We start from the raw sequence: 54,375 nt of genomic DNA, 5'->3' as shown, positions 1-54,375 counted from the left end.
CCCGGCCCGCCGTGTCCGCCAGGGCCACGACGCAGGCGGTGCGCGCCGCCGCATCGCCGACACCGCGCGCCGAGACCCGGCTCGAGCGCGGCGACACTCATGTCCAGCTCGGCTCTTTCCTGTCGGAGGCGGCCGCGCGAGCCGCCTGGAGCACCATGCAGCAGCGCCACCCGATGCTGAAGGACGCAGACCTGCTCATCACCCGCGCGCAGGTGAACGGCCGCACCTATCACCGCGTGGCGGCCGCAAGCCTGTCGGCCATGTCGGCACAGTCGCTGTGCGCTGCCGTGCGGGCGCGCGGCACCGGATGCTTCGCCTACGCCGCCAACAGGGTTCTGCCGGGTACGGTCGGAACCGTCACGCGGATTGCCGCCCGCTGAGGACGATGCCCGCGGGCGCGCTAACCAAGTGTTTACCTTTTAAGCGCACAAGGGACGCACACGGACAAACCCCTTGCTCAGTGTCCCCCGCTCCCCACGGAGCGGGGGTTTCCGCGTGTGCGGCTGCCGGCGGCGCTGACCTCCACGCCGCCCTTGTACACCGCAAGGGCGCGGCCCTGCACGGGTTGCCGGTCGAAGGGCGTGTTGCCGGCGATCCCCCCCATCTTCTCGCCCGACACAATCCAGGGCAGATCGGGATCGACCAGAATCAGGTCGGCCTCAAACCCGGGCTCCAGCGCACCGGCGTTGACGCCGAGGATGCGGGCGGGCGCGCGGGCCAGGAGCTCGAACGCCCGAGAAAGACCGATCACCCCGTCGCGCACCAGCGTCATGGTCAGCGGAAGCAGCGTCTGTGCACCCGCCATTCCGGGCGCCGCATCGGCAAACGGCAGGCGCTTGTCCTCAACCCCGCGCGGATCGTGGCCGCTGGAGATCACGTCGATCGTGCCGTCGGCGATCGCCTCGCGCACGGCCTGCCGGTCGTCTTCGCACCGGAGCGGCGGTGACAGACGGGCGAAGCTGCGAAAGCCGCCGATGTCGAGATCGGACAGCATGAAGTGGGCCGGCGTGACGCCGGCGGTGACGTCCTGTCCCTGCGCCTTCGCCGCCCGGACCAGGTCGAGCGCGGCGCGGGTCGTCACCTGACGGAGATGCAGGCGCGCACCGGCCAGCCGGGCAAGCGCAAGGTCCCGCGCGACCGCCAGTGCCTCGGCTGCGGCCGGGGCCGCGGGCAAGCCCAGCCGCGTCGCCATCTCGCCGGCGGTGGCAACGCTCCCGTGAGTGAGAAAGCCGTCCTCCGCGTGGGTGATGACCGGCTGCCCGAGCATGGCGGCATACTGCATCACCCGCAGCATGACGGCGCTGTCGGCGATCCAGCGCCGCCCCGTGGCGACCGCGCGTGCACCCGCCTCGCGCATCAGCGCCAGTTCGGCGATCGCGGTTCCGTCGAGGTTGCGGGTTGCCGCGGCCAAGGGGTGGATCCACAGGTCCGGCTTGCCGCTCTTGGCGATGAAGTTCACGCGCGCGGGGTGGTCGAGCGGCGGATCCTGATCCGGCATCAGCGCGGCCCGGGCGATGCCGCCGAAATGGAACGCCGCCCGGTCCACGGCGAACACGCCGAGGTCGACGATGGCCGGCGCGACCAGCAGGCCCGCGGCATCGATCCGGGTGCACGGGCCGTCCCGCTCCGCACTGCCGGGCGCGGCGATCACCCCGTCCTCGATCCGCAGCATGCCCGTCTCGACCCGATCGGGCAGCACGAGCGTCCCGCCCGCGAACAGCGCGCTTGAGGGTGCGTTCACGACGACGCCTCCGCGACCGTGCCCGACCCGTCACCCCAGCCCCCAACGCCCCGCGCCGTCCGCGTCAGGATCTCGAGACACGCCATGCGCACCGCCACGCCTGTCTCCACCTGCCGGGTCACAAGCGAGCGTTCCGCCAAGTCGGCAATGTCGCTGTCGATCTCCACCCCGCGGTTCATCGGCCCCGGATGCATGACCAGCGCGCCGGGCGCGGCAAGGTCCAGCCGCCGCCGGTTCAGCCCGTAGAGATGGTGAAACTCCCGCGCTGAGGGGAGCAGGGCGCCGTTCATCCGCTCCGACTGAAGACGCAGCATCATCACCACGTCGACGCCCCGCAGCGCCGCGTCGAAGTCGTGGAAAGGTTCCGCGCCCATAGCGGCGATCTGGGCCGGCATGAGCGTCGGCGGCGCGCACACCCGCACCGTCGCGCCCAGCGCCTGCAGGCACAGGAGATTGGAACGGGCCACCCGGCTGTGGGTGATGTCGCCGCAGATGCACACCGTCATGCCGGTAAAGTCGTCCCCGGACTCGCCCCGCCGGCGCAGTGCATGGCGCAGGGTCAGGGCATCGAGCAGCGCCTGGGTGGGGTGCTCGTGCGTGCCGTCGCCCGCATTGAGCACCGGACAGCCGACCTTGTCCGCGATCAGCGCCACCGCGCCCGAACTGCCGTGGCGGATGACGATGGCGTCGGCGCGCATGGCGTTGAGGGTCATGGCCGTGTCGATGAGCGTCTCGCCCTTGCGGACGCTCGACTGCGCGGCGTGCATGTTGATCATGTCCGCGCCCAGCCGCTTGCCGGCGATCTCGAACGAGAGGAGGGTGCGGGTGGACGCCTCGAAGAACGCGTTGATGACCGTCAGCCCCGCGAGGACGTCGTTGTGCTTTGCGGCCCGGCGGTTGAAGCTCAGCCACCGCTCGGCCTCGTGGAGCACGTAGAGGATCTCATGCCGCTCGAGCTGGGCGATGGCGAGCAGATCGCGATGGGGGAAGGCACGCCGTCCCGTCGGGAACCCGGTGTTCGCAGGCGCAGGGTCGCTGGTGCTCATCGCCAGCCGCGTCTAGGCCGGGCGGCCGCGCTGCTCAAGCACGATGGCGCGGACACTGCCGGGGCGGGCGCACGGCTGCACAATGTGCTGGACCGGCGCATCGGGGCACGATACGCCCGCACCAGCAATGAGCGCCGCCCCCGTTCCCCGCCGAAGCTTTCCCGCCCGCGTCTGGGCCCTGCTCGTCGCGGTCAAGGACGGCCTTGCCCTGCTGTTCCTCCTGCTGTTCTTCACCCTGCTGTTCGCCGTGCTGACCGCTCGCCCCTCGGCAGCGCAGGTGCGCCCCGGTGCGCTGCTGCTGCAGCTTGACGGCTTCATCGTCGAGGAGCGCAGCCCGGTGGACTTCCTGTCGGCGTTCCTGTCGCGATCGGCGCCGACGGGCGAATTTCCCAGCCGCGATCTCGTCCGGGCGCTGGATGCGGCGGCGGGCGATCCGCGGATCAAGGCGGTGGTGCTCGATCTCGACCGCTTCCTCGGCGGCGGTCAGGTGCATCTGCGCGAGGTCGGGGCGGCGCTGGACCGGGTGCGGCGGAGCAACAAGCCGGTGCTCGCCTACGCGACCCTGTACGCCGACGACGCCTACCTGCTCGCGTCCCACGCCACCGAGATCTGGGTCAACCCCATGGGCGGCGCCATGCTGACCGGCATGGGCGGGAACTCGCTCTATTTCGGCGACCTGCTCGAGCGTCTGAACATCAATGCCCGTGTCTACCGAGTCGGCACCTACAAGTCGGCGGTGGAACCCTACACCCTCAATGGCCCCTCGCCCGAGGCCGAGGAAAACGCCCGCGCCCTCTATGGCGCCTTGTGGGAAGAGTGGCTGGCGAATGTCCGCACCGCTCGGCCGCGGGCCAATCTTGCGCTGGTGGCGAACGATCCGGTCGCCTGGCTCGAGGGGCAGAACGGCGACGTGGCGCGCGCTTCCCTTGCCGCGGGTATGGTGGACCGCGTGGGCGACCGTTTCACCTTCGAGGAGCGCGTCGCCGAGCTGGTCGGCGCCGACGCGGCGAGCGACACCGGCTATGCCCACAGCCAGCTGCAGCCGTGGCTGCGCGCCGTGCCCACGCCGCGCAGCGGCGGCGCCATCGGCGTGGTGACGATTTCGGGCGCGATCCTCGACGGCGCGCAGGGACCGGGCACCGCCGGGGCGGAGCGCATTGCCGACCTGCTCGACGACGCGCTCGACGACGATCTGAAAGGGCTGGTGGTGCGGATCGATTCGCCCGGCGGGTCGGTGCTGGGCAGCGAGGTGATTCGGCAGGCGATCCTCAGGCACAAGGTCCGCAACCGCACGCCCATCGCCGTGTCGATGGCCAACGTGGCGGCGAGCGGCGGCTACTGGGTGGCAACGCCTGCGGACCGCATCTTTGCCGAACCCGCGACGATCACCGGCTCCATCGGCGTCTTCGCGGTCCTGCCGACCTTCGAAAGGCTGGCGGCGGAATGGGGCGTGTCGAGCGCCGGCGTCGGCACGACGCCGCTGTCGGGACAGCCGGATTTCATCGGCGGCTTCAACGAGCCGGTGGACCGGGTGCTGCAACTGGGTGTGGAGCACACCTATCGCGACTTCATCGCCAAGGTCGCGGCCGCCCGGCGCCTCCCGCCCGAACGGGTGGACGCGCTGGGTCAGGGGCGGGTGTGGGACGGCGGAACCGCCCGCCAGGTGGGACTCATCGACCAGTTCGGCGGGACGCGCGACGCGTTGGCGTGGGTGGCGGCGCAGGCACAGCTGGCCGACGGCGCCTGGCATGCGGTCGAACTTGGCGGCAGTCCGTCGACCTATGACACATTGCTGCGCCAGCTGTTCACCGACGAAACCCGGCAGCAGGAGGGCGGCACCGATGTGGCCGGCTTCATCGCCAGACAACAGCAGGTGGCGGTACAGCGCCTGGCCGTGGAACTGGAAAGGCTCGCGGGACGGCGCGGCTTGCAGGCCTACTGCACCAGCTGTGCCGCAGCCGTGCCCGGCACGCTCGCGCCATCGGAACCGCTGCAATGGTGGACGAGCGCGGCTGAAGTGTTGCGGGGTCTTTTCCGATAGAGCCGCAGCGCCGGCTTGCGCCGGCACGCACAGGGCTTTAAGGGAACGCCACGCCGCCGGCGTCTGGCCGGCGCAGCGGGCGCGTAGCTCAGTGGTAGAGCACACCCTTCACACGGGTGGGGTCGCAGGTTCAATCCCTGCCGCGCCCACCACGGCGTGAGCGCCTCCTGTCAGAAGCGCCGAGTGCCGCTCCGGCCCTTGCCGGCGTACTTCTTCGCCGCGTAACCGCCGGCCGCCAGCGCGATCATTCCGGGCAGGCTCATGCGCCGCAGCAGGGTGGGAGCCAGAAAGCCGAGCGCCGCTCCGGCAGGCCCGCCGAGGTTGCGCGACTGCTTCGCCAGCTGACCGCCCACAAACGCACCAACAATCTTGCCAATCATCGCGATCTCCTTTGCCGGTCAAACGTCGGCCGCCGGGCGGGGTTCCGCGACCGCGCCGCGCCTGCGCGCCGCCCGCGCCGACATGCTGAGGGGCGGAGCGTCGGCCGTACCGGCGGTGGCGTGGATCACAATGTCGCCTGCGTCGATGTCCCCGATAGCGTGGCGATCCCAGGACGGATGAATGAAGTCGGGGCGCCCGAAGACCCGCACGGCGTTCCAGTAGCGGTCGTCGCGGAAACCGACGAAGTGGACGAGCGGCAGAGGGCGATCTGGTGGCCCGTTCACCCCGGCACCGCTCGCCGCGCGGGAGTCGCGAGCGGACGCCGGCGCGGCTGTTGTGGCTGGCGTTCGGGCATGTGAGCGGGCATAGGCGCGAACTATGCACGACATAACCGCGATCCGCCAACACGCCGACGCGTTCGATGCCGGATTGCAGCGGCGCGGCGTTCCTCCGCAGGCAGCCGCGCTCCTCGCCCTCGATCAGCAGCGCCGCGAGCTGGTGACCCGCGCGCAGGACTTGCAGGCCCGCCGCAACGCCGCCTCGCGGCAGATCGGCACCCTGATGCGCAGCGACCCCGTCGCGGCCGAAGCTCTCAAGGCGGACGTCGCGCAAATGAAGGACACGCTTGCCCGGATCGAGCAGGAGGAACGCGAGGCCGGCAACCGCCTCGACACGCTTCTGGCCGCCCTGCCCAACGTGCCGGCCCCCGACGTGCCCGAAGGCGACGACGCCTTGGCCAATGTCGAACTCGCCCGCTGGGGAGAGCCGCGCTCCGTCGCCTTCTCCCCGCGCGAGCACGCCGACCTCGGGCCGCCGCTGGGGCTGGAATTCGACACCGCCGCCGCGATGTCGGGTGCCCGCTTTGCCTTCCTGCGCGGGCCGATGGCGCGGCTGCACCGCGCGCTCGGGCAGTTCATGCTCGACCGGCAGGTCGAACGGCACGGCTACACCGAATGCGCCCCGCCGCTGCTGGTGCGGGACGCGGCGCTGTTCGGCACCGGCCAGCTGCCCAAGTTCGCCGAGGACAACTTCAGGACGACGGACGAGCGCTGGCTCATCCCCACGGCCGAGGTGTCCCTCACCAATTCGGTGCGCGAACAGATCCTCGAGGCCGCCGCGCTGCCCCTGCGCCTGACGGCCCTGACCCCGTGCTTCCGCTCCGAAGCGGGGGCGGCCGGCAAGGACACGCGCGGGTTCATCCGCCAGCACCAGTTCGAGAAGGTGGAACTCGTCAGCATCGTCCGCCCCGAGGATGCCGCCGCCGAGCACGAGCGGATGACGGCGGCGGCCGAGGACATCCTGCAGGCGCTGGGCCTGCCCTACCGCCGCATGCTGCTGTGCGCCGGGGACATGGGCTTCACCGCCCGCAAGACCTATGACCTCGAAGTGTGGCTGCCGGGCCAGGGGGCATGGCGGGAGATCAGTTCGTGCTCGGACTGCGGCGACTTCCAGGCGCGGCGGATGAACGCGCGCTACCGGCCGGAAGGGGAGAAGCGCACCGCATTCGTGCACACGCTGAACGGATCGGGACTGGCGGTCGGGCGCACCCTGGTGGCGGTGCTGGAGAACTTCCAGAACGCCGACGGCAGCGTGGACATCCCCGCCGCACTGCACCCCTACACCGGCGGCCTCGTCCGTCTGGAGCCGGCCCGCTGATGCGCATCCTCGTCACCAACGACGACGGCATCCATGCGCCCGGCCTCGCGGTTCTGGAAGAGCTGGCGGCAAGGTTCAGCGACGACGTGTGGATCTGCGCCCCGGCCGAAGAACAATCGGGGATGGGCCATGCCCTGACCCTGTCGGCTCCGGTGCGGCTGAGGAAGCACGGCGAGCGGCGGTTCTCCGTCACCGGCACGCCGACCGACGCCGTCAACTTAGGCCTGCGCAAGGTCATACCCGGCCGACCCGACGTCGTGCTGTCCGGGGTCAACCGCGGCGCCAATCTGGGTGACGACGTGACCTATTCCGGCACCGTGTCGGCGGCCATCGAGGGCGCGCTGGCGGGAGTGAGAGCCATCGCGCTCAGCCAGGTGCTCGCGCCGGACAGCGCCAACGGCAACGGCGACCCCTTCGCCGCCAGCCGCGCATGGGGCGAGCGCGTGCTGGCGCCGCTGCTTGATGCGCCGCTGCCGTCCCGCACCCTCGTCAACGTCAACTTTCCGCCGCTCGCGCCCGAGCGGGTGCGCGGCGTGCGCCCTACGCGGCAGGGCTTCCACGACTATGCCCGCGGGTCCGTCGTCGAAGGGCGCGACCCGCGCGGGCGCCCCTATTACTGGTTCGGTCTCGAGCCGATCGAACACACGCCCGATCACGGCTCCGACCTCGAAGCGGTCGCCGACGGGTGGGTGTCGGTCACCCCGCTCCATCTGGACCTCACCCATTACGCGTCGATGCAGGCGCTGGCGGACCGCTACGGCGGATGAGCCGGCAGCGCGTGATCCGCGCGGGCATGCCGCCGCTCCGGCGGATGGTTCGGGTGCCGGTCTGGGGCGACCTGTTCATCCGCATCGGCCTCGCCATCGGTCTGATCATGGTGGTGGTCATCATCCACTGGCTCGACCGGGGCGGGCTGGTCGATCACCACGACGGCGAGGTGAGCTTCCTCGACGTCGTGTACTTCACCATGATCTCCGTCACCACGACGGGCTTTGGCGACATCGCGCCGGTGAGCGACCGCGCCCGCCTGATCGAGGCGGTGATCGTCACGCCCATCCGCTTCATCGTGTTCTTCATCTTCGTCGGAACCGCCTACAACTTCATCATCAAGCGCAGTTGGGAGAAATGGCGCATGGCACGCATCCAGGAGCAGCTGAGCGACCACATCGTCGTTCTGGGCTACGGCGTGTCAGGGTCGCAGGCGGTCGAGGAGCTGATCGCGCGCGGAACGGAGCCACGCTGCATCGTCGTCATCGAGCCCAACGAGGACCGGCTGATCGAAGCCGAAAAGATGGGCTGCAACGTGCTCAACGCCGACGCCACCCGAGACGAGACGCTCCAGGCGGTGCAGATCGACCGCGCCCGCAACGTTCTGGTGTCGGCGGGGCGCGACGACACCTCCATCCTGATCGTGCTGACGGTCCGCCATCTTGCACCCAGGGTGCCGATCACCGTGGTCGTCCGCGCCAGCGACAACGAGATCCTGGCGCGGCAGGCCGGGGCCACCAACGTCATCAACCCGGTGCGGTTCACCGGGCTGCTCCTCGCCGGCAGCGCGCGCGGCGAGCACATCGCCGACTATCTTGCGGACCTCGCCTCCGTCAGCGGCCGGGTGGAACTGGTCGAGCGTCCCGTCCGCCCCTCCGAAATCGGCCGCTCCCTCGCCGAGCTGGAAACCGGCGGAAAGGGGGTCCGGGTCTACCGCGACGGGCAGCCGCTGGGCTTCTGGGAAAGCGACTGCGCGGTGCTGAGGGAGGGCGACACCATCGTCGAAATCATGCCCACGGCCGCAAGCGAGCGCGAAGTGCCTTCGTGAGTGCTCGTCGCGACGGGTGCAATGTTCCCGGTGCGCCGTCGTCCTACCGCACGCGGCTGCGGGTGCACAGCACGTCCGCGAGGTAGTTCCGCCCGCCGACCGTTTCCTGCCGCTCGTACGCGGCCGCCGTCCATCCGCGTGTGCGGCAGAACCTGTCGGCCGACTGGGCCGCGCAGGCGGCGCTGGCGCTGCCCCGCTCGCATGACAGCATCCGCCCGGCGGAGTCGGACGGCTGCGGGAAGAACTCCGCCGTCATGCCGCGCAAGGAGGCCGGATTGGCAGGCGCGAGCCCACCGCTTTGACGCGACGGGCGGGCCGATTGCACGGTCCAGGCGATGTTGCCCTGGCTGTCGATCACGGTGTTGCAGGCCCCGCGATAGCGGGTCTGCGGGCAGATTTCCCACGTGTCGCCCGCCGCCACCTGGGCGCTGCGGACGCGGAACGGCACCCGCACGTTCTCGCGCGGGCCGGTGATGACGAACGTCTGACCGCGAAAGCCGATATCGCTGTAGAGAACCAGTTCGCCCGACCGCTGCGCCTGTGCCGGAACGCCCGCCATCAGCAGGATGGCCGCACTCGCCAAGACCCGTCGTCCGCGCATGGATCCGTCTCCCCCTGTCGTGCCGCGCGGGTCCGCGCACCGGACCGGCGCGTCGGCATTATGCGCCTGCGCACGCCGGGCCGCAATGCCTGTCCCCTTCCGCCTTTCCGTCACGCCATCAGCGCGAACACCCCGCCCATGGCGAGATAGGCGGCAAGCCAATAGCCCCAGTCGACGAGCGCCTGCCGCAGCGGCTGCGCGCGGCGCACCGCCGTGATGAACAGGGCCGGCCCGATGAAGGTCAGCGCCAGCCCGCCTGACATCATGGCATAGAGCCACGGCTTTGCCGCAAGGGTTTCGGAGCCGGTCCGGGCGAACATGTGCCCCACCATGGCCGCTGACGCGAGCAGGAGCAGCGCCGCCACCCCGTGCGGCCACCACGGCGGGCGCGGCCATGCGGCGCGACCGTAGAACAGCACGCCCAGCGCGGCCGCCACACACCACGCCGCCCCCACGGCTGCCCAGTCGACCGGTCCCATGACGGCATCATCTGGTGCGCGCGCCCGCTTTCTGCTAGGGGCGCCGCGATCCATGAACACGCCCGCCATTCAGATCCCCGACCAGAAGAAGGTCGGCATGGTCAGCCTCGGCTGTCCCAAGAACCTCGTCGATTCCGAGCGCATCCTGACGCGCCTGCGGGCCGATGGCTACGCCATGAGCGCGGACTATGCGGGCGCGGATGTGGTGCTGGTCAACACCTGCGGCTTCCTCGACAGCGCCAAGGAGGAAAGCCTGCAGGCGATCGGCGAAGCGATCGCGGAGAACGGCCGCGTCATCGTCACCGGCTGCATGGGCGAGGAGGCCGAGGCCATCCGCGCTGCCCACCCGGCCGTGCTGGCGATCACCGGCGCGCATCAGTACGAGCAGGTGGTGGAGGCCGTGCGCGCCGCGGCGCCGCCGACGCAGGGGCCGTTCGTGGACCTTGTGCCGCAAACCGATCTCAAGCTGACGCCGCGTCACTACAGCTATCTCAAGATTTCCGAAGGCTGCAACCACTCCTGCGCCTTCTGCATCATTCCGCAGCTGCGCGGCCGGCTCGCCAGCCGACGCGTCGATGCCGTGCTGCGCGAGGCGGAGAAGCTGGTCGCCGCGGGCACGCGCGAGCTGCTGGTCATCAGCCAGGACACATCCGCCTACGGCGTCGATGTGCGTCACGAGCCGCGCCAGTGGCACGGGCGCGAGGTCCGCGCGCACATGACCGACCTTGCCCGCGAGCTGGGGCGGCTGCGGACGCCGGATGACCGCGCGCCGTGGGTGCGGCTTCACTATGTCTATCCCTACCCGCATGTCGATCAGGTGATCCCCCTGATGGCGGAAGGGGTGCTCACCCCCTACCTCGACATCCCGTTTCAGCACGCCAGCCGGGCCGTGCTGCGCGCGATGAAGCGCCCCGCCAACGAAGCCAGGGTGCTTGAACGGCTGAAAGCGTGGCGCGCCATCTGTCCAGAGATTGCCATCCGGTCGAGCTTCGTGGTCGGCTTTCCCGGCGAGACGGAGGATGACTTCCGCTACCTTCTCGACTGGCTCGAGGAGGCTCAGCTTGACCGCGTCGGCGCGTTCCGGTTCGAACCCGTCGCGGGGGCGCAGGCGAACGCCCTGCCGGGACACGTTCCTGAAGCCGTCAAGGAAGAACGCTACGCCCGGATCATGGAGACGACGGCACGGATCAGTGCCGCCAAGCTCGCCGCCCGGATCGGCCGCGTGCTGCCGGTGATCATCGACGAAGTGGGCGCGCCCGACGGCGACGGGAATGTCGGCGCGAACGGCCGCAGCCAGGCCGATGCGCCCGAGATCGACGGCCAGGTGTTCCTTCGCGACGTGCCGGCCGACCTTGTTCCCGGCACCGTGCTCGACGTCCTGGTCGAGGATGCCGACGCGCACGACCTCTACGGGGTGCCGGCGGGACGGACACACGCGCGCTGAGCCGGGACGGCGGCTCAGCGGGAGCGGGCGGCGCCTTGAAACCGCAACAGCGCCGCGCCAAGGAGCCGGCCATGACCGTCTCGATCCAGTCGTCCTTCGCCTTCCGCCTGCAGGAGCCCACCGACGTCCTGCTCCAGTTCGAAGCTGCGGCCATCCCGGAGCAGGAGATCGTGCGCTGCGAGACGACGCTGTCGCCTGCCGAACACTTGGCCCGCGTCGGCGCGCAGGACAACATCGGACAGCGAATCTGGATCCGCGCGACGGGCGAGTTCGAGGTGGGCTACCGCGCCACCGTCAAGCCGCGCCGGCTGCTCGCCCGGCTCGACGAGCTGGAACGGCTGCCGCCGCACCGGCTGCCCGGTCATACCGTTCCCTATCTCTTCGACAGCCGGTATTGCGCGGCGGACAAGTTCCAGTCGTTCGTGCAGGCCGAATGGGGGCATCTGGACGGCGGCGCGCGGATCGTCGCCATGCGCGACTGGATCGCCGAAAACTTCACCTACCAGGCCGGCACCTCCGATGCGACGACCGGCGCCTCGGACAGCTTCATCCAGCGATGCGGGATCTGCCGCGACTTTGCCCATGTGATGATCGCGCTGACCCGCGCATCGGCCATCCCCGCCCGCTATGTCGCCTGCTACGATCCGGGAGTGAACCCGCCCGACTTTCACGCCGTGGCCGAGGTGTTCCTTGCTGATCCCACGATACCCGGCGGCGGCGCCTGGCACCTCGTCGACGCCACGCGCATGGCCGACCCGGCGCAGACGGTGAAGATCGGGGTCGGTCGGGATGCCGCGGATGTGAGCTTCATGACCAGCTTCGGCAACGCCGAGTTCCTCCGCAGCCGGGTCGAAGTCCGTCAAGGCGGCGATGAATAGGAATGCAGAGGCGCGGACACGCGGTTTGCGCTTGCCGGCGCCGGGTGTGGGTGGGATGACCGCGCGCAGGATCGTCAGCAGAGAGGTTCTTCGTCCTTGCCCCAGATGCCCTTCACCGCCGAGCGCCTGCTGCTGTTCGGCGCGACGGGCGACCTGGCGCAGCGGATGCTGCTGCCATCGCTGTGTGCTCTTGACGCCGACGGCTTGCTCGCGCCCGAGCTGCGGATCGTCGGCACCGCGCGATCCGTCATGGACGACGAGGAATTCCGCGCCTTCGCGCGCGCGGCGCTGGACCGGCATCTGCCCGAGGACCGCCGCGGCGCTCTCGACCGGTTCCTGCCGCGCCTCTCCTACCAGCCGCTCGATGCGACGACGCTGGAGGGTTACGCCGATCTGGCCACCAAGCTGGGAACGCCGCAGGCCGGCCTCGCGATCTTCCTGTCCACCGCTCCCAGCCTGTTCGAGCCGACCATTGCCGGGCTGCAACAGGCGGGTCTGACCGGCGACAGGGTGCGGATCGGTCTCGAGAAGCCGCTGGGCAGCGATCTTGCCTCCTCCTGCGCCATCAACGACGCCGTGGGTGCGGCATTCTCCGAGGACCGGATCTTCCGCATCGATCACTATCTGGGCAAGGAGACGGTGCAGAACCTGCTCGCCCTGCGGTTCGCCAACATCCTGTTCGAACCGATCTGGAACGCGCGCCACATCGATCACGTGCAGATCACCGTGGCTGAAACGGTCGGGCTGGAAGGCCGCGTCGCCTTTTATGACGAGGCCGGAGCGCTGCGCGACATGGTGCAGAACCACATGCTCCAGCTGCTCGCCCTGGTGGCGATGGAGCCCCCGACCTCGTTCGATGCGACGGCGGTGCGCGACGAGAAGGTCAAGGTGCTGCGCGCCCTGCGCCCCGTGCGCGCCGAAGACGTCGTCACGGGACAATACCGCGCCGGCGCCATCGGCGGTCAGGCTGTGCCGGGATACGACGAGGAGCTTGCCCGGCCGAGCAGCACGGAAACCTTCGTTGCGCTCCGGGCGGGCGTGGCCAACTGGCGCTGGAACGGCGTTCCCTTCTACCTGCGGACAGGCAAGCGCCTGCCCGAGCGTGTCACCGAGATCGTGGTCCAGTTCCGCGCCATCCCCTACTCCATCTTCGGCGACCGGGGGGCGCAGGCACAACCCAACCGGCTGGTGATCGGCATCCAGCCCGAGGAGAACATTCGCCTCTCGCTGATGGCCAAGCAGCCGGGACTGGACCGTGACGGCATCCGGCTGCGGACAGTGCCGCTGGACATCGCCATTCCCGACGCCTTCACGGGCACGCACCGGCGCATCGCCTACGAGCGGCTGCTGCTCGACCTTGTCGAGGGCGACCAGACGCTGTTCGTGCGCCGGGACGAGGTGGAGGCGCAATGGGCATGGATCGACGCGATCCGCGCCATGTGGACCGACGCGCAGCTCGCCCCGCGCCCCTACACGGCCGGCAGCTGGGGGCCGAGCGCGGCCATCGCCCTTGCCGAACGCCATGGAGTGAGCTGGCATGACGAGTAGGCTCGACGACACCGTGCACAAGGTGACCCGGCGCATTGCCGAACGTTCGGCGGAGCGGCGCCGCGCCTATCTGGAGCTGATGCGGCGCGAGGGGGACCGGCACGCCGACCGCAACGCGGCGCTTCCCTGCTCCAACCTTGCGCACGGCTTTGCCGCCACCGGCGAGGACAAGGAGTCGATCGCCACCCGCCGCGGCCCCAACATCGGCATCGTCACCGCCTACAACGACACCATCTCCGCGCATCAGCCGTTTGGCACCTATCCGGCCCAGATGAAGGTGTGGGCGCGCGAGGTCGGGGCGACCGCGCAGGTGGCCGGGGCGACGCCGGCCATGTGCGACGGCGTGACGCAGGGCACCGACGGAATGGAGCTGTCGCTGTTCAGCCGCGACGTGATCGCGCTGTCCACCGCGGTGTCGCTGAGCCACGCCATGTATGACAGCGTCGCGATGCTCGGCATGTGCGACAAGATCGTGCCGGGCCTGCTGATCGGCGGTCTGCGGTTCGGCTACCTTCCCGCCATCTTCATCTCCGCCGGAGCCATGCCCACCGGCATCGCCAACAAGGAAAAGCAGCGGGTGCGCCAGCTCTACGCCGAGGGCAAGGTCGACCGGGCCGCGCTGCTGGCCAGCGAGGCGGCGTCCTACCATGCGCCGGGCGTGTGCACCTTCTACGGCACGGCCAACTCCAACCAGATGATGCTGGACCTGATGGGCCTGTCACTGCCCGGTGCGGCGTTCATCAATCCCGGCACACCGCTCCGTCAAGCGCTGACCCGCGCCTCGGTGCATCGGCTGGCGGCGATCAGCCGGGGGCGCGGTGACGAACGGCCGCTGGCGCTCTGCGTGGACGAGAAGGCGATCGTGAACGCCATCGTCGGCCTGCTGGCGACGGGTGGCTCCACCAACCATGCCATTCACATCCCGGCGTTCGCCCGCGCGGCGGGGATCATCGTCGACTGGAGCGACATGGCCGAACTCAGCACCGCGGTGCCGCTGATCGCCCGCGTCTATCCCAACGGCGCCGACGACGTGAACCAGTTCCAGGCCGCCGGCGGGCTCGGTTTCGTGGTCGGCACCCTGCTCGAGGCGGGTCTGGTCCACCGGGACGTCACCACCGTGCACGGCGAGGATCTGGCGGCCTATGCGCTGGAGCCGTGGCTCGACGGCGAGACGCTGGCGTGGCGCGACCCCGGGCCGAGCGGCGACGACACGGTGCTGCGGCCGGCCAGCGCCCCATTCCAGAGTGACGGCGGCATGCGGCTCGTGCAGGGCAATCTCGGCCGCGCCTGCTTCAAGACCAGCGCCGTCGCCCGCGACCGGTGGACCATCGAAGCCCCCGCCAGGGTGTTCGAGACGCAGAGCGCGGTGATCGACGCCTTTGCCGCAGGAGAACTCGACCGCGATGTCGTGGTGGTCGTCCGCCATCAGGGGCCGCGGGCGAACGGCATGCCCGAACTGCACAAGCTCACCCCGCCGCTGGGCGTCGTCCAGGACCGCGGACACCGCGTGGCGCTGGTGACCGACGGGCGCATGTCAGGCGCGAGCGGCAAGGTTCCGGCTGCGATCCACTGCACCCCCGAAGCGCTGGGCGGCGGACCGCTGTCGAAGCTGAGGGACGGGGACATCGTGCGCCTGTGCGGCGAAACCGGGGTGCTGGAGACGACCGCCGATCTGGACAGCCGCGATGCTGCACCGGCGCCGCCGGAAGAGCGCGGCACGGGGCGCGAGCTGTTTGCCCTTTTCCGGCGCATGGCCGACGGGGCCGAGCAGGGCGGCTCGGCCATGCTGAGGGACGCCGGCCTGTGACAGAGGTCGTGGCGATCGACGTGGGCGGCACTCACGCCCGTTTTGCCCGTGCGCGGAGGCAGGACGACGGAACGATCGCGCTTGACGATCCCGTCACGCTGCACACCGCCGACCACGCGAGCTTCGAAACAGCCTGGGAGGATTTTCGCGCCCGCTGCGGCGGATCGGTTCCGCGCGCCGTCGCGGTGGCCGTGGCCGGCCCGGTGACGGGCGAGGTGATCCGCTTCACCAACAATCCGTGGATCCTCCGGCCGGCACAACTGCCCGCGGCACTGAACGTCGACCGTCTCGTCATCGTGAATGACTTTGAGGCGGTGGCCCATGCAGTCGCGATCGCCCCGGCCGGCCAGTTCGCGCATTTGGCCGGACCGGAACAACCGCTCGGCCGTCCGGGCACGATCAGCGTGCTCGGCCCGGGCACCGGTCTTGGCGTCGCGCATCTGTGGCGCGGGCAGGACGGGAGCTACCGGGTGCAGGCGACGGAGGGCGGCCACATCGACTTCGCGCCGCTCGACCCGATCGAGGATGCTCTGCTCGCTCGTCTGCGCCGGCGGCACACCCGCGTCTCGGTGGAGAGGGTGGTGTCCGGTCCGGCGATCGTCGACATCCACCAAGCACTCGCCGCGATGGAAGGCCGGCCGTTCAGCGACGAGGACGACGTGGCGATCTGGTCACGCGGGCTGGCGCAGACCGACATTCTGGCGGCGGCGGCGGTCGACCGGTTCTGCCTGTCGCTCGGCAGTGTCGCGGGGGACATCGCGCTGGCCCAGGGCGGCTTCGCCGGGGTGGTGATCGCCGGCGGCCTCGGGCTGAGGCTGAGGGACGTGCTGCCCCGCTCGGGCTTTGCCAGCCGCTTCGCCGCCAAGGGCCGGTTCGAGCATCTGATGCGGTCCATTCCGGTCAAGCTCATCACCCATCCGCAGCCGGGGCTTCTGGGTGCGGCGGCCGCCTTCTTCAGCCAGCAGGACAGCGAATGATGCAGATCGCCGACATCATGCGGCTCGCCCCGGTGATCCCGGTGATCGTGATCGAGGACGCGCGCCATGCGCGGCCTTTGGCGGAGGCGCTGGTCGCCGGCGGGTTGCGGGCGCTCGAGGTGACGCTCAGGACGCCCGCCGCGCTCGATGCGATCGCCACCATGAGCGAGGTGGAAGGCGCGGTGGTCGGCGCCGGCACCGTGGTCAATCGCGATCAGCTTCATGACGCTCTGGACGCCGGCGCACGGTTCGTCGTGTCGCCTGGCCTGACCAAGAAGGTCGCCAAGGCCTGTGTCGAGGCGGACGTGCCCTTCCTCCCCGGGGTGGCAACCGCCGGCGAAATCATGCGCGGTCTCGACCTTGGCCTGACGCACTTCAAGTTCTTTCCGGCGGAAGCTGCGGGCGGGCTTCAGGCGCTCAAGGCCCTTGCCGCACCTTTCCCGGCGGTGCGCTTCTGCCCCACCGGCGGCATCGGTCCCGACACCGCCGCCGCGTGGCTTGCCGACCCGGCCGTGCTCTGCGTTGGCGGAAGCTGGGTGGCGCCGGCGGGCGAGCCTGATCCGGCCACGGTCACGCGGCTCGCCCGCGAGGCGACCGCTCTGCGGCCAGCCGCCCGCTAGCCGGAGCGCGGACGCTCCGGCCGGGCGATCCACTCGCCCGCATGCGCCGCGACTTCGACTCCGCCGAGATTGCCTTTCCCGCCGCGCTCGAGCCGTGCCAGAAGTGCAGCCGCCGCCGATCCGCGCGCCGGAGTGCCAAGCGCCGCGATGATCCGCTGCAGGATGCGCAGCCGGATCAGGCGAGGACCGGAAGGGCGGTAGTGCAGCTGCCCGCCGTCGTGCCGGACGTGCTTCTGCCAGCAGTCCTCCTCCACCGCCGCCAGCGCCTCCTCCGCCTCGGCCAGATGTCCGGCGCTGCGCGCGAGAGCGGCGACGTCGAACCACGGCTCGCGTCGGAGCAGGGCGCGCGCGGCGGTCCGGTCGTGGCGGGGATCGCTGTTGGCCGGATCAGGCACGGTCACCACACCGCACTGTTCGCAGAGATCCTCCAGAACGCGCTTGCGCCATCCCAGCAGCGGACGAAGCACGGGCAGCTCCGCGCCGGCTAGCTGCACCACCGGGCGCACGCCCGCCAATCCGGCGACACCGCTCCCGCGGTTCAGGCGCAGCAGCAGCGTTTCCGCCTGATCGTCGGCATGATGCGCCGTTGCCATGGCTTTGGCACCGCTCGCCCGCGCCCATTCGAGCAGGGCCGCATAGCGCGCCCGCCGCGCCGCCGCCTGCACGCTGCCCCGCCCGAGTGTGACCGGCAGCACGGCGTGAGGGATGCCAAGGCGCGCGCAGTGATGACCGACCGCCCTGCCCTCAGCGCCGCTTTCCGGCCGCAGGCGGTGGTCGACGGTGGCCGCCATGATCCGTCCGGGCAACGTCGCCGCCGCCAGCAGCAGCAGGGCCATGCTGTCCGGTCCGCCCGACACCGCCACCGCCAGCCGCGCCTCGGGAGTGCCATGCTCCGGCCAGATCGCGGCGAGATCGCCGGCGAAGCGGGCCGCCAGCGCCGGATCAGGCGGCCGCGTCACTTCAACTGCAGCGAACCTGCCGCCGCGCCGCCTCGTAGTCGGGCCGCAGGCGCCCCGTCGCCAGAGCGGGAAACCCTTCGGCGAATTCGGCGAGTGCGACGCAGGCCCGCTGGGTGTCCTGAAGCGCGATCATCGCCTGAGCCAGACCGAGCAGGCTGTCGCCGGCGCGGGCGGCGGTCCGGTCGCTCTGGTAGTTGTTGAGGAACCAGCCGGCCGCCTCGCGCGGCTTGTTGTCGGCAAGATAGGCGCGCCCGAGCAGGTTGCGGCCGTAGGTCGCCCGGGCGTGCCGCGGATGGGCGTTGAGGAACAGGGTGAGCTGCTGCTGCGCCTCGGGATAGAAGCCCGCTTCGAAGAGGCGGAACCCGTAGACGTACTCGTCCTCGCCGGGATTGCCGGTCGACGGTTTGGTGATGGCCTGCACCGCCGCCAGCCGCTGGGCATCGGCCGCAGGGCGCGGCGCGGGTGCCGCCCCGGCGGTGGACGAACCGGGGGTCGCAGCAGCGGCGCCGCTGCCCGCGACCGGAACCGGAGCGGACGGTTGTGCCGCCGCCGCCCTGCCCGCGGCTTCCAGCGCCTCGACCCGCTCGCTCAGGGTGGCGACGGTGTTGCCGCCGACCTCGATCTGCGCGGTAAGGGTCTGCAGCTGGCGTTCGAGCGCCTCGAGCCGGGCCAGCACATCGCCGAGCGCGGTTGACGACGGCCCGGCGGGGACCGGTGCCGCCGACGCGGGAGGAGCCGTGATCTCCGGCTGGAAGAAACGTCCGTCGCCACCAGGGAACACCTGCCGCTGCAGGGCGCGCACCTCGGCCTCGAGCCGGCGCAGCCGCGCCTCGGCGCTCGCGTCCTGGGCCAGCGCAGGCACCGGCGCGAACGCGACCGCCAGCATCACCAGCAAGCCTGCCGCGCGTGTGCCGGCCGGGGCGTGCCCGGCGCCTGCCGATCGGTCGGCGGAGCGGGAAAGAGCGGAAAGCATGTGTCCTCCTGAACGGTTGGTCGGCCCGCATGGCCGGCGTCGGGATGTAGCGGCGTGTTCCTGAAGCCTCGCTGTCCGCCCCGGCGTCACGGACGGGCTGGCGCTGCCCCGACGGGCACGGGCGGCGGCGACGCCGCCGGTGCGGCTCCGCCTGCCGGCCGCGCCAGCAGCGCTTCGGCGGACACCGGCACGTCGCGCATGATCTGCTGCCGGTCGGCCAGCTTTGGCACCGGCCGCCCGTCGATGGTGATGGCGAGCGCGTCGGGCCGCCCGGTCCAGATCTGCACCCCGTCCGCATCGCGCGGCACGGCGAACTGCTCGCCCTGAGCGAACTGCTTCTCGATCAGCCGGTTGCCCGCGCGGTCATAGAAACGCGCCCACACCTGCGGCTCGAGCGCGGTGAACACGACTTGGCCGCCGGCCGCAGGCGCAGGCACGGCGGCACCCGGCGCGCCTGCGCCGGTCGGTGCGGCACCCGCCGGAGCCGCCGCCACGGCGTTCGCGTCGTCCGCCGTCAACGGCGGCGGCCCCATGCCGGGCGCCAGATAGGTGCGATAGAAGGTGAACATGCCGATGATCAGCAGCACGATTGCCAGCGCGCCGAACCATGCCAGCCGCCGGGACGGCACCCGCGCGGGATCGCCGGGCTCGAACTTCTCGGCACGCTCGGGCCGGGCCGCGCGCACCGCGCCGACCTCGGCACGCACCTGCTCGACGATGCTCTGCTCGTCCGCACCCACCATGCGGGCGTAGGAACGGGAGAAACCGACCGCATAGGCTGGCGCGGGCAGTCGGTCGAACTCCCCGTTCTCAATGGCGAGCAGATGACGCTCGGGAATGCGGGTCGCCCCGGCCACGTCCTTGAGGTCGTAGCCGGCCTTCTCGCGTGCCTGGCGCAGGCGCTGTCCCGCGCCCTCGTGCTGCACCGGCGGGGCTTCGATCCCGTCATCGTCTGTCATTGCGTCTGCCTGCGACCCCTCGCTGTCTGATCCTGTCGCCCGATAGAAGAGGCTCGGAGCCGATCCTGTCAAGCACCATGCGGCCACCCGGCAAGCGTCCCCGCCGTCAGGACGGCCGGCGGATTCCAGCCGCTATTCGGTGTCGATGTCCCGCTCCGCCGCCCAGGCAACCAGCGCCGCGCGCATGCTGGGCGGAGGATCGGCCAGCCACTGCCGCATCTGCGGCTGCAGCTCGCCCAGATGAACCTTGCGGATCAGCTCCTTGATCGGGCCGACGGAGGCGGGCGTGATCGACAGCCGGGTGATGCCAAGTCCCAGCAGCGCGAGCGCCTCCAGCCGCCTTCCGCCCATCTCGCCGCACACCGCCAGGTCGACCGGATGGCCCCGCACGGCCGCCACCGTGCGGGCAAGGAAGCGCAGGACGGCGGGACTGACCCAGTCATACCGCTCGGCCAGCTTGGGGTTGGCCCGGTCGGCTGCGAACAGGAACTGGGTGAGGTCGTTGGTGCCAATCGACACGAAGCTGACCCGCGGCAGCAGAAGGTCGAGCGTTTCGGCAAGCGCGGGCACCTCCAGCATGACGCCGAAACGGATCGCATTCGGCAGGCGGCGGCGCCGCTCGCGCAGGAGCTGCAGCTGCTCGTCGAACACCGCCCGCGCCGCATCGAACTCCCATGGTTCGCTGACCATGGGAAACATGACGTTCAGGGTGCGTCCCGCCGCCGCGTCGAGCAGCGCGCGGGCCTGAACCCGCAGCAGCCCGTCCCGCTCCAGCGCGAGGCGCAGGGCGCGCCAACCCATGGCCGGGTTCTCGTCCTCGCGCGCCGCGTCGCTGCGCAGATAGGGGACAGCCTTGTCGCCGCCGATGTCGACCGTGCGGAACGTCACCGGCTTGTCCCCCGCGGCGTCGAGGATGTCGCGGTAGAGCCGCGTCTGCCGCTCGCGCTGCGGCAGCGTGGCCGAGACGAGGAACTGGAACTCCGTGCGGAACAGGCCGATGCCGTCGGCCCCGGTCAGGGACAATGCCGACATGTCGTCGCGCAGGCCGGCGTTCATCATCACCTCGATGCGCGTTCCGCAACGGGTGAACGGCTCCACGTCGCGAAGCCGCGCATAGCTTGCCTGACGCTCGCGATAGGCCGTGTTCTTGACTGCGAACGCCTCGACCATGGCCGGGGACGGGCGAAGCGTGACGGTGCCGCTGTTGGCGTCGAGCAGCACCTCGTCGCCTTCCGACACCCGGGCGCGGATCCCCGGCAACCTGCCGATGACCGGGATGCTCATGGCCCGGGCGACGATCACCACGTGGGCGGTGAGCGAGCCCTCCTCCAGCAGCACGCCCTTCAGGCGGCGGCGGTCGTATTCGAGAAGTTCCGCCGGCCCAAGATTGCGGGCAAGCAGGATCGTGTCCTGTGTCAGGCCGAGGCTTGCCGCCGTGCCCAGCTGCCCCGACACGATCCGGAGCAGCCGGTTGGACAGGTCCTCCAGATCGTGCATGCGGTCCGCCAGCAGCGGGTCGTCGATCTCCCGCATGCGCATCCGCGTGCGCTGCTGCACCCGCTCGATCGCCGCCTCGGCGGTGAGGCCGCTGTCGATGGCCTCGTTGATCCGCCGCGACCAGCCCTCGTCATAGGCGAACATGCGGTAGGTCTCGAGCACCTCGTCATGTTCACCGCCGCCGCCGAACTCGACCTGGGCGGCCATCTGCTCGATCTGTTCGCGCATCCGCGCAAAGGCGCGATAGACCCGCTGCCGCTCCGCCTCCGTGTCTTCGGCCACGAGCTGATGAATGGTGACGCGCGGCTGGTGGAGCACCACCCGGCCGCTGGCCAGACCGCGCACCAGCACAAGGCCGGTGAGCGTCTCGGGCGCGCGCGGCGCGCCGCCGGTCTCGGCCGCCTCCTCGTCGATGAGGCCGGCGCTGGCGATCAGTCCGGCGATGACCATCGCAGTGGTCTGGAGAACCTCGATCTCGATGTCCTCGTAGCGGCGCGGCTCGACATGCTGCACGCTGAGCACGCCGATCACGCGCTCGCGGTGAACGATGGGCACGCCGGCGAACGACTGGAACTTCTCCTCGCCCGTCTCCGGACGGTAGGAGAAGTTCACATGCGCCCGCGCCTCGGCAAGGTTCAGCGTCTCGCCGGTCTCGGCGATGGTGCCGATCAGCCCCTCCCCGACCGCCATGCGAGTGACATGCACCGCCTCCTGGTTCAAGCCGCGGGTGGCGAACAGTTCGAGCATCCCGTCGCGCAGCAGGTAGAGCGAGCACACCTCCGAATGGAGGTTGCGGGCGACGATCTCCACCACCCGGTTGAGCTTGTCCTGCGGCGCCGAACGCGACGCCATGACCTCGTGCAGGCTGAGAAGGATCTGGCGGGCGGCTGCGGTCGCGCTCATGCCCCGGCCCTTACCGCACCCGACGGTCCCGTCCAAGCACCGGACGAGCCGTGCGGGCGGGCCGGGCCGGCGCGCCCCGCCTCCGTCCCGCGTCCGCCCGGCGGCAGAAGGTCAGCCCTGCGCGAGCTGCTCCTTGATGCGCAGCTTCTGCTGCTTGAGCTGCTTGATCGTCACCGCGTCGGGAAAGGGCCGGCTCTGCTCCTGGCGCAGGCGCTCTTCCAGTCCGGCATGCCGCGTTTCCAGCGTCTGCATGTGCGATGACCTGTGCATTGCGTTCTCCTCTTGATGCGCGCCCGGCGGCGAAGGATACGCCTCCGAGAGCCCGCCGCCGCCGGTCCGACTCGGTGTCGCACCTTCGCGGCGGGGGAGGCATGAAACCATAGAAATGGAGCGGGACGAAGTGCTACACGAGCCGAGTGCGCCCAGCGTCCCCTGAGCGGCGGCAAGCCGCGCCGCGGGTGTTCCGGATCGAGCAATGGGATCGGCAGAATTGGACGAAGAAGAACTGCGCAAGATGCTGGGCCTGCTGCGCACGGAGCACCGCGATCTCGATGTGGCGATCGCGGCGCTGACCGCCGCGGCCAACAGCGGCGGCGCCGACCAGTTGCAGATCGCCCGCCTCAAGAAGCGCAAGCTCGCGCTGCGGGACCGGATCGCCGTGCTCGAGGACAGGCTGCTGCCCGACATCATCGCCTGACCCGGACACGCGCCCTCCTGTGCCCGGGCGGGACAGCGAGGCGCTGCGGCGGGCTGGCCGGCACAACTTCTGTGCCGCAGCCGGACACCCGCACCGAAGCTGGTTAACGAAGCGCAAATAAAGGTTGGATGGCGACGGGCTTGGGCCGATAGACGGCGCCATGCCTGCATCATCCGAGCACGACACGCCCCCGCTCACCGCGCACATTGTCGAGGGTCTCTACACGGAGGCGCTGGTGCTCGCCGACGAGGCGCGTCACGTGTTCGACAACGCCAGCATCCACCGCCTTGCCGAGGCGCCGGACCCGCCGGCCGTGGCGCTGTCCATCGAAGGGCTGCGCACGACCACGCGCGTCATGCACATCCTTGCCTGGCTGCTGAACCAGCGCGCCTTTCTCGCCGGAGAGATCACCGAGCGCCAGCTTCATCTGCACGGGGCACTGCCGCCGGACCGGGATGCCGATCCGCAGCAGATTGCCCATCTGGACGACGCGGCGCGGGCGCTCATCAGCGCCTCGCAGCATCTGCACGCCCGCCTCGCGCGGCTCGACCGCATGCAGCGCGAGACCCTGAACGCGAAGGCGCCGCCCGCACCGGTGCATCACCTTCAGCAGAAGCTGATGTCGGCCTTCAGCTGAGCGGCGCCTCCTGTCCGCCGGCGCCGGCCGCCAGAGGGACCGACAGGGCCATCGAGAGGGCCGCCTGCCACTGCGCCACCCGCTGCGCGCGGCGCGCCTCGTCGAGGCGCGGCGTGAACCGCTCGGCGGGGCTGCGCATTGCCGATACGGCGGACGGAAGGTCGGCGTACAGCCCCGCGCCGCAGGCTGCCAGCATCGCCGCCCCGCGCGCGGTCGTCTCGACATCCTCCGGCCGTTCCACCTCGAGTCCGGTGAGGTCCGCCAGATCCTGAACCATCCAGCCATTGGCGCTCATCCCGCCATCGACCCTGAGCTCGCGCCAGCCCGCGCCGTCTGCGGCAAAGGCGGCGCCCAGATCCTGCGTCTGGTGCGCCATCGCCTCGAGCGCCGCGCGCGCGATGTGCGCCCGCGTGGTGCCGAAGCTCAACCCGCAGATGAGCGCCCGGGCGTCAGGCCGCCAGTGCGGCGCGCCAAGGCCGGAAAGAGCCGGCACGATCGTGACTCCGCCATTGTCCGGCACGGATGCCGCCAGCGGCTCGGTTTCCTGCGCCGAGGCGAGCAGGCCGAGAGCATCGCGCAGCCATTGCACGAGGCTCCCGGCGGAGAACACGGATCCTTCCAGCGCATAGGTCCGCTGCCCCCCCTGTTGCAGGAGCACCGTGCCCAGCAGGCGATTGCGCGAGGACGGAGCCCGCGCGCCGGTGTTGGACAGGATGAACGCCCCGGTCCCGAAGGTCGCCTTCGCCTCGCCGGTGGCAAGGCAGCCCTGCCCGATCGTTGCGGCCTGCTGGTCGCCAGCCATGCCGCAGATCGGCAGCGCCCGGCCGAACAGCGCCGGGTCGCACTGAGCCAGCGGGCCGCTGGTGTCCGTCACCTCGGCCAGCGCCGCCGGCGGCACGCCGAACACATCGCACAGGCCGGTGTCGAACTGCGCCCCGTCGAGCGCGAGCAGCTGCGTGCGGGACGCGTTGCTCGCATCGGTGACGAACGCGCCTCCGCTCAGCCGGAACAGCAGCCAGCTGTCGATGGTGCCGAGCGCCAGGCGCTCCCCGGCGGCCGCGTCGGCCACCTCCGGCACATGATCGAGCAGCCAGCGCATCTTGGTGGCGGAGAAATACGGATCGAGCACCAGCCCAGTGCGGGCATGAAGCTCCGCCTCGCGGCCGCTCTCGCGCAGCGCGTGGCACATGGCCGCGGTCCTGCGGTCCTGCCACACGATCGCCGGGGCAAGCGCCGCTCCGGTGCGCCGGTCCCAGGCGACCACCGTCTCGCGCTGGTTGGTGATGCCGATGGCGGCGATCCGCTCGGCCCCGCCGGCGCGGGCGACCATCCGGTACACACAGGCAAGGCTCTTCTGCCAGATCTCCTCCGCGTCCTGCTCCACCCAGCCGGCAGCCGGGTAGCTCTGGGCGATCGGCTCCTGCGCCATGCCGAGACGGCGGCCGGCCGGGTCATAAAGGAGCGCGCGGGTGGAGGTCGTGCCCTCGTCCAGAACCAGGATCGCCTGTTCGCCCACCGCAGCTCTCCCCTCCGGCGCCACGCGCCTGCCGCACCGGGGCGTGACATGGAACAAAGCCGCATCCATATGCAAGCCATGGTGCTGCTGCCCCTTGAACCGTGGCCGACCGGAACGGCCGTGCGCTGCGGCCCGCTCGTGCGTCAGGTCCTCGCCGCCAACGCCTCGCCATACACCTATACCGGCACGCAGAGCTTCGTCGTCGGCGACGGGCGGCAGGTGGCGGTGATCGACCCCGGTCCGGCGGATCCCGCCCATGTCGAGGCGCTGCTGAAGGCGATCGGCGAGGCGACGCTGAGCGCGATCCTCGTCACCCACACGCATCGCGACCATTCCCCTGCCGCCCTGCCGCTCGCCGCAGCAACGGGGGCACCGGTGATGGGCTGCGCGCCGCTGGCGCCTGCCGGCGACGCGGAACGGGCGGACGCTCCGTTCGACGCCACCTACGCCCCCGATGCGGTCATGGCCGAAGGCGATTCGGTCGCGGGCGACGGATGGACACTGACAGCGCTGGCAACCCCCGGCCACACCTCCAACCACCTGTGCTTCGCGCTGCGCGAGGCCGAGGCGCTGTTCACCGGCGATCACGTGATGGGCTGGTCCACCAGCGTCGTCGCTCCTCCGGACGGAGACATGGGGGATTACGTGAACAGCCTCGAACGCCTCGTCGGCCGCGAGGAGCGGGTCTATTATCCCGCCCATGGCGAAGCCGTGCACAAGCCCCAGCAGCTCGTGCGCGGCATGATCGGACACCGGCGCCAGCGCGAACGGCAGATCGTCCGGCTGCTCGCCCAGGAACCGCGCAGCGCCGCGGCGCTTGTTCAACCGATGTACAAGGGACTGGACGAGCGGCTGAAACCTGCCGCCGAAATGTCGGTGATGGCGCATCTCATCGACCTGGAGCGCCGCGGCGTGGCGGCACGGGACGGATTGTCGTGGCATCTCCGCTGAACCGCGCCGCCACCGGCGCGCCGCACACCGCCCCGCGTGCCGAGCGCCCGCTGGCGCGCGTGCAGGCGGCGCCGTGGCTGCTGGTGATCGTGCTGCTGGCGGCGGTCGCCTGGCTGACCTGGCGGGCGTTCTTCCACCAGCAGGAGGGCGATCCGGTCGGCAGCGCCATGCTCGCCTTCGAGCGGCAGAACGCGCTGACGGTGCTCTCGTCCCGGTTCGAGGTGGTGGCCGAAAGCGAGAACACGCAGCGCGTGCTGGGCGTCCCGGTGCTGCAGTCGCGGCAGGCGACAATCGTCCCTGCGACGGTGGAATACCGGCTCGACCTGTCGGGAATGGGCCGGGACGATTTCACCTGGGATCCGGCTGCGCAGCGGCTCACCGTGACGCTGCCACCCTTGCAGACCACGCGCCCCAACATCGATGAAAGCGCGGCGCGCGTGTTCACCGAGGGCGCCTTCGTGACCCGCGAGGCGGCGGTGGCACTGGCCCGCAACAACTCGGTCCAGGCGGAGCGCAAGGCGAGCGAGTTTGCCCGCAATCCCGAGGTGCTCGGCCTCGCCCGGCAAGCGGCGGCGCAGGCGGTGCGGCAGAACCTTGCGATCCCGCTGCAGGTCGCCGGCTACACCGACGCAACGGTCGAGGTCCGCTTCGCCGGCGATCCGGCGCCCGGCTAAGCAGGCGGGTGGTGCGCGACGGCTCTCGCTTCGCGCCACGCATCGCCTATATGACCGGCAAGACCGCAACGAACGGGACACTTGCATGACCGCTCCCACACCCATGCCGATCGGGACCGACCTGCGTGCGGAAATCGACCGCCTGCGCAAGGAGCGCCATGCGATCATCCTCGCGCACTACTATCAGAAGCCCGAAATCCAGGATCTTGCCGACTTCGTCGGAGACAGTCTCGAGCTGTCGCGCAAGGCGGCCGACACGGACGCGCAGGTGATCGCGTTCTGCGGGGTAAAGTTCATGGCCGACACCGCCAAGATCCTGTCACCCGACAAGATCGTCGTCCTGCCCGATCTCGATGCCGGCTGCAGCCTTGAGGATTCGTGCCCGCCGGACAAGTTCCGCGCCTTCCGCGACGCTCATCCCGATCACATCGCCCTGACCTACATCAACTGTTCGACGGAGGTGAAGGCGCTGTCCGACATCATCGTCACCTCCTCTTCGGCCGAGACGATCATCAGCCAGATTCCCGAGGACCAGCCCATCATCTTCGGCCCCGACCGGCATCTCGGCGGCTATCTGTCGCGCAAGTTCGGGCGCGACATGCTGCTGTGGCCGGGGGTGTGCATCGTCCACGAAGCCTTCAGCGAGACGGAGCTGCTCAAGCTGAAGGCAATGCACCCCGGCGCACCTGTCGCCGCGCATCCCGAATGTCCGCCGGCGATCATCGACCACGCCGATTACGTCGGCTCGACCAGCGGCATCCTACAGTTCGCCAAGACGTTTTCCGGCGACACGCTGATCGTCGCCACCGAGCCGCACATCATGCACCAGATGGAGCGGGCCCTCCCCGAGAAGCGGTTCATCGGCGCACCCGGCGCCGACGGCAACTGCAACTGCAACATCTGCCCCTACATGGCGCTCAACACGCTGGAGAAGCTCTACACGGCGCTGCGCGACCTGCAGCCGCGCATCGAAATCGAGGAGCGGCTGCGGCTCGCCGCCAAGCGGCCGCTCGACCGGATGCTGGAGATGGCGAGCGGCACCATCGGCCGCGGCGACCTCGGCCCGGTCGCCGCCGATTAGCGGAAGTCGGTCGGCGGCGCAGCCATGGCCGGTCCGTCGCCGAGCGCCTCCACCGCCGGACCATGCCCTTCCAGTGCGCTGCGCCGCAGCAGGAAGCGCGACAGGATGATGCCGTACAGCAGCTTGGTGGTGAGGTCGGCGACGCTGAAGGTGAACTGGCGCCAGACGACCAGATCGCCGGTGGCGCCCAGCTGCGGCAGGGCATAGGCGATCGGATACAGACCCCAGGTTGCGAGGAAGAACCAGAACAGGTTGCCCGGCCACGCCCTGAGCGGCGCGGGGCTGCCGGTGATGCCGATCTTGAGGACCCCGCGCACCTCGACCAGCAGCCAGACGAAGAACACCGTGGAGACCAGCCCCCACAGGTTCAGCCGGCCCCAGTCGTCGCTTTCGCCGAACTGGCCCGCCATGCCCGTGGCGATCATCAGCGTCGTCGCCGCGATCATGCGTGTGCTGCGCCGGTGCCGCTGGGCGCGGTCGAGCGCCATGGCAAGGCCGAGCTGCACCAGCAAGATCGGCGTGGTGATGAACCAGTTGCCGTAGCGGAAGACGTTGGAAAAGGTGTTGCCCTCGCTCATCGGCCGGTAAAGGCCTTCCGCGTAGCTGTAGGAGTCCTGCCACAACGTCGCCTCGCGCAGCAGGCTCAGCCCCGACGACAGCATGACCACGGCCGACAGGACGGGCACGATGCGGTAGCGGGGTGCAAGCTGCGTCGCGGAGGCGAGAAAGAACAGGATGAAGGCGAACTGGGCGCCGTAGCTCACCATGAGGATCAGCGAACCCAGTTCGTATTGGGTCGCCGTCAGCGCGACGTAGTTCTCGATGCTGGTCGGCGCGCCGGGCGCCGGTCTGGTGATCATCGTGGCACCTTCCTCGCCGCTGCCGCCGGAGCGCTTCCTGCCTTCCGAACAGGAAGGCGGCGAGGGGGTTCCCGACCCTCAGCCGGTTTGCTGCTGCCGCGCGGCGCTGACCAGCACCAGCGCCGCGCTCACCAGCACCATGCCGATGACATCGCCCGCTCCGAGAACCTCGCCGAAGGCCGCCCAGCCGACGCCGGCGGCGATGGCCGGCTGGGTCAGCAGTGCCATGCCGATCACCAGCGGCGAAAAATGGGCAAGCGCATAGACGAGCAGTCCCTGACCGATCAGCTGGCTGCCGAGCGACAGGCCCGCCACGGTCAGCCAGCCACCCGCCGTCGCCGGCACCACGGGCTCTCCCAGCGCCAGGGCGGCGGCGAGCAGGAGCGGCGCTCCGGCGAGCGAGGCCAGCGCGAGCACCGACCACGGTCCCAGCTCCGCCCGCGCCCGCTGCGCGGGCAGGAGGTAGCCGACATAGCACAGGCCCGCGAACAGGCAGAACAGGTCGCCGGCCAGCGTGCTCACCGACACCTCGAGGCTGCGGCCCATGAGGATGGCGCCGCAGCCGACCGCCGCGCCCAAGGCGAGCCATTCGAGCCGGCGCGGGGGCCGGCGCAGCGCCACCAGTCCCCAGAGCATCAGGACAAGACTCCCGGCATTGCCGAACAGCGCCGCATTGCCGAGCCGGGTCAGCTCGATGCCAATGTGCCACGCGGCAAGATCGAGCGCGAAGAAAGCGCCCGCGGCCGCAACGAGCCAGCGCAGCCGCGTCGCGGCAACCGGCCGCTTGCGCCCCTCGCGCCAGGCGAGCAGCGCGACGACCGGCAGCACCAGCACGAGACGCCAGAATCCCGCCGCCACCGGACCGCTGTCCGCGAGCCGGACGAACCAGGGGCCGAGCGCCAGCGCCGCGTTCCCGGCCAGCAGGGCCAGCATGGGGAGCGCGGCGGTGCGCGCCGGCGTAGCTGATACGGTTGCGGGGACGCTCATCCACCCCTAGCTGTCGCACCACACGCCAACCGGCAAGCGGGAGAGTTCGGTCCATGCACGACATTCTGTTCACGCCCGTGCGCTGCGGCGCGCTGGAGGCGCGCAACCGCATCTTCATGGCACCCCTGACGCGCGGCCGCGCGGACAATCCGGAGCAGGTGCCCACGCCGCTCATGGTCGAGTACTATCGCCAGCGCGCGTCGGCCGGGCTCATCATCTCCGAGGCGACCGGCATCAGCCGGGAAGGGTCAGGCTGGCCCAACGCGCCCGGCATCTGGTCCGAGGCGCAGGTCTCCGGCTGGCGCCAGGTCACGGACGCGGTGCACGCCGAAGGCGGGCTCATCGTGATGCAGCTGTGGCACATGGGCCGGCTCGTGCATCCCGACTTCCTCGACGGAGCGCCTCCGGTGTCGGCCAGCGCCACCTGCGCGCCCGGCCATGCCCACACGCATGGCGGACGCAAGGACTATCAGCCGGCCCGGGCGCTCCCCGAAGACGAGATCGCCCGCGTCGTCGCCGATTACCGCCACGCCGCAGCCAATGCCAAGGAGGCCGGCTTCGACGGCGTGCAGCTGCATGGCGCCAATGGCTATCTGGTCGACCAGTTCCTGCGCGATGGCACCAACCAGCGCACCGACCGCTATGGCGGATCGCCCGCGAACCGGACGCGGTTCCTGCGCGAAGTGCTCGAGGCGCTGGTGGAAGTCTGGGGAGCGGACCGGGTGGGGGTGCGCCTGTCGCCCAATGGCGAAACACAGGGATGCGACGACAGCAATCCCGCGGCGACTTTCGGCGAAGCCGCGCGGGTGATCGATGCCCTGGGGATCGCCTTTCTCGAACTGCGCGAGCCGGGACCGGACGGAACCTTCGGTCGCACGGACGTCCCGCGTCAGTCGCCGCTCATCCGCTCCCTCTACAAGGGCTGCCTGGTGCTGAACTCGGACTATGACGCGGCGCGCGCCGCCGCCGACATCGACGCAGGCCGATGCGACGCCGTGGCGTTCGGCCGCCCGTTCATCTCGAACCCGGACCTGCCGGAGCGGATCCGGCGCGGGGCGCCATGGGCCGAAAACCGCAACGTGCCCCAGAGCTGGTACTTCCCCGGCGCGGAAGGGTACACCGACTATCCGGCCCTTGAGGCCGAGCCGGAGCCGGCCGCCTGAGCTAGTCCTCGCCCGGTTCGGCGGCTGGCATGTCGTTCTCCACAGCGGCGGGAGACGAGGTCGCCGCCGGTGTGGGACGAGGGCGTCTCGCCGGCGTCGGTGTCGCGGCCGGCGAGGGCGCCGCGCCGGCGGCCGGACGGGGCGGCTGCGTGCCCGGGTCCGTCGGAACGGCAGGGGCGGGGAGCGCGGCATCGACCGGGAAGGCAGGCGCCTCGCCCGCCCCGAGATCGTCGTAGCGGATCATCTCGTCGCTGATGGTCCCCGGCAGCACCTCGCCTTCCGCGTCCGTTTCGCTGCCGTCGTCGACGATGGGCGGCGGCGCGCCCTCGCCGCAGGCGCTCAGAACAAGCAGCGCCGCCGCACTCCAGAGCGGTCTCAGCCGGAACGTCATGGCAGGCACCCCTGTTGTCCTCCCGCCGCGGCCAGGAAGTCGGCGAAGCGGCGGCGCAGGGCGGCATCGAAGCTGTCCGCCGCTGCGTCAAGGCCCAGCGCGGCGAGGCTCGTCACGCCGTGGTCCGCGATGCCGCACGGCACGATGCCGCCGAAGTGATCGAGATCGGGCGACAGGTTCACGGCAAATCCATGCATCGTCACCCACCGTCGCACCCGCACGCCGATCGCGCCGATCTTCGCGTCGCGCCCGTCCGTGCCGCGTGTCCAGATGCCGACCTTCCCCGCAATCCGCCAGCACCGCACACCCAGATCGCCAAGGGTGGCGATCACCCAGCCCTCCAGCGCATGCACGAAGCAGCGCACGTCCCGTCCCCGCCGTCCGAGGTCGAGGAGGACGTACCCCACCCGCTGACCCGGACCGTGGTAGGTGTAGCGCCCCCCGCGCCCGGCCTCGACCACCTCGAAGCGCGGGTCGAGCAGCTCGGTCGCGGCGGCGCTGGTGCCGGCGGTGTAGACCGGCGGATGCTCCAGCAGCCAGACGAGTTCGCTCTCCTCACCCGCGGCGATGCCGGCATTGCGCGCCTCCATCCGGACGAGCGCGTCGCGGTAGGGCACCGGAGTGCTGGCCACCTCCCACGCAGGAAGCGTACCGACAGGCGAGCGGATTGCGGTCGACATGCCGATTGCGTGTGACAGAAGCTTGCGCTTATCAAGCGGGAATCCGCAGCCTAGCAAGGATCAAGCCCGTGACCTTCGACATGAACCGTGCCTGGGACGATGCCGTCCGGCTGCTCAGGAACAACAAGGAACTGGTGCTGGTGCTGGCCGGTCTGTTCTTCTTCCTGCCGGCGTTCGCGCTCGGCGTGTTCGTGCCGGAAACGCTCACCGGGCCGGACCTCGCCAACACGACCGATCCCATGCAGGCGACCGCCGACTACTTCAACCGCAACGGCGGGTGGCTGCTTCTCGTGCAGCTGATCCAGGCGGTGGGAATGCTCAGCATCCTGGCGCTGCTGGCGAACCGGCAGCGGACGGTGGGCCAATCCCTCAAGGTGGCCATGCTCGCGCTCGCGCCGTTCATGGTGGCGCAGCTGTTCGTCGGCCTGGCCTTCGGTGCCCTGGGCAGCACGGCGGCGGCGCTCGGCGCGGCGATTTCTCCTGCGCTTGGCGTGGTGATCGGGCTGGCCGCGGTGGTGGTGCTGATGGTGGCGCTGGCGCGCCTCGTGCCGCTGGCGCCGCTTCTGGTGAGCGAGCAGCGGTTCAATCCCTTTCGCGCCCTGGCCGACAGCTGGCGGATGACAAAGGGCGCCGGCTGGCGCATCCTGCTGTTCCTGTTCCTCATCAGCATCGGGATCGCCGTGGTGTCGATGGTCCTGCGTCTGACGACCAACCTCGTGAGCGCGCTCATCGCCAATGCGGAGATCGCGACGTTCGTGTCGAGCGCCCTCAGCGGTGCCTTCGGCGCCCTCTGGCTGTCGCTGCTGATGGCGGTGCTGATGGCCGTCTTCCGGCAGGCATCCGCCCCCGCGAGCGCCGCCGGCATCCCCCGTTCCTCGCGCGGGGAGTGACCGTGCGCCGCCCCACGGCGGCGCCAGCGCTTTCAGGCAGCCTCGTCCTTCCAGCCCCAGAACAGGCGGCAAGGCGGAATGTTCAGCGCCTCGAACCCCTGCTCGATGTGCGCGAAGTGATCGGCCATGTAGTCGCGGGCGCGGGCGGAAAACTGATACACGAGAAACGCGCCGCCCGGACGCAGCACGCGGTGCGTGGCCGCGGCGATCTCGGGACCGACGCCGTCGGGAAGGGTCGAGAAAGGCAGGCCGGAGAGAACGTAGTCGGCGTGCGTGTGGCCATGGCTGGCGACGATCCGCTCCACATCCGTGGCGGAACCGAGAACGGCGGTGAAGCGCGGGTCGGTGATGGTCCGGTTCAGATAGTCGACGTAAAGCGGATTGGTGTCGATGACGATCAGCCGCCCGTCGCGCCGCAGCCGCTCGAGCACGGGTCCGCAGAAGGTGCCGACGCCCGGGCCGTATTCGACGAACAGCCGGCACGCCGCCCAGTCCACCGGGGCCAGCATCTTCTCGATGGTGAAACGCGACGAGGGGATGATCGAGCCGACCATGCGCGGATGTTCGAGGAAGCCGCGGAAGAACACGCCCCACTGGCCCAGCAGGGTGGAAAACCGGGTTCCCGGAGACTTGCTGACCGGCAGCGATGCGGTGGAGTGTTCGGACAAGGGACGACAACTTCCTGTGACTGCACGCGGCACGTCCGCGTCGTGAAGCGCCGGACTTGCAAATAAGCCGCCGCAATGCAAGCGCAAGCGCCGGGCCGGCCGCGCGCTGAAGGGCGGTCCGCAGAGGATCCCACTCATGCACCAAGCGGCCCCGGACCCGGAACACGGCAAGGACAGGGCAGGCAGCAGCCGGGGCGATGCCGGGCTGACGAACGCCCGGATGGCGCTGCTCTTCTCCGTCATGCTGGTGAGCGCGGCGGGCAACACCGCGATGCAGTCGGTGATGCCGTCCATCGGCACGGCGCTTGGCGTTGCCGATGTGTGGATCAGCCTCGCCTACACCTGGTCGGCGCTGCTGTGGATGCTGTGCGCACCCCTGTGGGCGCGGCGGTCGGACCGGCGCGGCCGCAAGGCGATGATGGCACTGGGCCTGGTGGGGTTCAGCGTCTCCATGGCCACCTGCGGCGTGACCCTGTGGCTGGGCCTTGCCGGGTGGCTGCCGGTCGTCTGGACCCTGGTCCTGTTCGCCGCCTTCCGCAGCCTCTACGGGGGATTCGGATCCGCCGCGCCGCCGGCGGTGCAGGCCTATGTCGCCTCGCGCACCGAGCCGCACGAGCGCACCAACGCGCTTTCGCTGGTGGCGTCGAGTTTCGGGCTTGGGACAGTCATCGGACCGGCGCTCGCACCGCTGCTCATCCTGCCGGGACTCGGGCTGACCGGCCCGTTCATCGTCTTCGCCGCGATCGGCGTTGCGACCCTTGCGGCGCTGCGCCTGCTGCTGCCCGACGACGAGCCGCGCTTCGCCGGACGCGGCTCGGCCTTTGCCGCACCCTATGGCGCCAACACCGCGCCGCCGCCGCTGGATGACGAGAAGGCGCCTGCGTCGGCCCAAGCGCCGGCCGACGCCTCGGCAACGCGGCTGCGCTGGCGCGATCCGCGGGTGTGGCCGTGGATCGTCGCCGGCCTTCTGGGCAGCCACGCGCAGGCCATGCTGATCGGCCTTGCCGGCTTTCTCGTGCTGGACCGCCTGGGACTGCGCGCCGATCCGGCCAGCGGCGCGGGCTATGTCGGCATCGTTCTCATGTCCGGGGCGCTCGCCACCCTGCTGGCGCAATGGGGCGTCATTCCGCGCCTGCATCTGGGACCGCGTGCGGCCGTGCTGTGGGGCGCGGCGCTGGCCATCGCGGGGATCGGCATCTTCGCCCTCGCCCCGGACGTCCACGGGATCGCGTTCGGCTACGCGGTGGCATCGCTCGGCTTCGGCCTGTTCAGGCCCGGCTTCACCGCCGGAGCGTCGCTGGCGGTGAGCCGGGCCGAGCAGGGACAGGTGTCCGGCATCGTCGCCTCCGTGGCGGGCGCCGCCTACGTCTTCGCGCCGGCGCTCGGCGTCTATCTGTATGGCGTGTCGGCCTGGCTGGCGTTCGCCGTGATCGCCTTGCTGTGCGCACTCGTGCTCGCACGTGGTGTCCGCGCGCTCGCCCCCGACCCGCCGGAGCAGGCCGCGAACCCGTGACCAGGAGAACCACACAAAAGCTCTTGCGAATGATAACGACTCGCAATAACAGCCGCGCATCCCGCCCCTGTTCAGGACTATCCGATGCGCCTGTGTGTTCTCTTGCTCGCCACGACCCTCCCGCTGTCGCTTGTTCCGGCCGCCGCCCACGCCGAGGAGACGGCCGAAGAGCAGCCTGAGCGCCAGTATCTGCCGACCGAGATCGTGGTCACCGGCGCGCGCGCCGGATACGAGATGCAGGACGGGTCCAGCGGAACCAAGACGCCCACACCGATCATCCGCGTGCCGCAGGCGATCGCCGCGATCACCCGCGACCAGCTCGACGACCAGAACCTGCGGGCTCTCAACGATGCGCTGCGCTTCGTGCCGGGCGTCGGGATCGGGTCGGGCGAAGGGCACCGCGACGAGCTGTTCATCCGCGGTCAGCGCACGACGGCCGACTTCTACCTCGACGGGCTGCGCGACGATGCGCAGTACTATCGCCCCCTCTACAATGTCGAACGGGTGGAGGTGCTGAAAGGCCCCAACGCGCTCATCTTCGGACGGGGGGCGGGCGGCGGCGCCATCAACCGGGTGAGCAAGGTGGCGGAACCGGGCCGCAGCGGTGCCGGCGCGGCGGCCAGCATCGACACCTTCGGCGCCTTCGACATCAGCGGCGATGTGTCCGCCGCCCTGAGCGACACTGCCGCCCTGCGCCTCAACGGCATATACGAGGAATTCGACAACGAGCGCGACGCATTCGGCGGCCGCTTCATCGGGATCAACCCCACCGTCACGGCGCAGCTGGGCGAACGCACGCGCCTCAGCGCCGGTTACACCTACGATGATGACCGCCGGGTCACGGATCGGGGCCTTCCACCCTTTGCCGGCCGGCCGCTGCGCGGATTCGACAAGACCTTTTTCGGTGACCGCGACTACAACACCTCGACCCTGGCGGCGCACATCCTGCGCGCGCGCATCGATCACCGGCTGAGCGGTTCAGCCTCTGCCAACCTCGCCGTCCAGTATGCAGACTACGACAAGTACTACGGCAACATCGTCCCCGAACTGGCACTCGACACCGATGCCGACGGGAGACCCGACAGCGTGCGGCTGTCGGGATATGATTCGGCGACGCAGCGCAGCAACTTCATCGGTCAGGGCAATCTGGTGTTCACCGGCGCCACCGGCGCCATCAACCATACCCTTCTGTTGGGGGCCGAGTTCACCCGCCAGGACACGGACGCGCAGCGCAACCGCGTCCGCTTCGGCACCGGTCAGCTCACCGCCACGGTGCCGCTCGCCGGCACGATCCGTGTTCCTGCCTTCGGCACGGAAACCCAGCTCGGCAGCCGCTCGGAACTCGAAGTCGTCTCCGCCTATGTTCAGGACCAGGTGGAAATCACGCCCTGGCTGGAGGTGATCGGCGGCGTGCGATTTGACCGCTTCGCGCTTGACAGCGTCAACACCGTGACCGGCTTCGCCGCCCGGCGAGCGGAGAGCCGGTGGAGCCCGCGCTTCGGCCTCATCCTCAAACCTGCGGACACGGTTTCTCTCTACGCCAGCTATTCCGAGAGCTTCCTGCCGGCATCCGGCGACCAGTTCACCGTGCTCAGCGCCAGCAGCGCGGTCCTTGAACCCGAGGCGTTCACCAGCCGCGAGATCGGCATCAAATGGGCGCCGGCGACCAACCTGCTGGCAACCGCCGCAGTGTTCCGCCTCGACCGGTCGAACACGCCGGCGACCGACGCCCAGGGGCTGACGGTGCTCACCGGCGAGTCCCGGATCGAGGGGGCGGAATTCTCGCTCGCCGGGTCGGTCACCCGCCGCCTGCACCTCAATGTCGGCTACACCTACCTCGACGGCGAGGTGCGGTCAGCGACCTCCGCCGCGCCGGCCGGGCGGCGCCTGCCGCAGGTGCCCGAGCACCAGCTGGGCGCGTGGGCGCGCTACAACTTCACCGACCGGCTCGGACTGGGTTTCGGCGTCATTCACCAGTCGTCGCAATTCGCCAGCTTCACCAACGCGGTGATGCTGCCCGCCTATACGCGGGTCGATGCGGCCGCCTTCTTCCAGGCGTCCGACCGGCTGTCGTTCCAGGTCAATGTCGAGAATCTCACCGACGCCCGGTATTACCCTTCGGCGCACAACGACATCAACATCCAGCCCGGGCGGCCTCTCCACGCCCGCGTCGGCGTGCGCCTCGCCTACTGATCGGCGCCTTCGGGCGCTGCCTCGGCTGCGGCGGTTCCGTTCGCGTCCGGGTCCGCCGGCGCAGCGGCGGCCGTCTCCGCCGCGATGGCGCCGCCGCCGGCTCGGACCGCCAGTTCCACCGCGGCGTAGAGGCGCGGCTGCACGCCGCAGCGGCACAGATGGGGCAGCGCCGCCTCGATCTGGGCGCGAGTGGGCGACGGACTGGCGCGCAGCAGGGCCGTCAGCGCCATGACGATCCCCGGCGTGCAGAACCCGCACTGGATGGCCTGGACCTCGATCAGCGCCCGCTGCACGGCGTTCGGCCCGTCGCGGCTCACCCCTTCGATGGTGGTGATGGCCCGACCTTCCGCCTCGTCGAGCGTCACCAGGCAGGAGCGCAGCGCCTGTCCATCGACATGCACGGTGCAGGCCCAGCAATCGCCCACCCCGCACCCGTACTTCGTGCCGGTGAGATTGGCGGCGTCGCGCAGCGCCCAGAGCAGCGGCGTCCGCCCGTCCATCAGGAATTCGAGCGGACGCCCATTCACGGTCATGCGGGGCATTGGACCACCTTCAGCATGCCCGGCCTTGCGGAACGCCGCGCGTGCCGCACGTCACCGGCCGCTCCATCAGCTGCGCCAGCTGTCGTCCTTTCGATCGGCCTTGCGCTTCCACGCCTCGAAATCGAACACGCCCGCGCCGCCCTGCCCGGTCATCACCGCCAAGTCGCGCTGGTGCACGTCCACCACATCCTGCGTCACGATCTGCGCCTCGCCCTGCGCAAGCGTCGCCACCTGGATCTCGCAGGCACGCTGAAGCGCCCACATCTTCACGAACATGCCCTGAATGGTGCGGTCCATCACCACCGGCCCGTGATTGCGCAGCATCAGCACGGTCTTGTCGCCAAGGTTGCGCAGCAGCCGCTCGCCCTCCTCGGGGCGCACCGTCACCCCCTCGAAGTCGTGGTAGCCGATCTGGTTCTGGAAATTGCAGGCGTAGAAATTGGTCGGCAGCAGCCCGTCCCTGTGGCTGCACACGGCCATGGTCGCCGTGGTGTGCACATGGCAGATGGCGTTCGCCCGCTCCCCCAGATGGCGGTGGAAATAGGCGTGCTGGGTGAAGCCCGCCTTGTTCACCATGTAGGGGGAGCCGCCGATGTTGTTGCCGTCCACGTCGATCTTGACGAGATTGGACGCGGTCACTTCCTCATACAGCAGGCCGAACGGGTTGATGAGGAACGCACCCTCCTCGCCCGGCACGGCCAGCGAGATGTGGTTGTAGATGGACTCGGACCAGCCGAGCAGGTCGAAGATGCGGTAGCAGGCGGCAAGATCGAGGCGGGCCTGCCACTCGGCTTCGCTGCACTGCGGCTTCTGCTGTAACTGGGTTGCCATGGACGCCTCCTGCTGAGCGGACCGTCCGATCATCGCACGTCTTGCGGCACGCCCGCAAGGTTCGACAGGCTCGTCGGACCGGACGGAGTGGCGGCGGGTGACCAAACCTTAACCACCTCGCGCCATAAGCTTGCCGAGGAGACGGGCGTGCATGGATGACCTGCTGAGCGAATTCATCGCCGAGACGCGCGACATGCTGCGCGGATGCGAGGAAGCGCTGGTCAGCTGGGAAGCCGATCCCGCCGACCGGACCCGGCTCGACGCCATCTTCCGCTTCGTCCACACGGTCAAGGGCAACTGCGGCTTCTTCGATCTTCCGCGGCTGGCGGCGCTGAGCCACGGCGCCGAGGATGTGCTCGGGCAGCTGCGTGAGGGCACCCGCTCTGCCGACGCCGCTGTCGTCACCGCCGTTCTCGGCGTCATCGACCGGATCATGCTGATCATTGACGCGCTGGACAGCGGTGCGCCGCTCCCGAACGAACCTGACGAGCCGCTGCTGACCGCACTGATGGCGAGCGGTCCGGTCGCGGCGGCCACCGCCTCCCCGACTGCGTGCCCTGCTACGCTGGCCCAGCCGGTGGCGCGTGCCGCGGCGCGCTCCATCCGGCTCCCTGTGGACCTGCTTGACCGGGTCATGAGCGGCGTGTCGGACATGGTGCTGGCCCGCAACGACCTTGCCCGCCGGCTGCGCGAAGGACACTCGGCCGCCGAACTGGACGCCCCGTTCGAGCGCCTGTCCGGGATCCTCTCGGACGTGCGCGAAGCGATCACCCGGATGCGGATGAACCGGATCGACCACCTGTTCCAGCAGTTGCCGCGCCTCGTGCGGGATCTCGCTCATGAACTGGGCAAGGAGGTGCGGATCGTCTGCCACGGCGGCGAGGTCGAACTCGACCGCGAGATCATGGACCTGATCCGCGATCCCGTCACCCACATCCTGCGCAACGCGATCGACCACGGGATCGAGCCGGCAGGCGACCGGCTGGCGGCCGGCAAGCCGCGCGCGGGAACGATCGTGGTCGAGGCAAGCCACGCCGGCAACGAAGTGCGGCTGACGATCGCCGACGACGGGCGCGGCATCGACCGCGCCAAGGTGGCGCGCAAGGCCGTCGATGCGGGCCTCATCGACGCGGACGAGGCGAGCCGGGCCGATCCCCGGCGCTGCGCCGAACTGATCTTCGCCGCCGGGCTGAGCACCGCCGATGCCGTCAGCGCCGTCTCCGGCCGCGGCGTCGGGATGGACGTGGTGCGCGCCAACCTCGAGCGCATCGGCGGGGCGATCTCCGTCACGTCGCGCGACGGCGCCGGCACGACCTTCCAGCTGCGTGTCCCGCTGACGCTGTGCATCGTTCCGGGCATCGTGGTTCGGACGGCCGCGCTGAGCTTCGCCGTCCCGCAGGCGCATGTCGTCGAGATCGTCCGCCGCCGGTCGGTGCAGCTCGACGACGCGGTGGTCGGCACCGCCCGCCTCATCGCCATCCGCGGCGAGCGCATGCCCTATCTCGACCTTGCCCAGGTCATGGGCCTTGCCCCTGCCGAGGAAGGGGGCTGCGCGATGGCGGCGCCCGTGGTGCTGGTGCTGCAGACCGGGGCGGATCAACGCTGTGCCATCGGGGTCGAGCGGATCTGCGACTACGAGGATCTGGTGGTGAAGCCGCTGGCACCGGCGGTGATGCAGACCGGCTACTATGCGGGACTGACTCTGCTCGACGATGGCCAGCCCATCCTGCTGCTCGATGTGCGCAGCATCATGGAACGGGCCGGCGTCTTCGGGCGCGACGCGGCGCCCCAGGCGCATGCGGCCGACGAAGGGAGCGATGCGGAAGACCATGGGGAGCCCGTGCTCCTGTTCACGGGGTTCGACGGGGTGGAGCGGGCCGTGCCGTTTGCGGCGGTGGAGCGGATCGTCGCTCTTGCTCCCGAGGCAATCACGCGCAACGGCACGAGCGCATTCGCGGCCCTCGACGGCGTGCCGGTCACGCTGCTCGGGCTGGACGACGCCGCGATCAGCCACTGCGCCATCCATGCCATAAGCCTCTCCGACGGCGGGACGCGACTCCTTCTCGCCGCGGCGGCCATCGGCGAGCGGGCAGTGGTGGCGGCAGACATGCTGCACGCGCCCGCCTCCGATGACGAAGCCCGCGTCTTCCTGATCGCAGAACGTGCCTGTCGCCTCGTGGACGTGCACCGGCTGTTCGCCGAACACGCGCCTGCGGCGCGCCCGTCGCGGGCGATGGTCTGCGCGGTGCCGGACGACGACTGGGCGAAGCGGATGCTCGTTCCGCTGCTGCGCGCCGCCGGCTGGGCGGTCGCGCCGTCGGGTGACGGAAGCGTGGATCTGGTGATCAGCATTGACGGGCGCGCGCCGGATGGAACCACCACGTCGGCGCCGCGGATCGCCCTGAGCTCGGCCGATGCGGCCACGCTGCCGCCCGGCGTTGTCCACCGCTACGACCGCGACCGGCTCCTCGCCGCGCTGGCCGCAGTCCGGCAAGCGGCAGCATGAGCGGCATGATGCTGTTCGCCGAGATCGCCGGCACGCGCGTCGCCATTCCGGCTGCGGAGGTGCGGTCGGTCATCCTCGCCGACAATCTCGTGCCGGTTCCCCACGCGCCGCCGCACGTCGCCGGACTGACGACGGTGCGCAGCCAGGCGCTGACGGTGATCGACTGCCGCGTCAGTCTCGGAGAGCCGGCGGCGGCCGCGGGATCCGAACGCTGGGCCGCGGTCGTCGCGCGCGACAGTCATCTCTACGCCCTTCTTGTCGACCGGGTGGATGATGTCCGCGCCGCCAGCACCGAGATCCGGCCGGTGCCGATCGGCTACGGCGCGGCATGGCAGCGCGCGGGTCGCGGCCTCCTTGGCGGGGAGGACGATCGGCCCGCGCTCGTGATCGACGCCGCTGCCCTCATCGACGGACCGGCTCCCCCGGCCGCTTAAGCATTTCATAAGTCCGGACCGCTAGCCTGCGACGACAACACAAGGGTGCGCGCATGAAAACGTGTCTCGTGGTCGATGACTCCCGCGTGATTCGCCGGGTGAGCCGCCACATTCTCGAGAATCTCGGCTTCACCGTCGCCGAGGCGGAAGACGGGCAGCAGGGTCTGGAGCAATGCGCGCAGGCGATGCCGGACCTGGTGCTGCTGGACTGGAACATGCCGGTCATGAACGGGATCGAGTTCATCACCCGGCTGCGGGCCAGCGACAACGGCGCGCATCCGCGGGTGGTCTTCTGCACCACCGAAAACGACGTGGCCCACATCCGCGAAGCCATCAGCGCCGGCGCGGACGAATACATCATGAAGCCGTTCGATCACGAGACCTTGCAGCTCAAGCTGCAGTTTGTCGGCATGAGCTGAGGCTCGGCCGTGCAGCGCCCTGCCCCCGGCGCGGAGCCGCGCTGGCCCGGTGCGGACCGGTGCCCGCCCTCGCGGCCGGTGGTGCGGGTGATGATCGTCGACGACTCGCTCACGGCGCGGACTGTGTTCGCCCGCATGATCGAGGCCGACCCTGCCCTGCTGCTCGTCGCGCAGGCGAGCACGGCCGAAGAGGCGCTCGGCCGGTTGAGCACGTGCAGCCCCGATGTCGTCCTGCTTGATCTGGAAATGCCGGGCATGGGCGGGCTGGAGGCGCTGCCGCAGTTCCTCGCGCTGCGCCCATCGCTTCAGGTGCTGGTGGTGTCCTCGCTGACCGAGGCCGGGGCATGGCATTCCGTCCGCGCCCTGGCGGCGGGTGCCGCCGACACGATGCTCAAGCCCGTTCCGGGCAGCTTCGGCGGCAACTACAGGGAGCAGTTCACCGCCCGCATCCGCGCCCTCGGCCGGCGCGACGCCGCCTCGACTGGACGCGACACCTGTCCGCAAACGCAAGGCTGGCCTCCTTCGCGCGCCCCGCGCCCCGGCAAACGCCCCCGCGTGGTGGCGATCGGCGCCTCGACCGGCGGCGTGCATGCCATCAACGCGGTGCTGGGCGGGCTGCCGGCGGAATTCGCCTTGCCGATCCTCATCACGCAGCACCTGCCCGCGTCCTTCGTGCCGGTCTTCGCGCGGCAGCTCGAGCTTGTCTCCAGGCGTCGCACCATCGTGGGCGAGGACGGACAGCGGCCCGCGCCCGGCGAGATCATCCTCGCCCCCGGTCATGCTCACCTCACCGTGGAGCGGCGGGGAGAGCAGATCGCGGTCGCCCTGTGCTCCGCGCCCTCGCCCTCGGGCTGCCGGCCGGCGGTCGATCCCATGCTGAGCAGCATCGCCGAAGCCTTTGACGGCGAGGCGGCGGCCCTCATCCTCTCGGGCATGGGCCGTGACGGGGTTCTGGGTGCCGGCGACCTCGTGCGCGCCGGGGGGACGGTCATCGCGCAGGAACCGCTGAGCTGTGCCGTGTGGGGCATGCCCAAGGCGGTGGCGCAGGCTGGCCTCGCCGCGGCCGAACTGCGGCCGGCGGACATGGGACCGTGGCTGTCCCTGCGCACGGGGTCGGCCGAATGGAGGTGAGCGACGCCGCGTATGACGTCATCCGCGATCTCCTGTTCGCCCATTCGGGACAGGAAATCCTGCCGTCCCGGCGGTGGCGCATCCCCACCGCGCTCAGCGGGCTGTTCCGCGAGCTGGGAATCGACAATCTCGACCAGCTCGTCTGCCTTCTGAGCACCGGCCGCGACGCGGAGCTGCCGCAAAGGGTCGCGGAGGCGTTGCTGAACAACGAGACCTACTTCTTCCGCGACCGCAACTATTTTGACAACCTGTCGCAGCGGGTCCTGCCCGCCCTGGCCGTGCATCGCGCCGCCACGCGCGAGCTGCGCATCTGGTCGGCCGGCTGCTCGACGGGCCAGGAGCCGCTTTCGCTGGCCATGCTGCTCGCCGGACAGCCGCGCTGGCATGGCTGGCGGGTCAGCATCTGCGCCACCGACCTCTCCTCGCGCGCCATCAAGGCGGCCCGCCGCGCGACCTACAGCCAGTTCGAGATCCAGCGCGGGATCAGTGTCACCGAGATGCTGACGTTCTTCAGCGAGCAGAAGAACCGCTGGACCGCGCGCGGCGATCTGCGGCGCCTGATCCGCTTCGAGCAGCGCAACCTGCTCGACACCCCGCCTGCCGGCGGTCCGTTCGACCTCATCCTGTGCCGCAACGTCCTGCTCTACTTCGACCGGCAGACCCGCAGCCGGGCGGCCCGGCGGCTGCACGAGGCCATCGCGCCGGATGGATGGCTGATGCTCGGCGCGGGGGAACTGCTGCCGGAGGAGGACGGCCTGTTCTGCCCCGAGCCGGGCAATCACGGGCTGGTGAGGCCCCGGCCTGGATGCGGCGTATCGAGACTGCCCGCGGCGAGCGCCGCATGATGCGCTGCCCTGCAAGGACGGGCTTAAACATTCCTTAGGGACAACTCCCTATTGCGGGCACTCGGCGCCATCCGTGCGGCGCGGCCGGGCGGTTTCGCCGGAGCCGCGCGAGTGCGCGGTAACGGGTAACCCGCGAGGAAAGGGGGGGCAGGTGCAAACGACGTCGGACCGCCGGTCCAGCCCGGTCCTGACCCTTCTGGTGCCGCTGACGGCGCTCACCCTGCTGGTGGCGACGGCCCTCGTCGCATCGCTGTCGCTCACCGCGCCGCTTGCCTGGAGCCGGGCCATGACGCTTGGCGCTGCGGCCATCGTCGCCGGATGCCTGGCGTGCGGCTGGTCCATCTATTCGGGCGCCCGCCACCTCCAGAAGCTGAGCACCACCGACAGCCTGACCGATCTGCCCAACCGCCGCGCCCTGCACGAGGACATCAAGCGGCTCGAGGTGCGCGACCAGGAGGTGGCCCTCGCGCTCATCGATCTCGACGGCTTCAAGGACGTCAACGATCATTACAGCCACTTCGTCGGCGATGCGATCATCCGCGAATGCGCCGGCATGCTGCGCGCGGTCGCCAAGGAGGAGGCGCGCTGCTACCGGCTGGGCGGCGACGAATTCGCGCTGCTGCTGTCCGGGCCGCTGGCGGGCACGATCGCCGAAGGCATGTGCCGCGGCTTCATCGAGCGTCTGACCATGCCGATCGTCATCGGCGACCGGCGCATCGTCATCGGCGCGAGCATCGGCCTGACCAGAGCACGCCCGGAACAGGACCTGTCCTCGAGCGAACTCCTGCGGCAGGCGGACATCGCCATGTACGCCTCCAAGCGCTCGGGCCGCATGCGCTGCACCTGGTTCTCGCCGCATTTCGACATCAGCCGCGAATCCACCCGCGCGCTCGACCAGCAGCTGCGCCAGGCGCTCGCGAGCGACCAGCTCGCCATCCATTACCAGCCGCTCGTGGATGCGCGCGATCAGTCGATCGTCGCCGTCGAAGCGCTGCTGCGCTGGACCAGGCCGGATGGCGAATCGGTCAGCCCGTCCGTGTTCATCCCGGTGGCCGAGGAGTCCGGGCTGATCAACGACATCGGCCTGTGGGTGCTGCGCCGCGCCTGCAGCGACGCGCTGCCGTGGGAAGGCATCACCCTGTCGATCAACATTTCCGCGGCGCAGCTGCGGAACACCGAGTTCCCCATCAATCTCGGACAGATTCTTGAGGAAACCGGATTCCCGCCCGAACGGCTGGAGCTGGAAATCACCGAAACGAGCCTCGTCCTCGACCCGGTCACGGCCGAGCGCACGCTGGACGTCATCCGCGGCTTCGGCGTCAACGTGGCGCTGGACGATTTCGGGACCGGCTACGCCTCCATCGGTTTTCTGCGCAAGTTCCGCTTCCAGAAGCTGAAGATCGACCGGTCCCTCGTGGTTGAGGCGGAAGAGGATGCGGCGAGCCGGGCGATGATGCTGTCGAGCATCACGGTCGCGCGCGCCATGAACATGGACGTGACGGCAGAGGGAGTGGAAACCGAAGCCCAGGCCGCTCTGGTGCGCGCCGCCGGTTGCGACCAGATTCAGGGCTGGCTCTACTTCCGGGCGATGCCGGCCGCACAGATCGAAACCCTGAGGGCGGTCCCCGCCCCTCACGCCGCCATTGCCGGCGTGCACTGAAGGAAGGGCAGACGATGACGATGCAGGCGATGGACATGACTCCGGTCGGTGCACCCGTCTTGCCGGCTGGCGTGACCGAGCCGCCGGTCCCTCGCTCGACATGGCAGCGCCCCGAAGAAATCCAGCATGCCTACCATGTCACCGGCAGCAACAGCGCCCTCGTCCGGGCCGCGGCCCGGGCGTTCAGCCGCTGCCGGACTTCCGTCAAGCTGTGGCTGCTGGGCGCCATCCCGCTCGCCGCGGCGGCAGTGACGGCCGGCGTGCTCCTGTCCGCGGCGGGGGATCTGGCAGGACTGGACGCGGCGGCGGCCACACGGCTGAGGATGACGGCCTGGGGAATGCTCCTCGCGGGCGCCGCCTGCGCATGGCTGATCGTGGCGGTGCTGTGCCGCGACATCGTGACCACCGTCACGGACGTGATCGGCGGCGCATACGACCTTCTCGACGGCAATGTCGAAGCGCCGATCCCCCACACGGAACGGCAGGACGAATACGGTCAGATCGCCCGCGCCTTCGACGCGCTGCGCGAGAAGGCCGCCATTGTCCGGCATCTCGAAGCCGAGCGCCAATCGACGGCGGAGGCCCTCGACCATGAACGGATGCGGATCGTGAGCGCCTTCGAACGCTCGCTTGGCGACATTGTCGCCAGCGTGGCCAGCGCCGCCAGCCAGCTGCACTCGACGGCCGCGGTCCTCGCAGCGGGAACCGAACGCTCGCGCGAGCAGACCGAAACCGTCACGCGGGCCGTAGCCGACGCCGCCAGCGGCACCACGGCGGCCGCAGCCGCGAGCGACGAATTCGCCATGTCGATCGGCGAGATCAGCCGGCAGGCCAGCAGCAGCGCCGAGCTGGCCCGCAAGGCGCGCGAGGCGGCCGCAGACGCCGACGGCAAGATCGGCCGCCTGTCGGAGGCCGCAGAGGAAATCGGCCAGATCGTCGGCCTGATCCACGCCATCGCGCAGCGCACGAATCTGCTTGCCCTCAACGCGTCGATCGAAGCGGCGCGCGGCGGCGAGGCTGGCCGCGGGTTCGCGGTGGTCGCGGCGGAGGTCAAGGATCTGGCCGCCCAGACGAGCCGCGCCACACAGCGGGTCGCCGATCAGATCGCCACCATGCAGGAATCGACCGGCCAGAGCGTCAAGGCGCTCAAGTCCATCGGGGACCAGGTTAAGGAGCTGGAGACAACGGCCGTCTCCATCGCCTCGGCCGTCGATCAGCAATCGGTCGCGGGGCAGGATCTTGCCCGCAGCCTTGACCTCGCGGCCCGCGCGACCGACGAGGTTTCGCAGAGCATCGGCGAGGTGCGCGACGCCACCCACAACACGGGCATTGCCGCAACACAGGTGCTCCAGTCGGCGGACGAGCTGGAGCGGCAGTCCACTGCCCTGCGCCGGCGGGCCGAGGAGCTGACGCGTCAGTTCCGCGCCCGGCGCGCTTCCTGAGCCGCGCGCCGGCTGGTCAGGACACCCGCTCGAACACGGCCGCGATGCCCTGCCCGCCGCCAATGCACAGGGTCTCCAGCCCGTAGCGCGCGTCGCGCCGCTTCAGCTCGTGCAGGAGCGTCGCGAGGATCCGCGCGCCTGTGGCGGCGAGCGGATGGCCAAGCGAGATGCCCGATCCGTTGACATTCAGGCGCGCCTGGTCGTCCTCGCCCAGCCCCCATTCGCGCAGCACCGCAAGCACCTGCACCGCGAACGCCTCATTCAGCTCGATGAGATCGATCGAGTCAAACCCGAGGCCGGCACGCTCGAGCGCCGCCCGCCCCGCTGCCACCGGGCCGAGTCCCATTAGCGCCGGAGCAACCCCGGTGACTGCCCAGCCCCGCACGCGCGCCAGCGGCTCCAGCCCGTGCCGGTCGGCCGCGGAACGGGTGCAGACGATGGCGGCGGCGGCGCCGTCATTCTGCCCGCTTGCATTGCCGGCCGTGACCGTCGCACCCTCGCGCTCCGCCATCAGCGGGCGAAGCCGCGCCAGGTCGCCGTCCGTCAGCCCCGCCCGGGGATGCTCGTCGCGCGCCATCACCACCGTCTCCTTGCGCCCGGTGACGGTGATTGGCACGATTTCGTCGTCGAACCGCCCGGCCTCCTGCGCCGCCACCGCGCGCCGGTGCGACTCCAGCGCCAGCGCATCCTGCGCCTCGCGGCCAATGGCATAGCGTTCACGAAGGTTCTCGGCCGTCTCGATCATGCCGCCGGAAATCGGAAACCGTTTGCCTCCTGCCGTCACCCTTCCGCGGTGAAGCGAGTCCTCCATGGTGAAGTGCCCGTTCACACCCCAGCGGATGGCGTGACTGAAATGCGGGGCGTTGCTCATCGACTCAGCGCCGCCGGCGATGACAAGCTCCGCCCCGCCGGTCGCCACGGTCATCGCCGCCAGGATCACCGCCTGAAGACCTGACCCGCACCGCCGGTCGACCTGCATGCCGGGCACCGAGTCCGGCAGACCGGCGTCGAGCGCCACCACCCGCCCCAGCGCCGGGGCTTCCATCGACGGGTAGCACTGCGCGAAGATCACGTCCCCCACTGCGTCAGGAGGAAGGGCCGTCCGCTCCATGATCGCCCGCACGACGTGCGCGCCGAGCGTCTGCGCCGGCACCGGCCTGAGCGCGCCGCCAAAGCGTCCCACGGGCGTGCGCAGCGGTGCGCAGATCACGACATCGCGGAGCGCCTCCATCAGATCGCCAGACCGGCGTCGCGCAGCAGATGCCTCGCGATGATGGTCTGCTGAATTTGGCTCGTCCCCTCGTAGATCCGCATCAGCCGCACGTCGCGGTAGAACCGTTCCACCTTATACTCGGCCATGTAGCCGGCGCCGCCATGTACCTGGACCGCGCGGTCGGCCACGCGGCCGAGCGCCTCGGAGGCGAAATACTTGGTGGCGGCGACATCGCGGCTGACGGGCTCGCCGGCGTCGTAGCGGCGCGCCACGTCGCGCGTCATGCACCAGGCGGCGAGCGCATCGGTATGGCTGTCGGCGATGAGCCCCTGCACCAGCTGGAAGGCGGCAACCGGCTGCCCGAACTGCTTGCGCGCGGCGGCATAGGCGACGCTTTCCGCCACCAGCCGGTGCGCCGTGCCGCTGGCCGCAGCGGACAGGTGGATCCGGCCGCGGTCAAGCACCTTGAACGCAGTCTTGAGACCGCGTCCGGGCACGCCGCCGATGAGATTCGCCGCCGGCACCCGCACGTCGTCGAACACGACATCGGACGTGACGGTGCCGCGCTGGCCCATCTTCCGGTCGGGGGGTCCGAATGAGAGCCCCGGAGCATCGGCCGGAACGATGAACGCGGACACGCCGGCGGCGCCCTTCACGTCCCGCTCGGACCGGGCCATAACCGTCAGCATTCCGGCCCGGCGCGCATTGGTGATGTAGCGCTTGGTGCCGTTCAGGACGTACTCCTCGCCGTCGCGCGTTGCGGTCGTGGTCAGCGAGGCGGCGTCGGAGCCGGCGTCAGGTTCCGTGAGGGCAAAGGACGACACCATGCCCGCGGCCAATTTCGGCAGCCATGCGCGTTTCTGCTCGGGCGTCCCGTCGATGACGATGCCCTGGCTGCCGATGCCGACGGTCGTGCCGATGGTGGAGCGGAACGCCGCCGCGGCGCGGCCGAGTTCGAACACGACCTGCACTTCCTCGCTCATGGACAGGCCGAGACCGCCGTACTCCTCCGGGATCGACAGGCCGAACAGGCCGAGCGCGCGCATCTCGGCGACGATCGCCTCGGGCACCGCGTCGGTCTCCTCCACCTCGTCTTCGGCGGGGATGAGCCGCTCGTCCACGAAGCGGCGGACGGTGTCGAGCAAGATCGTGAAAGTTTCCTGGTCCACCCGTGCCGCTCCCGCCCTTGTCCGTTTCGATTGACGACTTATGATTGCAGCCAGGGACCGGAGGCGCAAGCACGCGCTCCGCGCCAGCGAGGAGAACCTGACATGGCCACCAAGGTGGACACGGCGCCTGCGCAGAGCGAAGAGGACGCCTTCCGCGCCGAGGTGCGCGCGTTTCTCGCCGAGCACTTTCCGCCCGAGCTGAAGGGTCAGAGCAACGTCCTGTCCGCCATCGAAGGGCCGGGCGATGAGACGGACGCACAGCGGCGGTGGCGCGAGGCCGTGGGCGCTCGCGGCTGGGGCACGCCGACCTGGCCGAAGGATTATGGCGGCGGGGGGCTGAGCCGCCGGAAAGCCCGCATTCTCGAGGAGGAATTCGCCAGAGCCGGCGCGTGGAATCCGATCGGCGGCATGGGCGTGATGATGTTCGGCCCCACCCTCCTTGAATACGGCAGCGAGGAGCAGAAGCGCGAGCACATTCCGCCGATCTGCCGCGGCGAGATCCGCTGGTGCCAGGGTTACAGCGAACCGAACGCCGGCTCGGACCTCGCCAATCTCCAGATGAGCGCGGAGGACCGTGGCGACCACTACCTCGTCAACGGCCAGAAGACATGGACGAGCGGCGGGCAGTGGGCCGACAAGATGTTCGCGCTGGTCCGCACGGACCGCTCCGACAAGCATCGCGGCATCAGCTTCCTGCTGATCGACATGGACGCGCCCGGCGTCGAGGTCCGCCCCATCCGCATGATCAGCGGCGCCAGCCCGTTCTGCGAAACCTTTTTCACCGATGTCCGGGTGCCCAAGAAGAACCTGGTCGGCGAGGAAGGTCAGGGATGGACGATCGGCAAGCGGCTGCTTCAGCACGAGCGCACCAATCTGTCGGGCGGGGGCAGCATGGCGCGGCTGATGGGTCCGAACCTGTCGGACATCGCCCGCCGCGAAGGAGACATCGACGCCGCCGGCCGTCTCGCCGACACCGTGCTGCGCGACCGCATCGCCGATTTCGAGATCCGGTGGAACGCCTTTCTGCTGACCGCGCGGCGCGCGATGGAGGAAAGCAAGGCGCAGGGCGGGGTGTCGGAGATCAGCTCCGTGCTGAAGAAGCTGGGCACGAAGCTGGGGCAGGAACGCGCCGAACTGCTGATCGAAATCGTCGGCCTTCAGGGGCTCGGTTGGGACGGCGACGGATTCTCGGAGGGCGAGCTGGAACGCACCCGCGGCTGGCTGTTCGGCAAGGCGACGACGATCTACGGTGGATCCACCGAGATCCAGAACAACATCATCGCCAAGCGCGTGCTTGGCATGCTCGACCATCAGTAGGGGCGCGGCGACATGGCGGTTCTCAACGACGAACAGGTGATGCTGCGCGACATGGCGCGCGAATGGGTGACGAACGAGTCGCCCGTGTCCGCCTTCCGCGCCCTCCGCGACCGCGAGGATGCACACGGGTTTGATCCGGATGCCTATCGGGCCATGGCAGAGATGGGCTGGACCGGGATCGTCATTCCGGAACAGCATGGCGGCTCGGATTTCGGCTGGCTGTCGCTCGGCCTCGTGGTCGAGGAACTCGGCAAGACCCTGACGTCGAGTCCCCTGGTGAGCAGCACGATCGCGGCGAGCGCCATCCTGCTCGGCGGAAGCGAGGCGCAGCAGGAACGCTGGCTGCCGCGCCTCGCCAGCGGCGAAGCCGTTGCCACCCTCGCCGTGGACGAAGGCCCGCGACATGACCCGGCAAGGATTTCCGCCAGCGTCAGCGATGGCAAGCTGAGCGGCACCAAGGCGTTCGTCGCCGAAGCCCATGCCGCGCAGCTGTTCGTCGTTGCGGCCACCGATGGGCTGTATCTGGTGGAGAGCGGCGCCGGCGTGCAGCTCGCCACCCGTCAGCTCGTCGACCGGCGCAGCCATGCGCAGGTCGAGTTCCGGGATGCGCCTGCCGAGCGGCTCGGGGGCGGCGGCGACAACCTGCTCGACGACGTGCTCGACCGGGCGCGGATCGTCACCAGCGCGGAGATGCTCGGAACGGCGCAGGCGGTGTTCGACAGCACGCTCGGCTATCTGAAGCAGCGGGTGCAGTTCAACCAGGTGCTCGCCACCTTCCAGGCGCTGCAGCACCGGATGGCGGACCTCTACGGCGACCTTGCCACCATGCGCTCCGCCGTCGAGGGCGGGCTTCAGGCGCTGGACAGCGGCTTCGGCATCGCCAGGGCGGCGACGATCGCCAAGGCCGAGGCCAATCGGGTGCTGCACCGGATCAGCAACGAAGGCATCCAGCTTCACGGCGGGATCGGCATGACCGACGAATACGACGTCGGCTTGTATCTGAAGCGCGCCCGCGTGCTGGAAGCGGCGTGGGGCAACACCGCTTTCCTTCGGGACCGGTTCGCCACGATCGGCGGCTATTGACGGGTCCGGCCATGTCGGAGTCCGCCGACGCCGCCCGCCTCGGGTTTGATGCCGGCCGGCTGGCGCGCATCGACCGCTTCCTGGACGATGCCTACCTGCGCCCCGGCACGCTGCCGCATGTCCAGCTTCTGCTCGCGCGCGACGGACAGCCGGTGCATCGCTTCACCGCCGGCACCCTGCGCGCCGACGGCACGCCGATGCGCGACGATGCCATCGTGCGGATCGCCTCAATGACGAAGCCGGTGACCTCGGTCGCGTTCATGCAGCTGGTCGAGCAGGCGCGTGTCGCGCTCGACGATCCGATCGCCACCGTTCTTCCCGAACTTGCCGATCTGAGGGTGTTCGCCGGCGGCGGCGGGGCCGTTCCGTTCGCGACAGGCAGCGCGGCACCGCCGATCCGCTTCGTGGACCTGCTGACGCACATGGCCGGCTTCACCTACGGCTTTCAGGAGCGCAACGCGGTCGATGCGGCCTATCGTGCCGCGAAGCTCGACTTCGCCCGCGACGAAGTGACCTCGGACGCATACATCGCGGCGCTGGCCGGTCTGCCGCTCCTGTTCGCGCCGGGGACGGCGTGGAACTACTCCGTTGCCACCGACGTGCTCGGCATTGCGGTCGAGCGATTGAGCGGCCTGCGGCTCGAAGACTATTTCGCGCAGCACATCTTCGATCCGCTCGGGATGCGCGACACCGCCTTTCATGTCCCGCCGGAGAAGGCCGACCGGCTGGCGGACTGCTACGCCTACCGCGTCGGCGGTGCGGCGCGGCTGATCGACCGCGGCGACGAAAGCCGGCTGCTCAAGCCGGGCAGCTTTGACAGCGGCGGCGGCGGGCTCCTGAGCACGGTGGCGGATTATCACCGTTTGTGCACGATGCTGCTCAACAGGGGAGAGCTTGCCGGCGCGCGCATCCTGGCGCCCAAGACCGTCGACCTGATGGTGGCGAACCACCTGCCTGGCAGCGCCGATCTCACCCAGATGTCGCAGTCGCTGTTCTCGGAAAGCACGAATGCCGGCGTCGGCTTCGGACTCGGCTTCGCGACGGTCATCGATCCGCCGCGCCTGCTCATCCCGGCGAGCCGGGGTGAGTTCTACTGGGGCGGTGCGTACTCCACCGCCTTCTTCGTCGATCCGGTCGAGCGGATCACCTGCGTCTTCGCGACGCAGCTCTACCCCTCGTCCGCCACCCCGATCCGCCGCCAGCTCCGAACGCTGGTCTACGCGGCCCTCGAAAACAGCTATGCCTGAAGGAGCACACCCCATGTCCGACCCGATCCGCACCGAGCGCCACGGCGACGTCCTTCACATCGTGTCCGACAACCCGCCGGTGAACGCGTTGGGTGCATCCGTCCGCCAGGGACTCGAGCGCGGCATCCGCGAGGCGATGGGGGATGATGACGTCAAGGCGGTGGTGATCCGCTGCGACGGCCGCACCTTCTTCGCCGGCGCGGACATTACCGAATTCGGCAAGCCCCCCGTCGGCCCAATGCTGCCTGACGTGTGCGATCTGATCGAAGCGTGTGACAAGCCCGTGGTGGCGGCGATCCACGGCACGGCACTGGGCGGCGGATGCGAAGTGGCGCTGGCGTGCCACTACCGGATCGCGGTGCCGTCCGCCAAGCTGGGCCTGCCGGAAGTCAAGCTCGGCCTCATTCCCGGCGCCGCCGGGACGCAGCGCCTGCCGCGTCTCGTGGGGGCGCAGGCGGCGCTGCCGCTGGTCGTCACCGGCGATCCCATCTCCGCGCGCAAGGCACAGGAGATTGGCCTGCTCGATGCCGTTGTCGAGGGCGACCTCGCGGAAGAGGCGACGGCGTTCGTCCGCAGCAAGGTGGGGCAGCCTCTGCCGCGCACCTCGCAGATGAACCGCAACGAGGACGGAGTGAGGAATCCGGCGATCTTCGACGACTTCCGCAAGCAGGCCGGTCGCAAGCTGCACGGGTTCGACGCGCCCAATGCCGCCATCGAGGCGGTGCGCGCGGCCGGCGAGCTGCCCTACGCCAAGGGTGTCGAACGCGAGCGCGAGCTGTTCATGAAGCTCATGATGGGGACGCAGTCCGCGGCCATGCGGCACTACTTCTTCGCCGAACGCGCAGCCGCGAAGATCGAGGGCGTGTCCGGCGACGTGCCGCTGATCCCGGTCAACAAGGTGGGCATCATCGGCGCAGGCACGATGGGCGGCGGCATCGCCATGAACTTCCTGTCCGCAGGCATTCCGGTGACGATCCTCGAAGTGGAACAGGCGGCTCTCGACCGCGGCACGGGGGTGATCCGCAAGAACTACGAGGCGACCGCCCGCAAGGGGCGCATGACGGCGGATCAGGTGGAGCAGGCGATGGGCCTGCTCTCCCCCACCCTGTCCTATGACGACCTTGCCGGCTGCGATCTGGTCATCGAGGCCGTCTTCGAGGACATGGCGATCAAGAAGGAGGTTTTCCGTCGTCTCGACCAGGTGGTGAAGGACGGTGCCATCCTCGCCTCGAACACGAGCTACCTCGACATCGACGAGATCGCCCGCTCGACCGCCCGTCCCGGCTACGTCCTCGGGCTTCACTTCTTC

52 protein-coding genes and 1 tRNA gene (1 of these 53 only partly in view) are annotated in these 54,375 nt (G+C 70.1%); 32 read left to right on the top strand and 21 right to left on the bottom strand.

The window, feature by feature from the left end:
- Positions 1-380, top strand: a 380-nt coding sequence (locus ETO60_RS09465) for an SPOR domain-containing protein (RefSeq protein WP_199798870.1), incomplete at its 5' end; no start/stop codon positions are given.
- 77 nt (positions 381-457) lie between these two features.
- On the opposite strand, the gene ETO60_RS09460 is transcribed toward ETO60_RS09465, so the two are convergent.
- Both ETO60_RS09460 and ETO60_RS09455 read right to left on the bottom strand, forming a co-directional pair.
- A complete protein-coding gene (locus tag ETO60_RS09460) occupies positions 458-1,741 on the bottom strand; it encodes a dihydroorotase (protein ID WP_234026425.1) in 1,284 nt (427 codons plus the stop codon).
- On the bottom strand, positions 1,738-2,787 hold the full coding sequence (locus tag ETO60_RS09455) for an aspartate carbamoyltransferase catalytic subunit (protein ID WP_130005061.1): 1,050 nt from the start codon (positions 2,785-2,787) through the stop codon (positions 1,738-1,740). Before ETO60_RS09455 ends, ETO60_RS09460 begins: the two co-directional genes overlap by 4 nt.
- Positions 2,788-2,914: 127 nt before the next feature.
- On the opposite strand from ETO60_RS09455, the gene sppA reads away from it, so the two are divergent.
- Together sppA and ETO60_RS09445 are read left to right on the top strand one after the other, a co-directional pair.
- Positions 2,915-4,828: a signal peptide peptidase SppA gene (gene sppA, locus ETO60_RS09450; RefSeq protein ID WP_130005058.1), complete on the top strand. Its 1,914-nt coding sequence runs from the start codon at positions 2,915-2,917 to the stop codon at positions 4,826-4,828.
- Positions 4,829-4,905: 77 nt separating this feature from the next.
- Positions 4,906-4,980 (top strand) — tRNA-Val (locus ETO60_RS09445).
- Between the two features lie 18 nt (positions 4,981-4,998).
- On the opposite strand, the gene ETO60_RS09440 is transcribed toward ETO60_RS09445, so the two are convergent.
- Both ETO60_RS09440 and ETO60_RS09435 read right to left on the bottom strand, forming a co-directional pair.
- Positions 4,999-5,208 carry a hypothetical protein gene (locus ETO60_RS09440; protein ID WP_130005056.1) on the bottom strand — a complete coding sequence of 70 codons (210 nt, stop codon included), beginning with the start codon at positions 5,206-5,208 and terminating at the stop codon, positions 4,999-5,001.
- An 18-nt stretch (positions 5,209-5,226) separates the two neighbouring features.
- Complete coding sequence (locus tag ETO60_RS09435; protein ID WP_130005055.1) at positions 5,227-5,493, bottom strand: hypothetical protein; 267 nt, start codon at positions 5,491-5,493, stop codon at positions 5,227-5,229.
- Between the two features lie 94 nt (positions 5,494-5,587).
- Here ETO60_RS09435 and serS point away from each other — a divergent pair, with 94 nt between their 5' ends.
- The 3 genes from serS to ETO60_RS09420 are packed head-to-tail and all read left to right on the top strand — an operon-like array spanning position 5,588 to position 8,681.
- Complete coding sequence (serS, locus tag ETO60_RS09430) at positions 5,588-6,865, top strand: serine--tRNA ligase (RefSeq protein ID WP_130005053.1); 1,278 nt, start codon at positions 5,588-5,590, stop codon at positions 6,863-6,865.
- Positions 6,865-7,632, top strand: a complete 768-nt coding sequence (surE, locus tag ETO60_RS09425; RefSeq protein WP_130005051.1) for a 5'/3'-nucleotidase SurE — start codon at positions 6,865-6,867, stop codon at positions 7,630-7,632. Before serS ends, surE begins: the two co-directional genes overlap by 1 nt.
- Positions 7,629-8,681 carry a potassium channel family protein gene (locus tag ETO60_RS09420; protein WP_130005049.1) on the top strand — a complete coding sequence of 351 codons (1,053 nt, stop codon included), beginning with the start codon at positions 7,629-7,631 and terminating at the stop codon, positions 8,679-8,681. Before surE ends, ETO60_RS09420 begins: the two co-directional genes overlap by 4 nt.
- Positions 8,682-8,724: 43 nt before the next feature.
- Here ETO60_RS09420 and ETO60_RS09415 read toward each other — a convergent pair whose 3' ends face one another.
- Positions 8,725-9,282 (bottom strand): hypothetical protein, encoded by a 558-nt coding sequence (locus ETO60_RS09415; RefSeq protein WP_130005047.1) that lies wholly within the window; start codon positions 9,280-9,282, stop codon positions 8,725-8,727.
- Between the two features lie 110 nt (positions 9,283-9,392).
- Entirely contained in the window at positions 9,393-9,761 is a 369-nt protein-coding gene (locus tag ETO60_RS09410; protein ID WP_130005045.1) for a DUF1761 domain-containing protein, read from the bottom strand.
- A 52-nt stretch (positions 9,762-9,813) separates the two neighbouring features.
- Between ETO60_RS09410 and rimO the strand changes: the two genes are divergently transcribed.
- The 6 genes from rimO (at position 9,814) to eda (ending at position 17,035) form a co-directional block, all read left to right on the top strand.
- On the top strand, positions 9,814-11,205 hold the full coding sequence (gene rimO / locus ETO60_RS09405) for a 30S ribosomal protein S12 methylthiotransferase RimO (RefSeq protein WP_130005043.1): 1,392 nt from the start codon (positions 9,814-9,816) through the stop codon (positions 11,203-11,205).
- A 71-nt stretch (positions 11,206-11,276) separates the two neighbouring features.
- Positions 11,277-12,083, top strand: coding sequence for a transglutaminase-like domain-containing protein (locus tag ETO60_RS09400; RefSeq protein ID WP_130005041.1), 807 nt, complete (start codon positions 11,277-11,279; stop codon positions 12,081-12,083).
- Positions 12,084-12,188: 105 nt separating this feature from the next.
- Entirely contained in the window at positions 12,189-13,631 is a 1,443-nt protein-coding gene (gene zwf / locus ETO60_RS09395; RefSeq protein ID WP_130005091.1) for a glucose-6-phosphate dehydrogenase, read from the top strand.
- Positions 13,621-15,438: a phosphogluconate dehydratase gene (edd, locus tag ETO60_RS09390; protein ID WP_130005039.1), complete on the top strand. Its 1,818-nt coding sequence runs from the start codon at positions 13,621-13,623 to the stop codon at positions 15,436-15,438. Before zwf ends, edd begins: the two co-directional genes overlap by 11 nt.
- On the top strand, positions 15,435-16,415 hold the full coding sequence (gene glk, locus ETO60_RS09385; protein ID WP_130005037.1) for a glucokinase: 981 nt from the start codon (positions 15,435-15,437) through the stop codon (positions 16,413-16,415). Before edd ends, glk begins: the two co-directional genes overlap by 4 nt.
- Positions 16,412-17,035 (top strand): bifunctional 4-hydroxy-2-oxoglutarate aldolase/2-dehydro-3-deoxy-phosphogluconate aldolase, encoded by a 624-nt coding sequence (eda, locus tag ETO60_RS09380; RefSeq protein WP_130005035.1) that lies wholly within the window; start codon positions 16,412-16,414, stop codon positions 17,033-17,035. Before glk ends, eda begins: the two co-directional genes overlap by 4 nt.
- Here eda and tilS read toward each other — a convergent pair.
- The 5 genes from tilS to ETO60_RS09355 form a co-directional block, all read right to left on the bottom strand.
- A complete protein-coding gene (tilS, locus tag ETO60_RS09375) occupies positions 17,032-17,994 on the bottom strand; it encodes a tRNA lysidine(34) synthetase TilS (RefSeq protein WP_234026424.1) in 963 nt (320 codons plus the stop codon). The two genes, eda and tilS, sit on opposite strands and share 4 nt — an antisense overlap.
- 1 nt (position 17,995) lies before the next feature.
- Positions 17,996-18,967 (bottom strand): tetratricopeptide repeat protein, encoded by a 972-nt coding sequence (locus tag ETO60_RS09370; protein WP_234026423.1) that lies wholly within the window; start codon positions 18,965-18,967, stop codon positions 17,996-17,998.
- An 86-nt stretch (positions 18,968-19,053) separates the two neighbouring features.
- On the bottom strand, positions 19,054-19,926 hold the full coding sequence (locus ETO60_RS09365; RefSeq protein WP_130005033.1) for a helix-turn-helix domain-containing protein: 873 nt from the start codon (positions 19,924-19,926) through the stop codon (positions 19,054-19,056).
- 132 nt (positions 19,927-20,058) lie between these two features.
- Complete coding sequence (gene ptsP / locus ETO60_RS09360; protein WP_130005031.1) at positions 20,059-22,326, bottom strand: phosphoenolpyruvate--protein phosphotransferase; 2,268 nt, start codon at positions 22,324-22,326, stop codon at positions 20,059-20,061.
- Between the two features lie 111 nt (positions 22,327-22,437).
- Positions 22,438-22,596: a YdcH family protein gene (locus ETO60_RS09355; protein WP_130005030.1), complete on the bottom strand. Its 159-nt coding sequence runs from the start codon at positions 22,594-22,596 to the stop codon at positions 22,438-22,440.
- 220 nt (positions 22,597-22,816) lie between these two features.
- Here ETO60_RS09355 and ETO60_RS09350 point away from each other — a divergent pair, with 220 nt between their 5' ends.
- Positions 22,817-23,023, top strand: a complete 207-nt coding sequence (locus tag ETO60_RS09350) for a YdcH family protein (RefSeq protein WP_130005085.1) — start codon at positions 22,817-22,819, stop codon at positions 23,021-23,023.
- A 160-nt stretch (positions 23,024-23,183) separates the two neighbouring features.
- Entirely contained in the window at positions 23,184-23,660 is a 477-nt protein-coding gene (locus ETO60_RS09345) for a DUF1465 family protein (protein ID WP_130005028.1), read from the top strand.
- On the opposite strand, the gene ETO60_RS09340 is transcribed toward ETO60_RS09345, so the two are convergent.
- Positions 23,653-25,176, bottom strand: coding sequence for an FGGY family carbohydrate kinase (locus ETO60_RS09340; RefSeq protein ID WP_130005026.1), 1,524 nt, complete (start codon positions 25,174-25,176; stop codon positions 23,653-23,655). The genes ETO60_RS09345 and ETO60_RS09340 overlap by 8 nt on opposite strands.
- Before the next feature lie 78 nt (positions 25,177-25,254).
- Between ETO60_RS09340 and ETO60_RS09335 the strand changes: the two genes are divergently transcribed.
- From ETO60_RS09335 to nadA, 3 genes are all read left to right on the top strand, one after another.
- The gene (locus ETO60_RS09335) at positions 25,255-26,127 is read left to right on the top strand and encodes an MBL fold metallo-hydrolase (RefSeq protein ID WP_130005024.1); all 873 of its coding nucleotides are present in this window, start codon (positions 25,255-25,257) and stop codon (positions 26,125-26,127) included.
- Complete coding sequence (locus tag ETO60_RS09330) at positions 26,112-26,801, top strand: DUF4230 domain-containing protein (RefSeq protein ID WP_234026422.1); 690 nt, start codon at positions 26,112-26,114, stop codon at positions 26,799-26,801. The genes ETO60_RS09335 and ETO60_RS09330 overlap by 16 nt, the downstream gene beginning before the upstream one ends.
- 85 nt (positions 26,802-26,886) lie before the next feature.
- A complete protein-coding gene (nadA, locus tag ETO60_RS09325; protein WP_130005022.1) occupies positions 26,887-27,882 on the top strand; it encodes a quinolinate synthase NadA in 996 nt (331 codons plus the stop codon).
- Here nadA and ETO60_RS09320 read toward each other — a convergent pair.
- Together ETO60_RS09320 and ETO60_RS09315 are read right to left on the bottom strand one after the other, a co-directional pair.
- Entirely contained in the window at positions 27,879-28,742 is an 864-nt protein-coding gene (locus ETO60_RS09320; RefSeq protein ID WP_130005020.1) for a bacteriorhodopsin, read from the bottom strand. The two genes, nadA and ETO60_RS09320, sit on opposite strands and share 4 nt — an antisense overlap.
- A 78-nt stretch (positions 28,743-28,820) precedes the next feature.
- Complete coding sequence (locus ETO60_RS09315; RefSeq protein ID WP_130005018.1) at positions 28,821-29,729, bottom strand: DMT family transporter; 909 nt, start codon at positions 29,727-29,729, stop codon at positions 28,821-28,823.
- Between the two features lie 53 nt (positions 29,730-29,782).
- On the opposite strand from ETO60_RS09315, the gene ETO60_RS09310 reads away from it, so the two are divergent.
- Positions 29,783-30,892 carry an alkene reductase gene (locus ETO60_RS09310; RefSeq protein ID WP_130005016.1) on the top strand — a complete coding sequence of 370 codons (1,110 nt, stop codon included), beginning with the start codon at positions 29,783-29,785 and terminating at the stop codon, positions 30,890-30,892.
- Position 30,893: 1 nt separating this feature from the next.
- On the opposite strand, the gene ETO60_RS09305 is transcribed toward ETO60_RS09310, so the two are convergent.
- Both ETO60_RS09305 and lipB read right to left on the bottom strand, forming a co-directional pair.
- Positions 30,894-31,283 carry a hypothetical protein gene (locus ETO60_RS09305; RefSeq protein WP_130005014.1) on the bottom strand — a complete coding sequence of 130 codons (390 nt, stop codon included), beginning with the start codon at positions 31,281-31,283 and terminating at the stop codon, positions 30,894-30,896.
- Positions 31,280-31,963 (bottom strand): lipoyl(octanoyl) transferase LipB, encoded by a 684-nt coding sequence (gene lipB, locus ETO60_RS09300; RefSeq protein ID WP_130005012.1) that lies wholly within the window; start codon positions 31,961-31,963, stop codon positions 31,280-31,282. The genes ETO60_RS09305 and lipB overlap by 4 nt, the downstream gene beginning before the upstream one ends.
- A 68-nt stretch (positions 31,964-32,031) precedes the next feature.
- On the opposite strand from lipB, the gene ETO60_RS09295 reads away from it, so the two are divergent.
- The gene (locus ETO60_RS09295) at positions 32,032-32,853 is read left to right on the top strand and encodes a glycerophosphoryl diester phosphodiesterase membrane domain-containing protein (protein WP_130005010.1); all 822 of its coding nucleotides are present in this window, start codon (positions 32,032-32,034) and stop codon (positions 32,851-32,853) included.
- Positions 32,854-32,885: 32 nt separating this feature from the next.
- Here the strand turns inward: ETO60_RS09295 and ETO60_RS09290 are convergent, their stop codons facing one another.
- On the bottom strand, positions 32,886-33,497 hold the full coding sequence (locus ETO60_RS09290; protein WP_130005081.1) for a class I SAM-dependent methyltransferase: 612 nt from the start codon (positions 33,495-33,497) through the stop codon (positions 32,886-32,888).
- A gap of 160 nt (positions 33,498-33,657) precedes the next feature.
- Between ETO60_RS09290 and ETO60_RS09285 the strand changes: the two genes are divergently transcribed.
- Both ETO60_RS09285 and ETO60_RS09280 read left to right on the top strand, forming a co-directional pair.
- On the top strand, positions 33,658-35,034 hold the full coding sequence (locus ETO60_RS09285; RefSeq protein ID WP_390612752.1) for an MFS transporter: 1,377 nt from the start codon (positions 33,658-33,660) through the stop codon (positions 35,032-35,034).
- Positions 35,035-35,118: 84 nt separating this feature from the next.
- Complete coding sequence (locus ETO60_RS09280; protein ID WP_130005008.1) at positions 35,119-37,227, top strand: TonB-dependent receptor; 2,109 nt, start codon at positions 35,119-35,121, stop codon at positions 37,225-37,227.
- On the opposite strand, the gene ETO60_RS09275 is transcribed toward ETO60_RS09280, so the two are convergent.
- Together ETO60_RS09275 and ETO60_RS09270 are read right to left on the bottom strand one after the other, a co-directional pair.
- Positions 37,221-37,769, bottom strand: a complete 549-nt coding sequence (locus ETO60_RS09275; RefSeq protein WP_130005006.1) for a (2Fe-2S)-binding protein — start codon at positions 37,767-37,769, stop codon at positions 37,221-37,223. The genes ETO60_RS09280 and ETO60_RS09275 overlap by 7 nt on opposite strands.
- 66 nt (positions 37,770-37,835) lie before the next feature.
- Positions 37,836-38,600, bottom strand: coding sequence for a class II aldolase/adducin family protein (locus ETO60_RS09270; RefSeq protein WP_130005004.1), 765 nt, complete (start codon positions 38,598-38,600; stop codon positions 37,836-37,838).
- 151 nt (positions 38,601-38,751) lie between these two features.
- On the opposite strand from ETO60_RS09270, the gene ETO60_RS09265 reads away from it, so the two are divergent.
- From ETO60_RS09265 to ETO60_RS09235, 7 genes are all read left to right on the top strand, one after another.
- Entirely contained in the window at positions 38,752-41,106 is a 2,355-nt protein-coding gene (locus ETO60_RS09265) for a chemotaxis protein CheA (RefSeq protein ID WP_130005002.1), read from the top strand.
- Positions 41,103-41,540 carry a chemotaxis protein CheW gene (locus ETO60_RS09260; RefSeq protein WP_130005000.1) on the top strand — a complete coding sequence of 146 codons (438 nt, stop codon included), beginning with the start codon at positions 41,103-41,105 and terminating at the stop codon, positions 41,538-41,540. The genes ETO60_RS09265 and ETO60_RS09260 overlap by 4 nt, the downstream gene beginning before the upstream one ends.
- A gap of 53 nt (positions 41,541-41,593) precedes the next feature.
- Complete coding sequence (locus tag ETO60_RS09255) at positions 41,594-41,959, top strand: response regulator (protein ID WP_130004998.1); 366 nt, start codon at positions 41,594-41,596, stop codon at positions 41,957-41,959.
- Between the two features lie 9 nt (positions 41,960-41,968).
- Positions 41,969-43,090, top strand: coding sequence for a chemotaxis-specific protein-glutamate methyltransferase CheB (gene cheB, locus ETO60_RS09250; RefSeq protein ID WP_234026421.1), 1,122 nt, complete (start codon positions 41,969-41,971; stop codon positions 43,088-43,090).
- Entirely contained in the window at positions 43,081-43,935 is an 855-nt protein-coding gene (locus ETO60_RS09245) for a CheR family methyltransferase (RefSeq protein WP_130004996.1), read from the top strand. The genes cheB and ETO60_RS09245 overlap by 10 nt, the downstream gene beginning before the upstream one ends.
- A 151-nt stretch (positions 43,936-44,086) precedes the next feature.
- Positions 44,087-45,595, top strand: a complete 1,509-nt coding sequence (locus tag ETO60_RS09240; protein ID WP_234026420.1) for a putative bifunctional diguanylate cyclase/phosphodiesterase — start codon at positions 44,087-44,089, stop codon at positions 45,593-45,595.
- Positions 45,596-45,609: 14 nt separating this feature from the next.
- Complete coding sequence (locus tag ETO60_RS09235; RefSeq protein ID WP_130004994.1) at positions 45,610-47,037, top strand: methyl-accepting chemotaxis protein; 1,428 nt, start codon at positions 45,610-45,612, stop codon at positions 47,035-47,037.
- Positions 47,038-47,053: 16 nt separating this feature from the next.
- Here ETO60_RS09235 and ETO60_RS09230 read toward each other — a convergent pair whose 3' ends face one another.
- Positions 47,054-48,268 (bottom strand): acetyl-CoA C-acetyltransferase, encoded by a 1,215-nt coding sequence (locus ETO60_RS09230; RefSeq protein ID WP_130004992.1) that lies wholly within the window; start codon positions 48,266-48,268, stop codon positions 47,054-47,056.
- Positions 48,268-49,419, bottom strand: a complete 1,152-nt coding sequence (locus ETO60_RS09225) for an acyl-CoA dehydrogenase family protein (RefSeq protein ID WP_130004990.1) — start codon at positions 49,417-49,419, stop codon at positions 48,268-48,270. Before ETO60_RS09225 ends, ETO60_RS09230 begins: the two co-directional genes overlap by 1 nt.
- A 102-nt stretch (positions 49,420-49,521) precedes the next feature.
- On the opposite strand from ETO60_RS09225, the gene ETO60_RS09220 reads away from it, so the two are divergent.
- The 4 genes in view from ETO60_RS09220 to ETO60_RS09205 are tightly spaced (at most 13 nt apart) and all read left to right on the top strand, a layout consistent with a single transcriptional unit that may run on beyond the window.
- Positions 49,522-50,736, top strand: coding sequence for an acyl-CoA dehydrogenase family protein (locus ETO60_RS09220; RefSeq protein ID WP_130004986.1), 1,215 nt, complete (start codon positions 49,522-49,524; stop codon positions 50,734-50,736).
- Positions 50,737-50,748: 12 nt separating this feature from the next.
- Positions 50,749-51,819 carry an acyl-CoA dehydrogenase family protein gene (locus ETO60_RS09215; RefSeq protein ID WP_130004984.1) on the top strand — a complete coding sequence of 357 codons (1,071 nt, stop codon included), beginning with the start codon at positions 50,749-50,751 and terminating at the stop codon, positions 51,817-51,819.
- A gap of 11 nt (positions 51,820-51,830) precedes the next feature.
- Positions 51,831-53,066, top strand: coding sequence for a serine hydrolase domain-containing protein (locus ETO60_RS09210; protein WP_130004982.1), 1,236 nt, complete (start codon positions 51,831-51,833; stop codon positions 53,064-53,066).
- A 13-nt stretch (positions 53,067-53,079) separates the two neighbouring features.
- Positions 53,080-54,375: the 5' portion of a 3-hydroxyacyl-CoA dehydrogenase NAD-binding domain-containing protein gene (locus ETO60_RS09205; RefSeq protein ID WP_130004980.1), read on the top strand. The gene runs 741 nt beyond the window's last position; only the first 1,296 of its 2,037 coding nucleotides appear in the window; it begins with the start codon at positions 53,080-53,082; its stop codon lies off the right edge, out of view.

Source organism: Qipengyuania thermophila, from assembly GCF_004153605.1.
Taxonomy (GTDB): Bacteria; Pseudomonadota; Alphaproteobacteria; order Sphingomonadales; family Sphingomonadaceae; genus Qipengyuania_B; species Qipengyuania_B thermophila.
Note: the sequence above shows the minus strand (reverse complement) of the source record. Positions and strands in the feature narration are given on the sequence as shown.

Bases quoted from the DNA above. Each gene is read 5' to 3' on its own strand.
- ETO60_RS09235 (WP_130004994.1), top strand. From the start codon at position 45,610: ATGACGATGCAGGCGATGGACATGACTCCGGTCGGTGCACCCGTCTTG.
- ETO60_RS09315 (WP_130005018.1), bottom strand. From the start codon at position 29,729: ATGAGCGTCCCCGCAACCGTATCAGCTACGCCGGCGCGCACCGCCGCG.
- rimO (WP_130005043.1), top strand. From the start codon at position 9,814: ATGAACACGCCCGCCATTCAGATCCCCGACCAGAAGAAGGTCGGCATG.
- ETO60_RS09245 (WP_130004996.1), top strand. From the start codon at position 43,081: ATGGAGGTGAGCGACGCCGCGTATGACGTCATCCGCGATCTCCTGTTC.
- ETO60_RS09265 (WP_130005002.1), top strand. From the start codon at position 38,752: ATGGATGACCTGCTGAGCGAATTCATCGCCGAGACGCGCGACATGCTG.
- serS (WP_130005053.1), top strand. From the start codon at position 5,588: ATGCACGACATAACCGCGATCCGCCAACACGCCGACGCGTTCGATGCC.
- ETO60_RS09220 (WP_130004986.1), top strand. From the start codon at position 49,522: ATGGCCACCAAGGTGGACACGGCGCCTGCGCAGAGCGAAGAGGACGCC.
- nadA (WP_130005022.1), top strand. From the start codon at position 26,887: ATGACCGCTCCCACACCCATGCCGATCGGGACCGACCTGCGTGCGGAA.
- ETO60_RS09305 (WP_130005014.1), bottom strand. From the start codon at position 31,283: ATGACGTTCCGGCTGAGACCGCTCTGGAGTGCGGCGGCGCTGCTTGTT.
- ptsP (WP_130005031.1), bottom strand. From the start codon at position 22,326: ATGAGCGCGACCGCAGCCGCCCGCCAGATCCTTCTCAGCCTGCACGAG.
- ETO60_RS09365 (WP_130005033.1), bottom strand. From the start codon at position 19,926: ATGACAGACGATGACGGGATCGAAGCCCCGCCGGTGCAGCACGAGGGC.
- ETO60_RS09335 (WP_130005024.1), top strand. From the start codon at position 25,255: ATGGTGCTGCTGCCCCTTGAACCGTGGCCGACCGGAACGGCCGTGCGC.
- ETO60_RS09440 (WP_130005056.1), bottom strand. From the start codon at position 5,208: ATGATTGGCAAGATTGTTGGTGCGTTTGTGGGCGGTCAGCTGGCGAAG.
- ETO60_RS09230 (WP_130004992.1), bottom strand. From the start codon at position 48,268: ATGGAGGCGCTCCGCGATGTCGTGATCTGCGCACCGCTGCGCACGCCC.
- ETO60_RS09355 (WP_130005030.1), bottom strand. From the start codon at position 22,596: ATGCACAGGTCATCGCACATGCAGACGCTGGAAACGCGGCATGCCGGA.
- ETO60_RS09285 (WP_390612752.1), top strand. From the start codon at position 33,658: ATGCACCAAGCGGCCCCGGACCCGGAACACGGCAAGGACAGGGCAGGC.
- ETO60_RS09215 (WP_130004984.1), top strand. From the start codon at position 50,749: ATGGCGGTTCTCAACGACGAACAGGTGATGCTGCGCGACATGGCGCGC.
- edd (WP_130005039.1), top strand. From the start codon at position 13,621: ATGACGAGTAGGCTCGACGACACCGTGCACAAGGTGACCCGGCGCATT.
- ETO60_RS09345 (WP_130005028.1), top strand. From the start codon at position 23,184: ATGCCTGCATCATCCGAGCACGACACGCCCCCGCTCACCGCGCACATT.
- zwf (WP_130005091.1), top strand. From the start codon at position 12,189: ATGCCCTTCACCGCCGAGCGCCTGCTGCTGTTCGGCGCGACGGGCGAC.
- surE (WP_130005051.1), top strand. From the start codon at position 6,865: ATGCGCATCCTCGTCACCAACGACGACGGCATCCATGCGCCCGGCCTC.
- ETO60_RS09270 (WP_130005004.1), bottom strand. From the start codon at position 38,600: ATGGCAACCCAGTTACAGCAGAAGCCGCAGTGCAGCGAAGCCGAGTGG.
- ETO60_RS09455 (WP_130005061.1), bottom strand. From the start codon at position 2,787: ATGAGCACCAGCGACCCTGCGCCTGCGAACACCGGGTTCCCGACGGGA.
- ETO60_RS09310 (WP_130005016.1), top strand. From the start codon at position 29,783: ATGCACGACATTCTGTTCACGCCCGTGCGCTGCGGCGCGCTGGAGGCG.
- lipB (WP_130005012.1), bottom strand. From the start codon at position 31,963: ATGTCGACCGCAATCCGCTCGCCTGTCGGTACGCTTCCTGCGTGGGAG.
- ETO60_RS09420 (WP_130005049.1), top strand. From the start codon at position 7,629: ATGAGCCGGCAGCGCGTGATCCGCGCGGGCATGCCGCCGCTCCGGCGG.
- ETO60_RS09210 (WP_130004982.1), top strand. From the start codon at position 51,831: ATGTCGGAGTCCGCCGACGCCGCCCGCCTCGGGTTTGATGCCGGCCGG.
- sppA (WP_130005058.1), top strand. From the start codon at position 2,915: ATGAGCGCCGCCCCCGTTCCCCGCCGAAGCTTTCCCGCCCGCGTCTGG.
- ETO60_RS09275 (WP_130005006.1), bottom strand. From the start codon at position 37,769: ATGCCCCGCATGACCGTGAATGGGCGTCCGCTCGAATTCCTGATGGAC.
- ETO60_RS09280 (WP_130005008.1), top strand. From the start codon at position 35,119: ATGCGCCTGTGTGTTCTCTTGCTCGCCACGACCCTCCCGCTGTCGCTT.
- ETO60_RS09370 (WP_234026423.1), bottom strand. From the start codon at position 18,967: ATGCTTTCCGCTCTTTCCCGCTCCGCCGACCGATCGGCAGGCGCCGGG.
- ETO60_RS09320 (WP_130005020.1), bottom strand. From the start codon at position 28,742: ATGATCACCAGACCGGCGCCCGGCGCGCCGACCAGCATCGAGAACTAC.
- ETO60_RS09415 (WP_130005047.1), bottom strand. From the start codon at position 9,282: ATGCGCGGACGACGGGTCTTGGCGAGTGCGGCCATCCTGCTGATGGCG.
- eda (WP_130005035.1), top strand. From the start codon at position 16,412: ATGATGCAGATCGCCGACATCATGCGGCTCGCCCCGGTGATCCCGGTG.
- ETO60_RS09260 (WP_130005000.1), top strand. From the start codon at position 41,103: ATGAGCGGCATGATGCTGTTCGCCGAGATCGCCGGCACGCGCGTCGCC.
- ETO60_RS09400 (WP_130005041.1), top strand. From the start codon at position 11,277: ATGACCGTCTCGATCCAGTCGTCCTTCGCCTTCCGCCTGCAGGAGCCC.
- ETO60_RS09410 (WP_130005045.1), bottom strand. From the start codon at position 9,761: ATGGGACCGGTCGACTGGGCAGCCGTGGGGGCGGCGTGGTGTGTGGCG.
- ETO60_RS09255 (WP_130004998.1), top strand. From the start codon at position 41,594: ATGAAAACGTGTCTCGTGGTCGATGACTCCCGCGTGATTCGCCGGGTG.